Source organism: Mycolicibacter acidiphilus (genome assembly GCF_018455725.1).
Taxonomy (GTDB): Bacteria; Actinomycetota; Actinomycetes; order Mycobacteriales; family Mycobacteriaceae; genus Mycobacterium; species Mycobacterium acidiphilum.
On record NZ_JAHCLR010000015.1, the window covers coordinates 1 to 57,671 of the forward strand.

44 protein-coding genes and 1 pseudogene (1 of these 45 running past the window's edge) are annotated in these 57,671 nt (G+C 68.8%); 17 read left to right on the forward strand and 28 right to left on the reverse strand.

Translation table 11 applies throughout. The features are described from left to right. From KIH27_RS09550 to KIH27_RS09570, 5 genes are all read right to left on the reverse strand, one after another. Positions 1 to 762 (reverse strand): PPE family protein (locus tag KIH27_RS09550; protein WP_214092805.1); only part of this gene is annotated, 762 nt, incomplete at its 3' end. Between the two features lie 8 nt (positions 763 to 770). Continuing rightward, positions 771 to 2,069 (reverse strand): PPE family protein, SVP subgroup, encoded by a 1,299-nt coding sequence (locus tag KIH27_RS09555; RefSeq protein WP_214092709.1) that lies wholly within the window; start codon positions 2,067 to 2,069, stop codon positions 771 to 773. 6 nt (positions 2,070 to 2,075) lie between these two features. Then, the gene (locus tag KIH27_RS09560; RefSeq protein ID WP_214092710.1) at positions 2,076 to 3,512 is read right to left on the reverse strand and encodes a PPE family protein; all 1,437 of its coding nucleotides are present in this window, start codon (positions 3,510 to 3,512) and stop codon (positions 2,076 to 2,078) included. A gap of 549 nt (positions 3,513 to 4,061) precedes the next feature. Next, positions 4,062 to 5,978 carry an AMP-binding protein gene (locus tag KIH27_RS09565; RefSeq protein ID WP_214092711.1) on the reverse strand — a complete coding sequence of 639 codons (1,917 nt, stop codon included), beginning with the start codon at positions 5,976 to 5,978 and terminating at the stop codon, positions 4,062 to 4,064. A gap of 4 nt (positions 5,979 to 5,982) precedes the next feature. After that, positions 5,983 to 6,654, reverse strand: coding sequence for a DUF5642 family protein (locus KIH27_RS09570; protein ID WP_214092712.1), 672 nt, complete (start codon positions 6,652 to 6,654; stop codon positions 5,983 to 5,985). A gap of 244 nt (positions 6,655 to 6,898) precedes the next feature. On the opposite strand from KIH27_RS09570, the pseudogene KIH27_RS09575 reads away from it, so the two are divergent. Together KIH27_RS09575 and acs are read left to right on the forward strand one after the other, a co-directional pair. Continuing rightward, a pseudogene (locus tag KIH27_RS09575) lies at positions 6,899 to 10,300 on the forward strand (protein kinase domain-containing protein); the annotation flags it as partial. A gap of 765 nt (positions 10,301 to 11,065) precedes the next feature. Continuing rightward, positions 11,066 to 12,982, forward strand: coding sequence for an acetate--CoA ligase (gene acs, locus KIH27_RS09580; RefSeq protein ID WP_214092714.1), 1,917 nt, complete (start codon positions 11,066 to 11,068; stop codon positions 12,980 to 12,982). Positions 12,983 to 12,991: 9 nt separating this feature from the next. Here the strand turns inward: acs and KIH27_RS09585 are convergent, their stop codons facing one another. The 4 genes from KIH27_RS09585 to adh all read right to left on the reverse strand — a co-directional run bounded on the left by KIH27_RS09585 (position 12,992) and on the right by adh (position 18,491). Beyond that, complete coding sequence (locus tag KIH27_RS09585) at positions 12,992 to 14,263, reverse strand: helix-turn-helix domain-containing protein (RefSeq protein ID WP_372451337.1); 1,272 nt, start codon at positions 14,261 to 14,263, stop codon at positions 12,992 to 12,994. A 90-nt stretch (positions 14,264 to 14,353) separates the two neighbouring features. Further along, complete coding sequence (locus KIH27_RS09590) at positions 14,354 to 15,742, reverse strand: NAD(P)/FAD-dependent oxidoreductase (protein WP_214092716.1); 1,389 nt, start codon at positions 15,740 to 15,742, stop codon at positions 14,354 to 14,356. Between the two features lie 100 nt (positions 15,743 to 15,842). Then, positions 15,843 to 16,907 (reverse strand): alcohol dehydrogenase AdhP, encoded by a 1,065-nt coding sequence (gene adhP / locus KIH27_RS09595; protein WP_214092717.1) that lies wholly within the window; start codon positions 16,905 to 16,907, stop codon positions 15,843 to 15,845. A 51-nt stretch (positions 16,908 to 16,958) separates the two neighbouring features. Beyond that, positions 16,959 to 18,491: an aldehyde dehydrogenase gene (adh, locus tag KIH27_RS09600; protein ID WP_214092718.1), complete on the reverse strand. Its 1,533-nt coding sequence runs from the start codon at positions 18,489 to 18,491 to the stop codon at positions 16,959 to 16,961. 482 nt (positions 18,492 to 18,973) lie between these two features. Here adh and scpC point away from each other — a divergent pair, with 482 nt between their 5' ends. Further along, complete coding sequence (gene scpC, locus KIH27_RS09605) at positions 18,974 to 20,509, forward strand: succinyl-CoA:acetate CoA-transferase ScpC (RefSeq protein WP_214092719.1); 1,536 nt, start codon at positions 18,974 to 18,976, stop codon at positions 20,507 to 20,509. A gap of 1 nt (position 20,510) precedes the next feature. Here scpC and KIH27_RS09610 read toward each other — a convergent pair whose 3' ends face one another. Genes KIH27_RS09610 through KIH27_RS09625 form a run of 4 tightly spaced genes read right to left on the reverse strand, consistent with a single transcriptional unit; the run spans position 20,511 to position 23,738 of the window. Continuing rightward, positions 20,511 to 20,813: a hypothetical protein gene (locus KIH27_RS09610; RefSeq protein ID WP_214092720.1), complete on the reverse strand. Its 303-nt coding sequence runs from the start codon at positions 20,811 to 20,813 to the stop codon at positions 20,511 to 20,513. 56 nt (positions 20,814 to 20,869) lie between these two features. Further along, positions 20,870 to 22,039, reverse strand: coding sequence for an acyl-CoA dehydrogenase (locus KIH27_RS09615; protein WP_214092721.1), 1,170 nt, complete (start codon positions 22,037 to 22,039; stop codon positions 20,870 to 20,872). Positions 22,040 to 22,072: 33 nt separating this feature from the next. Next, complete coding sequence (gene purE / locus KIH27_RS09620; protein WP_214092722.1) at positions 22,073 to 22,579, reverse strand: 5-(carboxyamino)imidazole ribonucleotide mutase; 507 nt, start codon at positions 22,577 to 22,579, stop codon at positions 22,073 to 22,075. After that, positions 22,572 to 23,738 carry a 5-(carboxyamino)imidazole ribonucleotide synthase gene (locus tag KIH27_RS09625; RefSeq protein ID WP_250149873.1) on the reverse strand — a complete coding sequence of 389 codons (1,167 nt, stop codon included), beginning with the start codon at positions 23,736 to 23,738 and terminating at the stop codon, positions 22,572 to 22,574. Before KIH27_RS09625 ends, purE begins: the two co-directional genes overlap by 8 nt. Before the next feature lie 139 nt (positions 23,739 to 23,877). On the opposite strand from KIH27_RS09625, the gene KIH27_RS09630 reads away from it, so the two are divergent. Further along, entirely contained in the window at positions 23,878 to 24,534 is a 657-nt protein-coding gene (locus KIH27_RS09630) for a GtrA family protein (protein WP_214092724.1), read from the forward strand. Here the strand turns inward: KIH27_RS09630 and KIH27_RS09635 are convergent. Continuing rightward, positions 24,498 to 25,007 carry a PH domain-containing protein gene (locus tag KIH27_RS09635; RefSeq protein WP_214092725.1) on the reverse strand — a complete coding sequence of 170 codons (510 nt, stop codon included), beginning with the start codon at positions 25,005 to 25,007 and terminating at the stop codon, positions 24,498 to 24,500. The genes KIH27_RS09630 and KIH27_RS09635 overlap by 37 nt on opposite strands. 10 nt (positions 25,008 to 25,017) lie before the next feature. Next, on the reverse strand, positions 25,018 to 25,848 hold the full coding sequence (locus KIH27_RS09640; RefSeq protein ID WP_214092726.1) for a biotin--[acetyl-CoA-carboxylase] ligase: 831 nt from the start codon (positions 25,846 to 25,848) through the stop codon (positions 25,018 to 25,020). A 173-nt stretch (positions 25,849 to 26,021) separates the two neighbouring features. Between KIH27_RS09640 and KIH27_RS09645 the strand changes: the two genes are divergently transcribed. From KIH27_RS09645 to KIH27_RS09675, 7 genes are all read left to right on the forward strand, one after another. Then, the gene (locus KIH27_RS09645; protein ID WP_214092727.1) at positions 26,022 to 27,413 is read left to right on the forward strand and encodes an HNH endonuclease signature motif containing protein; all 1,392 of its coding nucleotides are present in this window, start codon (positions 26,022 to 26,024) and stop codon (positions 27,411 to 27,413) included. Positions 27,414 to 27,505: 92 nt separating this feature from the next. After that, complete coding sequence (locus KIH27_RS09650; RefSeq protein ID WP_214092728.1) at positions 27,506 to 29,146, forward strand: acyl-CoA carboxylase subunit beta; 1,641 nt, start codon at positions 27,506 to 27,508, stop codon at positions 29,144 to 29,146. Then, positions 29,143 to 29,400 (forward strand): acyl-CoA carboxylase subunit epsilon, encoded by a 258-nt coding sequence (locus tag KIH27_RS09655; protein WP_214092729.1) that lies wholly within the window; start codon positions 29,143 to 29,145, stop codon positions 29,398 to 29,400. Before KIH27_RS09650 ends, KIH27_RS09655 begins: the two co-directional genes overlap by 4 nt. Before the next feature lie 120 nt (positions 29,401 to 29,520). Then, complete coding sequence (locus KIH27_RS09660; protein ID WP_214092730.1) at positions 29,521 to 30,162, forward strand: Maf family protein; 642 nt, start codon at positions 29,521 to 29,523, stop codon at positions 30,160 to 30,162. A 127-nt stretch (positions 30,163 to 30,289) separates the two neighbouring features. Continuing rightward, a complete protein-coding gene (locus KIH27_RS09665) occupies positions 30,290 to 31,180 on the forward strand; it encodes a sulfurtransferase (RefSeq protein WP_214092731.1) in 891 nt (296 codons plus the stop codon). Then, positions 31,180 to 31,596 (forward strand): SufE family protein, encoded by a 417-nt coding sequence (locus tag KIH27_RS09670; protein WP_214092732.1) that lies wholly within the window; start codon positions 31,180 to 31,182, stop codon positions 31,594 to 31,596. Before KIH27_RS09665 ends, KIH27_RS09670 begins: the two co-directional genes overlap by 1 nt. Before the next feature lie 92 nt (positions 31,597 to 31,688). Beyond that, a complete protein-coding gene (locus tag KIH27_RS09675) occupies positions 31,689 to 33,482 on the forward strand; it encodes an acetyl/propionyl/methylcrotonyl-CoA carboxylase subunit alpha (protein WP_214092733.1) in 1,794 nt (597 codons plus the stop codon). Between the two features lie 129 nt (positions 33,483 to 33,611). On the opposite strand, the gene usfY is transcribed toward KIH27_RS09675, so the two are convergent. Together usfY and KIH27_RS09685 are read right to left on the reverse strand one after the other, a co-directional pair. After that, a complete protein-coding gene (gene usfY / locus KIH27_RS09680) occupies positions 33,612 to 33,923 on the reverse strand; it encodes a protein UsfY (RefSeq protein ID WP_214092734.1) in 312 nt (103 codons plus the stop codon). A 214-nt stretch (positions 33,924 to 34,137) separates the two neighbouring features. After that, complete coding sequence (locus KIH27_RS09685) at positions 34,138 to 34,539, reverse strand: hypothetical protein (RefSeq protein ID WP_214092735.1); 402 nt, start codon at positions 34,537 to 34,539, stop codon at positions 34,138 to 34,140. Between the two features lie 50 nt (positions 34,540 to 34,589). On the opposite strand from KIH27_RS09685, the gene KIH27_RS09690 reads away from it, so the two are divergent. Beyond that, entirely contained in the window at positions 34,590 to 39,206 is a 4,617-nt protein-coding gene (locus KIH27_RS09690) for an ATP-dependent helicase (RefSeq protein ID WP_214092736.1), read from the forward strand. A 227-nt stretch (positions 39,207 to 39,433) separates the two neighbouring features. Here the strand turns inward: KIH27_RS09690 and KIH27_RS09695 are convergent, their stop codons facing one another. After that, a complete protein-coding gene (locus tag KIH27_RS09695) occupies positions 39,434 to 40,249 on the reverse strand; it encodes an SDR family oxidoreductase (protein WP_214092737.1) in 816 nt (271 codons plus the stop codon). A gap of 100 nt (positions 40,250 to 40,349) precedes the next feature. On the opposite strand from KIH27_RS09695, the gene KIH27_RS09700 reads away from it, so the two are divergent. Next, positions 40,350 to 41,162 carry a nucleotidyltransferase domain-containing protein gene (locus KIH27_RS09700; protein ID WP_214092738.1) on the forward strand — a complete coding sequence of 271 codons (813 nt, stop codon included), beginning with the start codon at positions 40,350 to 40,352 and terminating at the stop codon, positions 41,160 to 41,162. Between the two features lie 36 nt (positions 41,163 to 41,198). Here KIH27_RS09700 and KIH27_RS09705 read toward each other — a convergent pair whose 3' ends face one another. From KIH27_RS09705 to KIH27_RS09715, 3 genes are read right to left on the reverse strand one after another with little or no spacing between them, the layout of a single operon-like run. Further along, positions 41,199 to 41,744 carry a hypothetical protein gene (locus tag KIH27_RS09705; RefSeq protein WP_214092739.1) on the reverse strand — a complete coding sequence of 182 codons (546 nt, stop codon included), beginning with the start codon at positions 41,742 to 41,744 and terminating at the stop codon, positions 41,199 to 41,201. A gap of 39 nt (positions 41,745 to 41,783) precedes the next feature. After that, positions 41,784 to 42,839, reverse strand: coding sequence for a carbon-nitrogen hydrolase family protein (locus tag KIH27_RS09710; RefSeq protein ID WP_250149868.1), 1,056 nt, complete (start codon positions 42,837 to 42,839; stop codon positions 41,784 to 41,786). Positions 42,840 to 42,872: 33 nt separating this feature from the next. After that, the gene (locus KIH27_RS09715) at positions 42,873 to 44,204 is read right to left on the reverse strand and encodes a hypothetical protein (RefSeq protein WP_214092740.1); all 1,332 of its coding nucleotides are present in this window, start codon (positions 44,202 to 44,204) and stop codon (positions 42,873 to 42,875) included. 888 nt (positions 44,205 to 45,092) lie between these two features. Between KIH27_RS09715 and KIH27_RS09720 the strand changes: the two genes are divergently transcribed. Beyond that, on the forward strand, positions 45,093 to 46,223 hold the full coding sequence (locus KIH27_RS09720; RefSeq protein WP_214092741.1) for a hypothetical protein: 1,131 nt from the start codon (positions 45,093 to 45,095) through the stop codon (positions 46,221 to 46,223). Positions 46,224 to 46,477: 254 nt separating this feature from the next. On the opposite strand, the gene KIH27_RS09725 is transcribed toward KIH27_RS09720, so the two are convergent. Then, positions 46,478 to 47,254, reverse strand: coding sequence for a hypothetical protein (locus KIH27_RS09725; protein WP_214092742.1), 777 nt, complete (start codon positions 47,252 to 47,254; stop codon positions 46,478 to 46,480). A 249-nt stretch (positions 47,255 to 47,503) separates the two neighbouring features. On the opposite strand from KIH27_RS09725, the gene KIH27_RS09730 reads away from it, so the two are divergent. Continuing rightward, positions 47,504 to 48,034: a M14 family metallopeptidase gene (locus tag KIH27_RS09730; RefSeq protein ID WP_214092743.1), complete on the forward strand. Its 531-nt coding sequence runs from the start codon at positions 47,504 to 47,506 to the stop codon at positions 48,032 to 48,034. Between the two features lie 149 nt (positions 48,035 to 48,183). On the opposite strand, the gene KIH27_RS09735 is transcribed toward KIH27_RS09730, so the two are convergent. From KIH27_RS09735 to KIH27_RS09755, 5 genes are all read right to left on the reverse strand, one after another. Next, positions 48,184 to 49,050: a pseudouridine synthase gene (locus KIH27_RS09735; RefSeq protein ID WP_214092744.1), complete on the reverse strand. Its 867-nt coding sequence runs from the start codon at positions 49,048 to 49,050 to the stop codon at positions 48,184 to 48,186. Positions 49,051 to 49,139: 89 nt separating this feature from the next. Then, positions 49,140 to 50,027 (reverse strand): hypothetical protein, encoded by an 888-nt coding sequence (locus KIH27_RS09740; RefSeq protein WP_214092745.1) that lies wholly within the window; start codon positions 50,025 to 50,027, stop codon positions 49,140 to 49,142. A 481-nt stretch (positions 50,028 to 50,508) separates the two neighbouring features. Beyond that, a complete protein-coding gene (locus KIH27_RS09745; RefSeq protein WP_214092746.1) occupies positions 50,509 to 51,813 on the reverse strand; it encodes a hypothetical protein in 1,305 nt (434 codons plus the stop codon). 158 nt (positions 51,814 to 51,971) lie between these two features. Then, entirely contained in the window at positions 51,972 to 53,711 is a 1,740-nt protein-coding gene (locus KIH27_RS09750; protein ID WP_214092747.1) for a glycerol-3-phosphate dehydrogenase/oxidase, read from the reverse strand. A gap of 114 nt (positions 53,712 to 53,825) precedes the next feature. Next, positions 53,826 to 55,250, reverse strand: a complete 1,425-nt coding sequence (locus KIH27_RS09755) for an NAD(P)H-quinone dehydrogenase (RefSeq protein ID WP_307856830.1) — start codon at positions 55,248 to 55,250, stop codon at positions 53,826 to 53,828. 42 nt (positions 55,251 to 55,292) lie between these two features. Here KIH27_RS09755 and KIH27_RS09760 point away from each other — a divergent pair, with 42 nt between their 5' ends. Together KIH27_RS09760 and KIH27_RS09765 are read left to right on the forward strand one after the other, a co-directional pair. Then, positions 55,293 to 55,784: a gamma-glutamylcyclotransferase family protein gene (locus KIH27_RS09760; protein ID WP_214092749.1), complete on the forward strand. Its 492-nt coding sequence runs from the start codon at positions 55,293 to 55,295 to the stop codon at positions 55,782 to 55,784. A gap of 5 nt (positions 55,785 to 55,789) precedes the next feature. After that, the gene (locus KIH27_RS09765) at positions 55,790 to 56,608 is read left to right on the forward strand and encodes a hypothetical protein (protein ID WP_214092750.1); all 819 of its coding nucleotides are present in this window, start codon (positions 55,790 to 55,792) and stop codon (positions 56,606 to 56,608) included. On the opposite strand, the gene KIH27_RS09770 is transcribed toward KIH27_RS09765, so the two are convergent. Further along, positions 56,605 to 57,671 carry the 3' portion of a M20 family metallopeptidase gene (locus KIH27_RS09770; protein WP_372451339.1) on the reverse strand. The gene runs 112 nt beyond the window's last position, so 1,067 of the gene's 1,179 nt are visible here — the last part of the coding sequence; its start codon lies beyond the right edge, outside the window; the stop codon is at positions 56,605 to 56,607. The two genes, KIH27_RS09765 and KIH27_RS09770, sit on opposite strands and share 4 nt — an antisense overlap.

The window sequence follows — 57,671 nt, forward strand, 5'->3', positions numbered from 1 at the left end:
CAACCCCACCGACCAAACCAATTCCGCAACAGCCCGCTCGGAGGCCAGCAGCGGGCCGGTGAACTGGCTCAGCACGGTGCCGACCGGGCCGAGGAGGTTGTTCAGTCCGGTGGTGGTGTTGTTGGTCAGGAAGTCATTCAACGGCCCGAAGATGTCGGGCAGCAACGACGCCAGTGGGTTCGTCGGCTGTGCAGCCGATCCGGCTTGGGCGGCGGCCTGGGCGCTCGCGGCGGCCGGGTTGGTGGTCTGCGGCGCCGGGCTCACCGGCGTGAGTGCGGTCGCGGAGGCCGACCCGGCGGTGTAGCCGTACATCGCGGTGGCGTCCTGCGCCCACATCTCGGCGTACTCAGCCTGATTCGCCGCGATCGCCGGCAGGTTCTGCCCGAAGAAGTTGGTCGCGATCAGGGCCAGCAGCGTCGCCCGGTTCGCCGCGATCGCCGGTGGCGGCACGGTCGCCGCGAACGCCGCCTCGAACGCCGCCGCCGCTGCGCGAGCCTGCGTCGCCGTCTCCTCGGCTTGGGCGGCGGTGGTGTTCATCCACGTCACGTACGGGTCGGCCGCGTTGGTCATCGACGCCGACGACGGTCCGCGCCAGATTCCGTCGGCCAGTTCCGAGACCACCGAGCGGTACGACGAGGCGGCCGAACCCAGCATCGACGCCAACCGGTCCCACGCCGCGGCGGCCGCCATCATCGGGCCCGAACCCGCCCCCGCATACATCCGCGCCGAGTTCACCTCCGGCGGCAGCATCGCGAAGTCCATCCCGACCATCACCGGAGCGCCTCCCTGATCGAACGCGCGGCGGCGTCTCGCTTTTCGGCCAATTCGGCTATCGCCGTGCGCAGTTCGTCGAGTTCCCGCTCTTCGTACTCGCTCAGGGTGTCCTCGGCCTCCAGCTCCTCGACGGTCACCGACCCGTCGTCGCCGCCGGCCTTGGCCAGCCGCGGGATCACCTGCATGGTGGAGTCCGACCAGCCGGCGGGCCGGCGGGCCGCGGAGGTGTTGACCGCCCCGGCCACCGGCGGGATCATCCCCGGGCAGCCGCCCGTCGCCCCCATCCCGGCCTGTGGCGCACCCGCGGCGCCGCTGAGCGGCATCGCTGCCGACGCCAGCCGCACGCCCTGCGGGTTCGCCGCGGTCCACGACGGCGGCACCGACAGCTTGCCGACCGGGGTCGCCCGCCCCACCCCAGCGGAGACCTCGGGGGCAGCCGGTGCGGTTGCACCGGCCAGGGTGAATTTCGACGTCGACTCCGAGGACACCGACGCCGCAGCGAACGCCGGGATGGCCCCGGTGGCGCCGGCGAACGCCTGCGATCCGGCGATCGCCGTCACCGACGGCATGGCCGGGACGAACCCGGCCAGTGCGGTGGTCAGCGCGGGGAGTTGGACGGTGGATCCGTAGAACGGGGTCAACCCGCCCGCCAGTGTGCTCAGCGCCTGAACGGCGTCGCTGTGCAGGAAGCTGGCCAGCCCGTTGTTGTTGAGGAAGTCGATGAGCGGGTTCCCCGTCGACGTCGGTGCCGCGCCGGCGGTCTGGTTGGTGGTCTGCGGGGCCGCGGTCAGCGCCGGCAGGGATTTCGTCGCCGCCGCCGAACCCGCCGCGTAGGTCTGCATCACCGCGGCGTCCTGCGCCCACATCGACCCGTACTCAGCCTGATTCGCCGCGATCGCACCGCTGTTCTGCCCCAGCACTTTCCCCGACACCAGCGAGGTGAGCGCTGCCCGGTGCGCCGCCACCGCCGCCGGCGGCACCGCGCCCGCATGCGCCGCCTCGAACGCCGCCGCCGCCGCCCGCACCTGGTTTGCGGTCGCCGCCGCCTGCGCCGCCGTCGCGTTCATCCACTCCACATAGGGTTGCGCCGCGGCCGCCATCGCCGCCGACGCCGCCCCCTGCCAGGACTCATCGACCAACTCGGTCACCACCGACCGATACGACGCCGCCGCCGAACCCAGCGTCGCCGCCAAGCGATCCCACGCCGACGCCGCCGCCACCAGCGGCGCCGAACCCGACCCCGCATACAACCGCCCCGACACCACCTCCGGCGGCAACCCCGCAAACCCGGTCATCGTCCGTTACCTCCGCGGCCCGTCGGGGCGCACCCCGGCCAGTTCGAGCAGGGATTCGGCGGACTGTTCGAGGACGTCGCGTTCCTTGGCCAGGTCGCCGGCGAGTTTGCGGAGCCGGTCGAGTTCGGCGCGTTTGCCGGCCGGGGCTGCGGCCGCGGCGGCGCCTGCACCCGCCCGGGCCGCCGGCTTCGCGATGTCCGGGTCGACGCCACCCGGGCGGGCCAGTGCGGGAACGACTTTCGGACTGGGGTCGCAGCTGTGCCGGCCGCCGGGGCCGCCGGTTGTGGGGGCGTTGACCATCCCGGCGATCGGGGGAATCCCGCCGACCCAGCCGCCGGCGGGCACCCCGGCCGATCCGTTCAGCGGCGCCGCGGCGACCGCCAGCCGGATGTCGCGGGCGGCGGGCGCCCAGGACGCCGGCACCGACAGTCCCCCGACCGGTGCGGCGCGGCCCAGCCCGGCGCTGACGCCACCGGCCGCCGAACCGGCTGTGCCGGCGCCGGCCCCGGAGATGCTCGCGGTGTAGGAGCCAGCCAGCGTCAGCGGTGTCTCCACCTCCGTCACCGCCGCCGCGGTGCCGATCAGCCCGGTCGACGTGCCGTAGCCGAGCGCGGCGGTCTCCGCGCCGACGATCTGCGGGACGATGAACGAGTACTGGATGAAGCCGTCGAGCAGGCCACCGACGACGATGTTCTGATCCCAGCCGTCGACGCTGCCCAGGAATGCACTGAGTTCCTGCACGATCGGCACCTTCAGGATTTGGTTCGCCAGATCGGTCAGCGTCGGCGTGGTCGTCTCCGTACCATCGGCCGACCCGGCGACCTGCGGGGCCGCGGTCAGCGCCGGCAGGGATTTCGTCGCCGCCGCCGAACCTGCTGCATAGGTCTGCATCACCGCCGCGTCCTGCGCCCACATCGCGCTGTATTCAGCCTGATTCGCCGCGATCGCACCGCTGTTCTGCCCCAGCACATTCCCCGACACCAGCGAGGTGAGTGCTGCCCGGTTCGCCGCCACCGCCGCCGGCGGCACCGCGCCCGCGTGCGCCGCCTCGAACGCGGCCGCCGCCGCGCGGACCTGCCCGGCCGTCGCCGCGGCCTGCGCGGCCGTCGTGTTCATCCACTCCACATACGGTTGCGCAGCCGCCGCCATCGCCGCCGACGCCGCCCCCTGCCAGGACTCCTCGACCAACTGGGTCACCAGCGACCGATACGACACCGCCGCCGAACCCAGCGTCGCCGCCCGCCGATCCCACGCCGACGCCGCCGCCTGCCAGGACTCATCGACCAACTGGGTCACCACCGACCGATACGACACCGCCGCCGAACCCAGCGTCGCCGCCAGCCGATCCCACGCCGACGCCGCCGCCACCAGCGGCGCCGAACCCGACCCCGCATACAACCGCCCCGACACCACCTCCGGCGGCAACCCCGCAAAATTCACCATCAACGCCCCCTCGGCTACCGCGCGTCACCACTCACGTGTTCAGCGCGGTCGCCGCGCCGGCGAGATCGAAGAGCCGCGTTCCACGGCGACAGTGAAAGACTCTGTCCGGCAGACTGATTGACGGCGAGCATTGCCAGCGGACGCTGCCGGCGGCTGGTGAAACAGCCGTTCGGTAGGACAGCGTCGACGCTGCACTGCATGCGGAAAAACGTTCCTCCGGCTAACCGGTGCTGTCAATCGGATTACAAGATTTCTTAGAATAGAATTCTCGGAGTTTCCGGTCAGACAACTGGCATTGTTTTGGGGCGAACTCACGGGATTTACAGAGTCTGCCGACGCAGTCACAGCGACTGTCGTGTCCACATCATCGTCGAACACCGTTCCCACCTTCCGGCAATCGGACCACCGATATGTGCGCCCGGTCACACAACCTAGATTCGGCAGGGTTGCAGCACAGTTGCATGCGGGTGGCGATTCCCGGCGGCAAGCCGCGTGCAGCGACATGACTCCTGAAACACACACCGAGACAACGTAATTCAACGACACGATTCACGCCCCGGCGACAATCCGGTGCGCGGGCTGCAGCACCGGGCGCAGCTGCTCCAGCACGCCCGGATCCTCGATGGTCGCCGGCGGCGGGGTGTCCTGACCGTCGGCCATCGCCCGCATGGCCGCCCGCAGGATCTTGCCGGACCGGTTCTTCGGCAGGCCGTCGACGATCGAAACCTGTTGAAACGCCGCGACCGCGCCGATCTCCCCGCGCACCGCCGCGATCAGTTCGTCCTGCAGCAGCCCCGCGTCGACGTCGACGCCGGACTTGAGCACCACCAGCCCCCGCGGCACCTGCCCCTTGAGGGTGTCCTGGACGCCGATGACGACGCATTCGGCGACCGCCGGGTGCGCGGCCAGCACCGCCTCGAACGCACCGGTGGACAGCCGATGGCCGGCCACGTTGATGATGTCGTCGGTGCGGCCCATCACGTACAGGTAGCCGTCGGCGTCGAGGTGCCCGCCGTCGCCGGTCAGGTAATAGCCGGGGTAGCGGGACAGATAGGAGGCCCGGTAACCGTCGTCGTTGTGCCACAGGGTGGGTAGCGTCCCCGGCGGCAGCGGCAGTTTGATGCAGATCGCACCGTCGACGCCGGCCGGCACCTCGTTGCCGTCCTCATCGAGCACCCGCACGTCGTAACCCGGCATCCGCACCGACGGCGACCCGACCTTGACCGGCAGCTGTTGCAGCCCAACCGGGTTCGCCACCACCGGCCAACCGGTCTCGGTCTGCCACCAGTTGTCGATCACCGGCACCCCGAGATGCTCCCCCGCCCAGCGGTAGGTCGCCGGGTCCAGCCGCTCGCCGGCCAGGAACAGCATCCGGAACCCGGACAGGTCGTACTTCGCGGCCTCGGCCGCGGCCGGGTCGGCCTTGCGGATCGCCCGGATCGCCGTCGGTGCCACGAACAGCGACTTCACCCGGTAGTCGGCGATCACCCGCCAGAACGCACCGGCGTCCGGCGTGCCGACCGGTTTCCCCTCGTAGAGCACGCTGGTCGCACCCACCAGCAGCGGCCCGTAGGCGATCAGCGAGTGCCCGACCGCCCAGCCGACATCCGATGCCGCCCACCACACATCACCGGGACCGACGTCGAAGATGCTCCGCATCGCCCAGGCCAGCGCCACCGCGTGACCGCCGTTGTCCCGCACCACGCCCTTGGAACGGCCGGTGGTTCCGGAGGTGTACAGCACATACAGTTCGTCGGTGGCGGCGACGTCCACGCAGCCCGTCGGCTCAGCCCGGGCCAGCAACTCGTCGTAGTCGACGTCGCGCTCGGTCATCGTGGCGACGGCCGATGGCCGCTGCAGCACCACCACTGACTGCGGGCGGTGCTCGGGCGCCACGGCCGCGATCGCCTCGTCGACGTTCGGTTTGTACTCCACCACCCGCGACGGCTCGATACCGCAGGAAGCGCACACCAGCACCTTCGGCGCCAGTTCGGTGATCCGGGCGGCCAGTTCGCGCGGGGCGAAGCCGCCGAACACCACCGAATGGATCGCGCCGATGCGGGCGCAGGCGAGCATCGCGATCACCGCCTGCGGCACCATCGGCAGGTAGAGCACCACCCGGTCGCCCTTGCCGACCCCGAGGCTCACCAGCGCCCCGGCGAACCGGGCCACCTCGTCGGTGAGTTCGGCGTAGGAGTACCGCCGTTTCACTCCGGTGACCGGCGAGTCGTAGATCAGTGCGGTGCGTGCTCCGTGTCCCGCCGCGACATGCCGGTCCAGCGCGTTGTAGCAGGTGTTGAGCACCCCGTCGGCGAACCACCGGTAGAACGGCGCCGTCGAGTCGTCCACCCCGCGCGACGGCCGGCGGGTCCAGTCGATCGCGTCGGCAGCCGCCAGCCAGAAGCTGCTCGGATCGGCCAGGCTGCGGGCATAGGCATCGGCGTAGGTATCGGAGTGGTCACCCATCGTGTTACCGGGCCCGCAGCGCCGAGACCGCCGTGACCATCAGGCGCGACAGGAACGACGGGGGGTTCAGGGCGTCATCCAGCCCGCTGCGGATCACCACGACGGTGTCCTCGTTCAGTGCGGCGGTGTAGATGTAGTGGGCGGACTCGTCCGGCCCGTCGGCGATCAGCCGGACCGCACTGGTCGTGACACCATCGATCGCCGGGGCGGGCACCAGTTCTGCGGTGCCGGAGACGCCATCAGCCGAGACCACGACCCGGTCACACCCGACGGGGCTGACACCGGGCGCCACCGGGTGCGCCAGGTGCAGCGCCGTCACCTGCACGCCGCCCAGCGCACCGTGGGCGGTGACACCGGCGGCCCGGGTTCCGACGGTGGGGTGCGCGTACGCCGGGAGGATCATCGGCAGGCAGTGCGCCGGACTCAGCCGGGCTTCGGTGAGCAGCTGCGTTCCGGCGCGCTCCACGTCGTCGCTGCTCAGCGTCTTGGCCAGGCCGGTCTGCACCGTGAATCCCGCCGGGAATTCGTCGGCGAGCGCACTGATGCCGGCAATGTCGTAGCTCACTTCGGCCGGCGCTCCGGCCTGCTGTGCGACCGACTGGCCACACGCGGCAAGCCCGGCACCGATGCCGAGCGCAGCGAGCACGGAAACGATCTGTCGGGTGATAGCTGACATTGCTCAGTCCTCCGTCGGCGATGACATCGTGACCCACGCAACTGTCACGATTGCTATGTGGCGTGTCCCACACACGGTACGAGTGGCACCGTTGCAGCACGGTTGCACGCGAGCGGGCGCCCCGACCCGCGAACTCCGCCGATCTCTGCAGCGCGGGGACGCCGGTATGCCAAACTGACGCTGAGCAGCGATCTTGGATTGCCGCTGGTAGAGGGACGTAAACTCGCGGTTGAGGGCAGAGAAGATGGCCGACCAGGATCCGCTTGCCACGCAGTACGACGTTGTCGACGACGTGGTGCAGGATCTTGTCGCTGCCGGCCTGACCGATCCCGAGGAGATCGGCCGCGGCGGGTTCGGCGTCGTCTACCGCTGCTGGCAGCAGTCGCTGGATCGCCCAGTCGCGGTCAAGGTGCTCACCGCCGACCTCGACGACGAGAACGTCAAACGGTTCTGCCGCGAGCAGCACGCGATGGGTCGGCTCTCCGGCCACCCGAACATCGTCACAGTGCTGACCGCCGGCCAGACCGGTACCGGCCGGCCGTTCATCGTCATGCAGTACCAGCCGGGCGGCACCCTGGAGGCGCTGATCCGCAAGGACGGGCCGCTCGACGCGGCAAGCACGCTGCGGCTGGGCATCAAGATCGCAGGGGCGCTGGAGACCGTGCATCGGGCCGGCATATTGCACCGCGACGTGAAGCCGGCGAACATCCTGTTCACCGAGTACGGCGAACCGGCTCTGACCGATTTCGGCATCTCCCGGATCGCCGGCGGTTTCGAGACCCGATCGGGGCTGATCACCGGAACCCCGGCGTTCACCGCCCCGGAGGTGCTCTCCGGGGCAACACCCACGGTCGCGTCGGACCTGTACGGGCTGGGGGCCACCCTGTTCTGCGCGTTGACCGGCCATGCTGCCTTCGAGCGCAAAAACGGCGAGTCCGTGGTCGCGCAATTCCTGCGAATCTCGAAGACACCGGTCCCCCAGGTGCAGGACATCGCGATCCCGGACGCACTGAGCCGTGCCATTGGGCAGGCGATGGCGCACGACCCGGCGGATCGGCCGGCCTCAGCGGCCGAGTTCGGCAACCTGCTCTGCGAGATCGAGCGCCAGATCGGCGCCGGCGGTGACGCCATGGCCCTGCCCGGCGACACCGGTGGGCGGGCGGCAACCCGGCCGACGGCGCCGGCCCCGGCTCCGGCCGCCAAGTTCCGGCCGCCGCGCCGACGCACACAGGTTCTCCGGCCACGGCTGATCAAGAAGTTGCGGGCCCAGGGCCGGCGCCGGCTGACCTTGATCCACGCGCCGACCGGCTACGGGAAGACGACCCTGGCCGTGCAGTGGGCGGCCGAAATCGAACGCGACGGGACGAAGGTCGCCTGGCTCACCGTCGACGACAACGACAACAACCCGGCGTGGTTCCTGACGAACCTGCTGGAGGCGATCCGGCGGGTGAACCCGGCGGTGGTACGCGATCTCGGCGAGGTGCTCGAGGAGCGTGGCGAGAACGTCGAACGCTACGTGCTGACGTCGCTGATCAACCAGATCGCCGAATCGGATCAGCCGATCACGGTCGTCGTCGACGACTGGCATCGGATCACCTCGCCCGCCGTCATCGACGCGATGGACTTCGTGCTCGAATACGGCTGCGACAACCTGCAGGTCATCATCACCAGCAGGACCCGTTCCGGGCTGCCGCTCAGTCGGCTGCGGGTCTGTGACGAGCTCATCGAGATCGACGCCAGCGCACTGTGTTTCGACGTAGAGGAGGCCAGATCGTTTCTGGTCGACGTCGCCGGACTGGACCTGCGCAACGACGACGTGACCGATCTGCGCAACTCGACGGACGGCTGGGTGGCCGGCCTTCAATTGGCGTCACTGTCACTGCGCGACGCCGAACACCCTGCTGAGGTGATCAGTCACATCTCCGGCCGGCATCACGCGATCGCGGAGTTCCTCACCGAGAACGTGCTCAGCGCACTGGATCCGCGGATGCTGCAGTTCCTGCTGAGGACGTCCATCCCGGAGCGGATCTGCGGGTCGCTGGCGTCGGCGCTCAGCGGTATCGCACACGGGCAGGCGATGCTGGAGGAGGTGGAGGCCCGCGACCTGTTCCTGCGCCGGACCGACGAGAACGGCGACTGGTTCCGCTACCACCACCTGTTCGCCGAGTTTCTGCGCCGCCGCCTGGACCGCGATCAGCCTGAGCTCACCGCCGACCTGCACCGCAAGGCCTCGGACTGGTTCGCCGAACGCCACCTGCTGGTCGAGGCGGTGGACCACGCGCTGGCCGCGGGCGACTCCGCGCGGGCTGTCGAACTCATCGAGACCGACGGGCGCATGTTGCTGGCCCAATCGCAGGTGGCCACCCTGTTCGGCCTGGTGGACAAGCTGCCGACAGCCGCCGTGCTGTCCAGCCCGCAGCTGCAGATCATCGTGGCGTGGGCCAACATCTTCCTGCACCGCACCCGGCCCGCCTATGCCGCGCTGAAACGCGTCGACGAGGCGTTGACCGTCCGACAGAACGCCGGTGACGACGTCACCGATCTGCGGGTGACGGCGCGCGTCGTGGAGGCCAATCTGCACGCCTACGCCGACCAGCTCGACGGCATCGAGGACGCCGCCCGCGACTGCCTGGACCGGCCGGATGCGTTTCCGGCCTTCGTCATCTCAGTGGCGGCGAACCTGATGACCCACAGTGCGATCTACCGGTTCGACTTCGATGCGGCACACCGCTGGCAGGAGTGGGCGCGGCCCTACCACGAGCAGAACACCGGACCCTACGTTCCGACGTTCGGTCATGCCCGCGACGGCCTCGCCGCCTTCGAACAACTCGACCTCGACCGCGCCGAGCAGTGCTTCCGCACGGCGTGGCAGGTGGCCTGCAAGGCCGGTGCGGTGCACTCCCAGGCCGCCCGGCTGGCCAGCGCGCCGCTGGCCGAACTGCTCTACGAGCGCGGCGAGACCGATGAGGCGCAGCGGCTGCTCGACGAGAGTTTCAAGCTCGGCGCCGAGGAGGGCATGGTCGACTGGATCCGTTCCCGGTTTGTGGCCGGCGCGCGCCTGGCCGTGCTGCGCGGCGACCGGGACGCCGCGGTCACGCTGCTCGACGAAGGCGCCGACACCGCTGAGCGGCTGGCCACACCGCGACTGCGGGCCAGCATCGAGAATGAGCGGGTACTGCTGGGGCTGGGCACCCATCGGCCCACCCGGCCTCCGATCGGGTACGAGCAGCGTCTCCAGTCGACGACCGGCCTCGACGGGATCGCCGAGATCACCGCCCAGTTCGACGAGGACACCGCGATCCGGCTGCTGATCGCTGGCACGCCCGCACCCGAGCAGGCCGAACTGGCCTGTCGCTGGGCCGGTGAGTGGGTCGACCGTCTGACCGGCCGGGGCCGAGAACGCGCACTGCTGCGGGCCCAGCGCACACTCGCCGTCTGCCTGGCCGCCGCCGGGCGTGCCGACGACGCCAAACGGTTGCTCCGGGAGATCCTGTTGCGCTGCGCCGAACTCCGGATGGTGCGCTTCCCGGTCGACGGCGGCCCGCGCCTCATCGGGCTGATTGCCGAGATCCGCCGGGAGCAGTCCACGGGCGGCAGCACTGCGGGGGCGGTGCCACCGGCGTTCCTCGACCGACTGCTCGACGCCGCCGGTGTCGGTGACGAGACTCCCGAGGCCGCCGACTATCTCACCGACTGCCCGCGGTTGACCGTGCTGGGGTCCGACCGGCCGCAGTGGGCGGTGGCCGATCAGCACGGGCATCTCCAGCACCGGCCGCTGACCGGCCGGCACGCCGACATCCTGGTGCTGCTGAGCCAGCACCCCGAGGGGATGACCTCCGACCATCTGGCCATGCTGCTCGATGAGGAGGACCTGGACACCGTCACCGTTCGCGCCGAGATGTCCCGGCTGCGCAAGAGCATCGGCGCCGATTTCCTCGGATCGCGACCCTATCGGCTGCTCAAACCGCTGACCAGTGACCTCGGGGACACGCTTGCGGCCCTCAAGGCCGGCGACGTCGAGACCGCCGTGTCGCTGTACCGCGGACCGCTGCTGCCCCGATCGGTGTCGCCAGGCATCGCCCGGCTGCGCACCCAGGTGAGCACCGGTGTGCGCGCCGCGGCGATCTCCGCCGGGAACCTGACAGTGCTGCGACGCTGGTTGGACACCCCGGAGGGACGCGACGACCGCGAGGGGTGGCGGATTCTGCACCAGAACAGCAGCTCCCGCCCGGTGATCCGAGCCGGTGCCGCCGGGCACCTGGCCGGTATCGACCTGGATCTGAACTGACACCACTGGGCCCTCGGGTCCACGTCGGTGCAACCGTCCTGCAACAGTGCCTTTCGTATCGTTGCGTGATCCACACCACAGCTGCCAACCGGGCAGCTGAGTCACACGCAGGGAGCACTGTGCATGGCCGTCATCGACAGCTACATCGACCAGCCGTCCCCCACGGACGGTGATCTGTACCAGGCGGCTGCGGCTGATCGGTTGGGGTTCTGGGCGCAGCAGGCGAACCGGCTCAGCTGGTCAACCCCGTTCACGCAGGTGCTGGACTACTCCGATGCCCCGTTCGCACGGTGGTTCGCCGACGGCCGGCTCAACGTCGCCTACAACTGCGTGGACCGCCACGTCGAAGCCGGCCACGGCGACCGGGTGGCGATCTTCTTCGAAGGTGAACCCGGCGACGCCCGCAGCATCACCTACGCCGAACTGCTCGCCCAGGTGTCGCAGGCCGCCAACACCCTGACCGGCCTGGGTCTGGTCGCCGGCGACCGGGTGGCGATCTACCTGCCGATGATCCCCGAGGCGATCGTGGCGATGCTGGCCTGCGCCCGCCTGGGCATCATGCACACCGTGGTGTTCGCCGGGTTCTCCGCACACGCCCTGCGCGACCGGATCAACGACGCCCAGGCCAAAGTCGTCATCACCGCCGACGGCCAGCACCGCCGCGGCGCCAGTGCCCCCCTCAAACCCGCCGTCGACGAAGCACTGAGCGCAGCACCGAGCGTGCAGCACGTGCTGGTGGTGCGCCGCACCGGCGACGACATCACCTTCACCACCGGGCGTGACCTGTGGTGGCACGACACCGTCGCCACCGCCCCGACCACCCACACCCCGGCATCCTTTGAAGCCGAGCAGCCACTGTTTCTGCTCTACACCTCCGGCACCACCGGCAAACCCAAGGGCATCGTGCACACCTGCGGTGGATACCTCACCCAGGCCGCCTACACCCACAGTGTCGTGTTCGACCTCAAACCGGAAAGCGACGTGTTCTGGTGCACCGCCGACATCGGCTGGGTGACCGGGCACACCTATGCGGTGTACGGGCCGCTGGCCAACGGCGCCACCCAGGTCATCTACGAGGGCACCCCGGATCACCCGAGTCAGCACCGGCATTTCGAGATCATCGAAAAGTTCGGTGTCACAACCTATTACACCGCGCCGACACTGATCCGCACGTTCATGAAGTGGGGCCGTGCGGTCCCCGACGCACATGATCTGTCCAGTCTGCGGCTGCTCGGGTCGGTGGGTGAGCCGATCAACCCCGAGGCGTGGCGCTGGTATCGCAGCGTGATCGGCGGCGACACCCTGCCGGTCGTCGACACCTGGTGGCAGACCGAGACCGGCGCGACCATGATCACCCCGCTACCCGGGACGGCGGCGAAACCGGGTGCGGCAATGACTCCACTGCCCGGCATCTCGGCGATGGTCGTCGATGACGACGGCAATCCGCTCACCCCGGACGCCGACGCGGCCGGGCCGGGCGCCGGGTATCTGGTGATCGACCAGCCGTGGCCGGCGATGGCCCGCGGCATCTGGGGCGACCGGCAGCGCTTCATCGACACCTACTGGTCGCGGTTCGCCGAGCAGGGCTGGTATTTCGCCGGTGACGGCGCCCGCTACGACGCCGACGGCCACATCTGGGTGCTGGGCCGCATCGACGACGTCATGAACGTCTCCGGGCACCGGATCTCCACCGCCGAGGTGGAATCCGCCCTGGTCAGCCACCCCGCGGTGGCCGAAGCCGCGGTGGTCGGGGCAACCGACGAGCAGACCGGTCAGGGCATCTGCGCGTTCGTGGTGCTGGCCGCCGGGCACGGTCACCACGTGGACTCGATGGTCGACGAACTACGGACCCGGGTCGCAGAGCAGATCTCGCCCATCGCGCGGCCGAAGCAGATCCACGTCATCCCGGAGCTGCCGAAGACCCGCAGCGGCAAGATCATCCGGCGACTGCTGCGCGACATCGCCGACGGCCGCCAACTCGGCGACACCTCGACCCTGGTCGACCCGGGAGTGTTCGACGCGATCCGCACCACCGGGTAGCTCGCGGCCTCAGCCCAGCTCGGCGTCCAGCCCCGCCAAATGGCCGCGGGCCCGCGCGCAGGCCGCCGCATCGCCATTGGCGGTGTCATGCAGCAACTGCCATCCTTCGCGGTCGTCCCGTCCCTCCGGGAGGTCCAGCCATTGGCGCATCACGGCCGGATTACCCGACGCCAGCACCGCACCGCGCATGCTGGCGTTCAGTTCGGTGCGCAGCCGTCCGATGCCCGGCGACAGCGACCGAGGCAGCAGCGGGCCCCGATACTGCGCCACCGCACTCCGGACATCGGCCGAATCCAGGGCGGTCAGCACATCGCCGATGTCACTGCCAATCGGTTTGAGCAGCCGGTAGGGCCGGGAGTCGATGAAGTCGGACCCGACGACCTTGCGCAGGCGCGACATCTCGGCCCGCACGGTGACTGGATCGAGGTCGGCTTCGTCGAGCAGCATCGCCAAGTGGTCGGCGGTCAAGCCCTCAGGATGGCGACTCAGCAGCACCAGGATCTCGGCGTGCCGACCGCTCAGCGTCGTCACCCGAACGCTTCCGCCGGCATCGGTCACCACCCAGCGAGATGGCCGGGCGCCGAGCACCGTCAGGCGTGCGCTCGCCGGCGAGTCGCCGCGGACACCGGCGAACCGCAGCAGCGCCATCTGGTTCTCCACTGCCACCGCCGTCGCCCGGAGCAGCGCGAGCGTCGTCGAAGTCACCACGCGACCGCTACCGGTCAGGTCGATCGCACCGATCACCGCACCGCTGGCACGGTCGTGAACGGGCACCGCCGTGCAATTCCAGGGCTGCACCGCACGGGAGAAATGTTCGGCCCCTCGAATCTGCACCGGCCGATCCAACGCCAACGCGGTCCCCGGGGCGTTGGTTCCGACCCGATGTTCACTCCAGTCGGCACCCGGAACGAAGTTCATCGCTTCGACACGCCGGCACGCCCGGCGGTCGCCTTCCACCCAAAGCAGGGTGCCGTCGCCGCCGGCGACGGCGACCACCGCCCCGGAAGATGCCGCATCGTCGGTCAACAGCTGCCGAATCACCGGCATCACCGCCGCCAGCGGGTGGCCGTCACGCATCGCAGCCAGTTCATCGGAGATCGTCTGCCGTGCCAGACCGTCGGGGTCCACCCCTTCGGCTAGGCTGCGCTGCCAACTTTGGGCGATCACCGGCGACAGCGGCGTCATGTCCAGGTTGGTGGCGTCGATCCCCCCGGTGATGAACCGTTCGTGGATGTTGCCCAACGTCGCCTTCAGGCTTCGCTTGCCAGCGATTTCCTCCATCGGCATTTCACCACGCTCCAGCTCGCGCAACGGTCCCACGGCTGCCGCCAGCCTAGTCCGTTCGCCGCAGCCGGGAGTTGCGTTCGCGGTTCATCGGCCGACCGCCAGTTGCAGGCCGGGTTCCGCCGGACCCGGTTGGGTCTGCGCACCCGCCCGGTTCATCGCCGACCTGGCGTGGACCATCTGACTGGTGTTGGTCAGCTGATGTCGACCGCTGCCCACGAAAGAGACCAACCAGGCGACCATCGTGGTAACGCGGTTCTTGAAACCGACCAGAAACCACAGGTGCAGAACCAGCCAGGCGAGCCAGCCGGCGAAGCCCCCGAACTGCAACCTGCCGACCTGGGCAACCGCGCTGAATCGGGAAATGGTTGCCATGCTGCCCTTGTCGGTGTAACCGAACGCCCGGCGATCGGCCGGGTCGTCACGCCCCCGCAACGATCGCTTGACCAGGTTGGCCGCGTAGACCGCCCCCTGGATCGCACCCTGCGCCACCCCGGGAACGCCGGGCAGCGCCATCAGGTCGCCGACGACGAACACATACGGATGCCCGCGGACGGTGAGGTCGGGCTGTACCAGCACCCGACCGGACCGGTCCACCTCGGTGCCGTCGGATTGGTCGGCGATCATCGCGCCCAGCGGACTGGCCTGCACACCGGCCGCCCATATCTTGCAGGCGGATTGGATCCGGCGCTGGGTGCCGTCACCGCCGCGGACTGCGATGCCCCACTGGTCGACGTCGGTCACCACCGCATTGAGCTGAACCTCGACACCCATCTTCTGCAGCCGGCGCTGCGCCTGGGCGCCGAGCTTCGCCCCCATCGACGGCAGCACCGCCGCAGCCGCATCCACCAGCACCACCCGGCAGTCGCCGGGTGTGATGCTGCGAAACGTCCCGGACAGCGTCCGTTCGGCGAGTTCGACTATCTGCCCGGCCACCTCGACGCCGGTCGGTCCGGCTCCGACCACCACGAACGTCAGGTGCCGGTCCCGCTCGCCGCCCGCAGCAGCGATCTCGGCGTCCTCGAAAGCGTGCAGAATCCGGCCGCGCAACTCCAGGGCGTCGTCAATCGTCTTCATGCCGGGGGCGTGGACTGCGAATTCGTCACTGCCGAAATAGGATTGCTGGGCACCGGCAGCGACGATCAGGCTGTCGAAGGACAGCGCGGTGTGGGCACCGGACAGGTTCGACGTGACCGTCCGTCCGTTGAGGTCGATGGCTTCGACGTCCCCCAACAGCACTCGGACATTCTGCTGATTGCGCAGGATCAACCTGGTCAGCGGTGCGACCTCGCCGGACGACAGGATTCCGGTGGCGACCTGATACAGCAGCGGCTGAAACAGATGGTGCGAGGTTCTCGAGATGAGCGTGACATCGACGTCGGCCCGCTTCAATGCTTTTGCGGCAGCCAGGCCGCCGAACCCGGACCCGATGATGACGACGTGATGACGTGGGTTGAGGGCCGAGGACATGCCCATCGGTCTCCTTTCGTGCAGTGGATGTTGAAGGATCACTTGTGTTTCGAATCGCGGGGCCGGGCCGCGGGGCGCCGGAGTGGCAGCAGCGGAACGACCTGCCCTACCGGTAGTCGATCACCATCCGGCCGTCGATCTGTCCGCGTTCCATCCGGTGGAAGATGTCGTTGATGTCCTCGAGCTTCGCGGTTGTCACCATCGGCTTGATCAGGCCACGGGCATAGAAGTCGAGGGCTTCGACCATGTCTTGGCGGGTGCCCACAATCGACCCCCGGATGGTCAATCTATTGAGCACAATGTCGAAGATCGACGCCGGGAACTCCCCCGCTGGCAGGCCGTTGAAGACGATGGTGCCGCCGCGCCGAGCCAGCCCGATCGCTTGCCCGAACGCCTGCGGGTGCACCGCGGTGACCAGAACACCGTGCATCCCACCGGTGGCCCTGTGAGCCTCGGCGGCCACGTCGGTGGTGCGCGCGTTCAAGGCGATCTCGGCGCCCAGCCGGGTGGCCAGCGCGAGCTTGGCGTCGTCGATATCGACGGCCAGCACCCGCATCCCCATCGCGCGGGCGTACTGCACGGCAACGTGGCCGAGCCCGCCGATACCGGAGATCGCCACCCATTGGCCGGGTCGGGTCTCGGTTTCCTTCAAACCCTTGTAGACGGTGACGCCGGCGCACAGGATCGGCGCGACTTCCACCGGGTCGGCGCCATCGGGGATGCGGACCGCGTAGTCGACATTGACCAGCATGTAGGTGCCGAAGCTGCCGTTGACGGTGTAGCCGCCGTTTTGTTGCTTCTCACACAGGGTTTCCCAGCCGGTGCGGCAGTATTCGCAGCGTCCGCACGCCGACCACAGCCAGGCGTTGCCGACCTTGTCGCCCACCTCCAAGTCGTCGACACCGGGGCCGAGTGCGACCACCGTCCCGTAGCCCTCATGCCCCGGCACAAACGGCGGCTGCGGCTTGACCGGCCAATCGCCCTGTGCGGCATGCAGGTCGGTGTGGCATACCCCGGAGGTCTCCAGCTTCACGAGAGCCTCGCGATGGCCGGGGGCCGGCAGGGGAAGCTCGGAGATCTCCAGCGGCGCACCGAATTCGGTGACAACCGCGGCTTTCATGGTATCGACGGACCACGCAGGGGCGCCGGCGGTCTCAAGGGTGCTGGTCATCATTGATTCCTATCTTCGAGGTGGTTGTAATTGACTGGGTTGTGTTGTGGCTCAGAAGAATCCCTGGGCCCGGCTGGAATAGGACACCAGCAGGTTCTTGGTCTGCTGGTAGTGGTCGAGCATCATCTTGTGGTTCTCCCGGCCGATGCCGGACTGCTTGTATCCGCCGAAGGCGGCGTGTGCCGGGTAGGCGTGGTAGTTGTTGATCCACACCCGGCCGGCCTGGATGTCACGGCCGGCCCGGTAGGCGGTGTTGGTGTCGCGGGTCCACACCCCGGCACCCAGGCCGTACAGCGTGTCGTTGGCTTGTCCTATGGCGTCGTCGTAGTCGCGGAACGAGGTGACCGCGAGGACCGGGCCGAAGATCTCCTCCTGGAAGACCCGCATCTTGTTGTGGCCGGCGAAGACGGTCGGTTGCACGTAGTAGCCGCCGGACAGGTCGCCGCCGAGGTCGGCGCGCTCGCCGCCGGCGATGACTTTCGCACCTTCATCTCGCCCGATCTCGATGTAGGACAGGATCTTCTCCAGCTGGTCGTTGGAGGCCTGCGCACCGATCATGGTCGCGGTGTCCAGCGGGTCACCCTGCCGGATCGCCTTGGTGCGGATCGCGGCCAACTGCAGGAACTCGTCGTAGATGTCGGCCTGGATCAACGACCGTGACGGGCAGGTGCAGATCTCACCCTGATTCAGCGCGAACATCGCGAAGCCCTCCAGCGCTTTATCGGTGAAGTCGTCCTGGAAATCGCGACCCGCCAACACGTCGGAGAAGAAGATGTTCGGACTCTTGCCACCGAGTTCCAGCGTGACCGGGATCAGGTTCTGGCTGGCGTACTGCATGATCAGCCGTCCGGTGGTGGTCTCGCCGGTGAACGCGATCTTGGCGATCCGGTTGCTGGACGCCAACGGTTTGCCGGCCTCGGCGCCGAAACCGTTGACCACGTTGAGCACTCCGGGCGGCAGCAGGTCGCCGATCAGGCTCATCAGGTACAGGATCGACGCCGGGGTCTGCTCGGCCGGTTTGAGGACGACGGCGTTGCCGGCCGCCAGTGCCGGCGCCAGCTTCCAGGTGGCCATCAGGATCGGGAAGTTCCACGGGATGATCTGCCCGACCACGCCCAGTGGTTCGTGGAAGTGGTAGGCGACGGTGTCCTCGTCGATCTGGGAGAGCGAACCCTCCTGGGCGCGGATGGCCGCGGCGAAGTAGCGGAAGTGGTCGACCGCCAGTGGCAGGTCGGCGCCCAGGCATTCTCGGATCGGCTTCCCGTTGTCCCAGGATTCGGCCACCGCGATCGCCTCCAGGTTCGCCTCGATCCGGTCGGCGATCCTGTTCAAGACCGCCGCGCGCTCCGCCGGGGAGGTCTTGCCCCAGGCCGGGGCGGCGGCATGCGCGGCATCCAATGCGAGGTCGATGTCGGCCGCATCCGAGCGCGGTATCTCACAGAACGGCTGACCGGTCACCGGTGACAGATTGGTGAAATAGCGGCCACCGACCGGTGCCACCCACTCGCCGCCGATGAAATTGCCGTAGCGCGGCGCAAACGACATCAGCGAGCCGTCGGCGCCGGGTTGACGGTAGACCGCCATGGTTCCTCCTCCGTATGAAAACTGTGGTCGTGCTCACAAACGTAGGTTTTGGTGTGTTGCATGATCGTTGCAATGAGTCGGCCGGCTTCGGCGCCACCCGCCGAGCTGGGTCGATGAGACGTTTTTGCTGGTCACAATGCCTGGTTCGGCACTCCCGCAGGATGAATCGCCGGGGTCGTGTGGCGTCTGCAGGCCCTGGAAACGAGGGTGAACGCGGGTGAATGAGTGCGATCGAGGCTGATGTCTGTCGGATGGTCGTCGGCCCGGGGCGGTCACTGCAGTGTTCGGACCACCGTCCGGGCTGCCGTCGAACCGACTGCCCCGGTCGACCCGATCAGCCATGTGCTGCAACCGCGCTGCAACGCGGTCAGGCATATCGTGCGGCGATAAACCTGATCGCCGGCGGGTCGACACAACCCGGGCTGCGACGCCATCGCCGTGCTCATTCGATCTGCGGCGGCCAACCACCAGAAAGGTCGCCGATGAAGGCCGGTAGTCGGATCACCAGCACCGCGTTCGCCCGCAAGATCTGCTCCGCCGAGGACGCCGCGGCGATGATCTCCCACGGCGACAACGTCGGGATGAGCGGCTTCACCGGTGCCGGGTACCCCAAGGCGGTGCCCGCGGCGCTGGCCGACCGGATCGGTGCATCGGCGGCCGCCGGAGACCCGATGCGGATCGGGGTGTGGACCGGGGCGTCCACCGCACCGGAACTCGACGGGGCGCTGGCCGCCGTGGACGGCATCGAGCTGCGCCTGCCCTACCAGTCCGACCCGGTGAGCCGGGCCCGGATCAACGACGGGCGCATGGAGTACATCGACGTCCACCTGTCCCACGTCGCCCAGATGGTCTGGCGGGGTTCACTCGGACACCTGGATGTGGCGGTGGTCGAGGTTGCCGGGATCACGCCCGACGGCGCCTTGATTCCGTCATCGTCGGTGGGCAACAACAAGACCTGGCTCGATCTGGCGGACCGGGTCATCCTCGAGGTGAACTCCTGGCAGTCCGCCAGTCTCGAAGGGATGCACGACATCTACTACGGCACCGCGCTGCCACCGCACCGGGTGCCGATCCCGATCGTCGCGCCCGGCGACCGAATCGGGGTGCCTTACCTGCACTGCCCGGCCGAGAAGGTGATCGCGGTGGTGCAGACCGACACCCCCGACCGCAACACCGGATTCAAGGCGCCGGACGCGACGTCGCAACGGATCGCCGGGCACATCCTGGACTTCCTCACCGCGGAGGTCGCCATCGGTCACCTGCCGCCCGATCTGCTGCCGCTGCAGTCCGGTGTCGGCAACGTGCCCAACGCGGTGCTGGCCGGCTTGCAGGCCGGTCCGTTCGAGAATCTCACCGCCTACACCGAGGTCATCCAGGATGGGATGCTCGATCTGATCGACTCCGGCAAGCTCGCCGTGGTGTCGGCCACCGCCTTCTCGCTCAGTTCCGACGCCGTGGAGCGGTTCAACACCAACGCGTGTGACTACCGCGGCAAGATCGTGCTGCGTCCGCAGGAGATCAGCAACCATCCCGAGGTTGTCCGCCGCCTCGGGGTGATCGCGATGAACGGCATGATCGAGGCCGATATCTATGGCAACGTCAACTCCACCCACGTGATGGGCAGCCAGATCATGAACGGCATCGGCGGATCCGGAGACTTCGCCCGCAACGGCTACGTGTCGATCTTCATCACCCCGTCGGTGGCCAAGGGCGGCGCGATTTCGGCGATCGTGCCGATGGTCTCGCATGTCGACCACACCGAGCACGACGTCGACGTGATCGTCACCGAGCAGGGCCTGGCCGACCTGCGCGGCCTGTCGCCGAAACAGCGGGCCCAGAAGATCATCGACAACTGCGCACACCCGGATTTCCGGCCGCAGCTGCAGGACTACCTGGACCGGGCGATGAGTTCGAGCTACGGCCGGCACACCCCGCACCTGATGGACCAGGCGCTGTCCTGGCATGCCGGTTATGTCGGGGCAGGCACGATGCGCGGCGCCGGCGCCACGGCCGGGTAGGTCAAGCGCCCAGGCGGCGCAGCACCTCGCCGAGCTGAGCGCCGACGTGTCCCATCTGACCGTCGAGCTTGTCCATCCGACCGTCGAGCTTGTCCATCCGGCCGGTCAGCCTGACATCAAGCGCGTCGACCTTCGCATCAAGCGCGTCGACTTTCGCATCAAGCACACCGACCTTCGTATCAAGCACACCGACTTTCGCATCGACGGCTTTGACCGCGGCGTCAACGCCGACGACGAGACCGTACAACTCATCGATATCGGCGCGCTGTTGGCTCACCTTGCGTGCCATCTCCGGCTCCGTCATGCCCGACAGCTTAGGAGCCGATCAGCGCCGGCGCCTTCCGAATTCCACAGCCCCGCTCAGCGGAGCAGGTGCCGGCTCATCACCACGCGCTGGATCTGGTTGGTGCCCTCGTAGATCTGGGTGATCTTGGCGTCGCGCATCATCCGCTCCACCGGGAAGTCGGTGGTGTAGCCGGCGCCGCCGAACAGCTGCACGGCGTCGGTGGTGACCTCCATGGCCACGTCCGAGGCGAAGCACTTGGCGGCGGCGGAGATGAAGCCCAGCCCGGTCTCACCGCGCTCGGCGCGAGCGGCGGCGCTGTAGACCATCAGCCGGGCGGCCTCGACCTTCATCGCCATGTCGGCGAGCATGAACTGCGCGCCCTGGAAGGTGCTGATCGACTTGCCGAACTGCTTGCGGTCCTTGGTGTATTCGATCGCCGCGTCGAGGGCACCCTGCGCGACGCCGACGGCCTGCGCACCGATGGTCGGGCGGGTGTGGTCGAGGGTCTGCAGCGCGGTCTTGAACCCGGTGCCCGGGTCGCCGATGATGCGGTCGCCGGGGATGCGGCAGTTCTCGAAGTACAGCTCGGTGGTCGGCGAACCCTTGATGCCGAGCTTGTGCTCCTTGGGCCCGATGGTGAAGCCCTCGTCGTCGATGTGCACCATGAACGCCGAGATGCCGTTGGCGCCCAGGTCGGGGTCGGTGACCGCCATCACCGTGTACCAGGCGGACTTGCCACCGTTGGTGATCCAGCACTTGGAGCCGTTGAGGATCCAGCCGTCACCGTCGGCCTTCGCGCGGGTGCGCATCGCGGCGGCATCCGAGCCGGCCTCCCGCTCGGAGAGCGCGTAGGAGGCCATCGCCGAACCGTCGGCGAGCGACGGCAACACCTGCGCCTTGAGCTCGTCGGAGCCGTTGAGGATCAGGCCCATCGTGCCGAGCTTGTTGACGGCCGGGATCAGCGACGCCGAGCAGTCGACGCGGGCGACCTCTTCGATGACGATGCAGGCCGCCACCGAGTCCGCACCCTGGCCACCGAACTGCTCGGGGACGTGCACCGCGTTGAAGCCGGACGCGACCAGCGCGGTCAGCGCCTCTTCGGGGAACCGGGCGTTCTCGTCGACGTCCTTGGCGTACGGAGCGATCTCCTTCTCCGCCAAAGCGCGGATCGCCGCCCGCAGCTCGTCGTGCTCCTCGGGAAGCTTGAACACGTCAAACGAAGGGTTTCCCGCCCAGGTGGCCATCACGTTCTCCTCGGTTACTGACCAGTAAACTAACTAGTGTTCGGTTACTTTACCTTGAAGGGCCGCATCCTTGGCAAGCACGGTGTCGGCCAACTCACGCTGGAAGGCCGCGATCCGGGCACGCAGCACCGGATCCGCCGAACCCAGCATCCGCACCGCCAGCAATCCGGCGTTGCGCGCACCACCGATCGACACGGTGGCCACCGGCACACCGGCCGGCATCTGCACGATCGACAGCAGGGAATCCATCCCGTCGAGCTTCGCCAGCGGCACCGGGACACCGATCACCGGCAGCGGGGTGATCGAGGCGACCATGCCCGGCAGGTGCGCGGCACCGCCCGCCCCAGCGATGATCACCTCGATGCCGCGGTCCGACGCGCCGGCTGCGTAGTCGAACATCCGCTGCGGGGTCCGGTGCGCCGAGACCACCCCGACCTCGAAGGGGATCTCGAACTCGGCCAGCGCGTGCGCGGCGTCGGCCATCACCGACCAGTCGCTGTCGCTGCCCATGATCACACCGACACGGGGTTTGTCAGGCATGTGCGTCCCATCCATCCGTCCATTGACCGTGTGACAACCAGTGTGCCGCGCTTTCGGCTCGCTCACGCAGGTTCGCGACGGCTGCCGGATCCGCACCGAGCATGTTGAGGTGCCCGATCTTGCGTCCCGGCCGCTCCCCCTTGCCGTACAGGTGCACCCGGACGTCGGGGTAACGGGCGAACAGGTGGTGCAGTCGCTCGTCCATCGTCATCGCCGGTGTCTCGGACGCCCCGAGCACATTTGCCATCACGGTGACCGGAGCGACGGGACCGGTGTCACCGAGCGGGTAGTCGAGCACCGCGCGCAGGTGCTGCTCGAACTGACTGGTACGCGAGCCGTCCATGGTCCAGTGCCCGGAGTTGTGCGGCCGCATCGCCAGTTCGTTGACCAGCAGGCCGCCGTCCACGGTCTCGAACAACTCGACGGCCAGCACCCCGACCACCCCGAGCTCGTCGGCCAGCTTGAGCGCCATTTGCTGCGCCGCCGCGGCCGATTCCTCCGACAGCTCCGGCGCCGGCGCGATCACGGTCACGCAGATCCCGTCGCGCTGCACGGTCTCGACCACCGGCCATGCCGCGCCCTGACCGAACGGGGATCGGGCGACCAGCGCCGACAGCTCGCGTCGCATCACGACCCGCTCCTCAGCCAGCACCTCCACCCCGGCAGTCAGGTAGTCGGCGGCCGCGCCGCGGGCCTGCGCCAGATCGTCGGCGATCGTCACCCCGCGCCCGTCGTACCCGCCGCGGGCGGCCTTGACGACCATCGCGCCACCGACCTGCTCGGCGAAGGCGTCCACGTCGGCGACGGTCTCGATCACGGCGAACCGGGGCACCGGCGCCCCCAGCTCCGCCAGCCTGCGGCGCATCGCCACCTTGTCCTGGGCGTAGTGCAGCGCACCTGGCGGCGGCGCCACGTTCACGCCGTCGGCGACCAGCTGATCGAGCAGCTCACCCGGTACGTGCTCGTGGTCGAAGGTCAGCACGGTGGCCCCGGCAGCGGCCCGGCGCAGCGCGTCGAGGTCGGTGTGCGACCCGATCACCACATCCGGGCTGACCTGGGCGGCCGGCTCATCGGGGTCGACGGCCAGTACCCGCAGGCACTGGCCCAGCGCGATCGCGGCCTGATGGGTCATCCGGGCCAGCTGGCCACCGCCGATCATGGCGACCCGGGGGGCACCGGTGCGGGGTGTGGGGTTGTTCGGCACCGCAATATGGTGTCACGGCCGCGGAGTGGCCTTCGACCACGGCGTTATGCAGTCGTTAAGCACGAATCATCGGATTTACGTACACTGGCAACTTGTGTCTTTTACCGACGCTACGATCGCCCGCCTGCCGCGGGTGATCCGGCCGCTGGCCGAGCGCCATCATGAGCTGATCAAATTCGCCATCGTCGGCGCGACGACGTTCGTCATCGACCTGGGGGTCTTCTACACGCTCAAGTTGACGGTGCTGGAGCCCAAGCCGGTGACCGCGAAGGTCATCGCCGGGATCGTCGCGGTGATCGCGTCCTACATCCTCAATCGCGAGTGGAGCTTCAAAGACCGGGGCGGCCGCGAACGCCACCACGAGGCACTGCTGTTCTTCGGGGTCAGCGGTGTCGGCGTGCTGCTGAGCATGGCACCGCTGTGGTTCTCCAGCTACATGCTGGGCCTGCGGGTGCCGAACGTCTCGCTGACCATCGAGAACCTCTCGGACTTCATCGCGGCCTACATCGTCGGCAACCTGCTGCAGATGGCGTTCCGATTCTGGGCGTTCCGCCGCTGGGTCTTCCCCGACGAGTTCGCCCGCGGCACCGACTCCGAACTCGGCGCCGTGCTGGAGGACGGCGCGCTGACGGAGGCGTTGGAGGATGCGCTCGGCGACTCCGCCGACAACCCGGACACGGGTGTGGTGACCCTGCTGCACCGGCCGGACCGGCGTCAGTGCGCGACCGACGGGCTGTCGAAGACTTCGTGATACAGCAGCGCGTGGACCTCTTCCACGCGCGGAATGTCGTAGAACTCCAGCGGTTCCGCCGACGCCGACTCGATGATCAGCGTCCCGGTGCGCATCATCCGGTCAACGAGCCCGCGGGCGAACTCGACGTGCGAGATCCGGGCCAGCGGGATGTCGATGCCGCTGCGGGCCAGCACCCCGTCCCGGTACATCACCCGTCGGTCGGTGACGACGAAGTGCGTGGTCAGCCAGGCCAGAAACGGCCACAGGCTCAGCCAACCGATCCCCACCAGCCAGATCGCCCAGATCACCCCGAACACGATGTTCTTCGCCGTCGGATCCCAGGAGCGCGGGTTGACGAACCCGGCCGCGAACGCCGCGCACGCGGTGATCGTCAGCAGTGTCAGAACCGGGCCGGCCAGCCGTCTGACGTGCGGATGCCGGTGCAGCACGACCTGCTCGCCGTCGGCCAGCACGCTCTCCGGGTAGCCCACCTCCGGCGCCCTAGCCGGTGGGGCGCAACAGCTTGACGTCGCCCGCGGCCACCGTCTCCGGCCCGGACAGCGTGTCGATGCACAGCCGGCCCATCGCGTCGATGCCGGTGGCGACGCCCTCGATCTTCAGGTCACCGGGCATGCTGGCCCGCACCCGCGACCCCAGGGTGCGGCTGTGCCGGCGGTAGTCGGCCACCAGCGCGTCGTCGGCGCCCCCGGCGGCCCGCCAGCCGGCGATGCGCTCCGCCAGCCGGCGCAGCACCGCCTCGGCCAGCGTGTTCCGGTCCGTCGACGCCGCGCCGAGCATGGCCAGTGAGGTGGCTACGGCATCCGCCGGAGCCTCGTCCGCGGTCATCGTCACGTTCAGCCCCAGGCCGACGACGATCACCTTCTTGCCGCTGTCCCTGGGGGTGGCCACCTCGGCCAGGATGCCGCAGAGCTTGCCGTCGCCGACCACCACGTCGTTGGGCCACTTCAGGCCGGCGTCGACACCGCCCACCTCGGCCAGCGCATCGGCGACCGCCACCCCGGCGGCCAGCGTCAGCCAGCCCCAGCCGGCGGTCGGCACCGCGTCGGCGGCCACCCCGACCGACAGCGCGAGCTGGCTGCGCGGCGGGGTCACCCACCGCCGGCCCAGCCGGCCCCGGCCGGCGCTCTGGTGTTCGGCGAGCAGCACGGCGCCGTCGATGTCCTCCCCGGCCGCCGCCCGCGCCAGCAGGTCGGCGTTGGTGGAACCGGTCTCATCCAGCACGTCGAGCGTGCGCCACGGCAGGCCCGGGCCGGTCAGCCGAGCGCGCAGGTCGGCGGCGTCCAACGGGGTCCGGGGCGAGGTGGCGTCCATGGTCAGCCAGCGTAATCCGGCCGGGCGACTTTGACGTCGATTTACCGGCCGATGAGGACCGCGGTTTGCGACCGGACATGAGACACGTCAGCCGCAGGAGAACCTCTCGTCACAATAACCCCAGGCCTGGTCAGAGACGGTTTTTTGTCGGTAGGAGTTCGTAGTATTAGCACATGCGTTCGAGTAGCCGGGATGAGGTCGTCGAGGTTTTTGAGGCCTTGGCCGCTGATCTGGATCGGGCGCTGGAACTGTCGTTCGACGCGCTGACCACCCCCGAGCAGCTGTCGCTGCTGGAACGCTGCGAGAACCTGCGCCGCCGCCTGCCCGCCGTCGAACATCCACTGGTCAATGCGATCGCGACCGCCGACCGTGCCGATCTGGGCGGCAAACCCGCCTGGGTGCTGGCCGACCGACTCCGAATCACGCGCGGTGAAGCCCGTCGCCGCATCGACGACGCCGCCGACCTCGGCCCGCGCCGCGCCCTGACCGGTGAACCCCTTCCCCCACTGCTGCCGGCCACCGCCGCCGCCCAGCGCAACGGCCGCCTCGGGATCGCCCACATCACAGTGATCCGTGACTTCTTCAACCATCTGCCCGACGCCGTCGACACCGGGACTCAAGAGCAGGCCGAAACCGACCTGGCCGGCCTCGCCTGCGACCACCGCCCCGATGAGCTGGCCAAACTCGCCGCCCGCCTCTACGACCACCTCAACCCCGACGGGCAGTTCGATGACGCCGACCGGGAGCGCCGACGCGGAGTGACTCTGTCCGACCAGGGCCCCGACGGCATGAGCCGCATCAACGGCTGGCTCGACCCGGAAGCCCGCGCCACCATCGACGCCGTACTCGCCAAACTCGCCGCCCCCGGCATGGCCAACCCCGCCGATGAGACCCCCTGCCTGGGCGGCACCCCCAGCCAGGAGGCGATCGACAACGATCGGCGCTCAGCCGCCCAGCGCAACCACGACGCCCTGACCGCCATGGCCCGCGCCCTGCTCACCTCGGGCGGACTGGGTCAGCACAACGGACTGCCGGCCACGATCATCATCTCGGTCAGCCTCGCCGAACTCGAAACCGCCACCGGCAAAGCCCACACCGGCGGCGGCACCTGGCTACCGATGCGCGACGTCCTGCGCCTCGCCGAACACGCCCACCACTACCTGCGCATATTTGACGGCGCCAAAGAACTCGCCCTGTTCCACACCAAACGGCTCGCCAACCGTGCCCAACGGATCGTGCTGCATGCGCGCGACCGCGGCTGCACCCACCCGGGGTGCACCGTCGCCGGCTACCACTGCCAAGCCCACCACAACAACGACTACGCCACCACCGGCACCACCGACGCCGACGACCTCACCTGGCGCTGCGGCGGCCACCACAGCCTCATCACCAATCACGGCTGGCGAACCCGCCGCCGCAAAAACGGCGACATCGAAACCATCCCCCCACCGCACGCCGACCACGGCCAACCTCGCACCAACCACTACCACCACCCCGAAAACCTGCTCGGTCGGGACCGAAGCGGCGAGGACGGGGATCACGACGACGATGACGGGGTTCCGTAACGCCCTCAGTCAGGTCACCGCCGGATCACCCACGACACGGATTGCACCTGCCGTTCGCGGCGCCGATTAAGAGAGTATTAAGCTCGACTCCCATGACGAGTGTTTCCGACGCCCATGTGGAGCCCCAGGCTGAACACACCATCGACATCCACACCACCGCCGGCAAGCTGGCCGACCTCAAGCGGCGCACGGCGGAGACCCTGCACCCGGTCGGCGAGGCCGCGGTCGAGCGGGTGCACGAGAAGGGCAAGCTGACCGCCCGCGAGCGCATCCTCGCCCTGCTCGACGAGGGTTCGTTCGTCGAGCTCGACGCGCTGGCCAAGCACCGCAGCACCAACTTCGGCCTCGGCGACAAGCGCCCGCTCGGCGACGGCGTGGTGACCGGCTACGGCACCATCGACGGCCGCGAGGTCTGCGTGTTCAGCCAGGACGCCACGGTGTTCGGCGGCAGCCTCGGCGAGGTGTACGGCGAGAAGATCGTCAAGGTGCAGGAGCTGGCGATCAAGACCGGCCGGCCGCTGATCGGCATCAACGACGGCGCCGGCGCCCGCATCCAGGAGGGCGTGGTCTCGCTCGGCCTGTACAGCAACATCTTCTACAACAACATCCGCGCCTCCGGCGTGATCCCGCAGATCTCGCTGATCATGGGCGCCGCCGCCGGCGGGCACGTCTACTCCCCCGCCCTGACCGACTTCATCGTGATGGTCGACCAGACCTCGCAGATGTTCATCACCGGCCCGGACGTCATCAAGACCGTCACCGGTGAGGAGGTCACCCAGGAGGAGTTGGGTGGCGCGCACACCCACATGGGCAAGTCGGGCACCGCGCACTACGTCGCCTCCGGCGAGCAGGACGCGCTGGACTACGTCCGCGACCTGCTGAGCTACCTGCCGCCGAACAACTACGCCGAGCCGCCGCGCTTCCCCGCCGCGATCGCCGAGGGCGCCATCGAGGACAACCTCACCGCTGAGGACATCGAGCTGGACACCCTGATCCCGGACTCGCCGAACCAGCCGTACGACATGCACGAGGTCATCACCCGCATCCTCGACGACGACGAGTTCCTCGAGGTGCAGGCCGGCTACGCGCAGAACATCATCGTCGGCTTCGGCCGGGTCGAGGGCCGCACGGTGGGCATCGTCGCCAACCAGCCGACCCAGTTCGCCGGCTGCCTGGACATCAACGCCTCGGAGAAGGCCGCCCGGTTCATCCGGACCTGCGACTGCTTCAACATCCCGATCATCCTGCTGGTGGATGTGCCGGGCTTCCTGCCGGGCACCGAGCAGGAGTACAACGGCATCATCCGGCGTGGCGCCAAGCTGCTCTACGCCTACGGTGAGGCCACCGTCGCCAAGATCACCGTCATCACCCGCAAGGCCTACGGCGGCGCGTACTGCGTGATGGGCTCCAAGGAGATGGGCGCCGACGTCAACGTGGCGTGGCCGACCGCTCAGATCGCGGTGATGGGCGCCTCCGGTGCGGTCGGGTTCGTCTACCGCTCGCAGCTCAAGGAGGCCGCTGCGGAGGGCAAGGACGTCGACGCGCTGCGGCTGGAGCTGCAGCAGGAGTACGAGGACACCCTGGTGAACCCGTACGTCGCCGCCGAGCGCGGCTACGTCGACGCGGTCATCCCGCCGTCGCACACCCGCGGCTACATCGCCAACTCGCTGCGGTTGCTGGAGCGCAAGATCGTCCAGCCGCTGCCCAAGAAGCATGGGAACATTCCGCTGTGACCGCTGAGACCGTCGAAGCAACCGAAGCCGCCGCGGCCACACCTGTCGAGCCGGTGTTCCAGGTGCTCAAGGGCAACCCGACCGACGACGAGCTCGCGGCGCTGATCGCGGTGCTGAGCACCGCGGGCGGTGGCGGCGACGAGCCGGCTGCCGGCGACCGCAACCTGTGGGGCCACCCGGTGGACAAGCTGCGCTACACGCTGTTCAGCTGGCAGCGGGTCACCCTCCTGGAGCGCACCCACGTCCGCCGGTGACCCCGCCGGTGACGAGGCCGAGCGCCAGCGAGGCGGAGGATACCCGGCGCAGAAGGCACCGGCGGTGACGAGGCCGAGCGCCAGCGAGGCGGAGGCTATCCGGCGCACTAGGACCCGGCGGTGACCCGTCTGGTCCTCGGGTCGGCCTCCTCCGGCCGGCTCGCCGTGCTGCGCGCGGCCGGGGTCGAGCCGGCGGTGCTGGTCTCCGGGGTCGACGAGGACGCGGTGCTGGCCGAGTTGGGTCCCGACCCGGCACCAGGCCCGGCCACGGTCGCGCTCGCGTCGGCCAAGGCGCAGCGGGTGGTGGAGTTGCTCGACCCGGCGCTGGCCGCCGATTGCGTTGTGGTCGGCTGCGATTCGATGCTCTACATCGACGGTGAGCTGCGCGGCAAACCCCCGACGGTGGCCGATGCGCGTGAGCGCTGGCGGGCGATGGCCGGCCGCACCGGCCAGCTCTACACCGGACACAGCCTGATCCGCCTCACTGACGGTGAAATCGCCTGCCGCGCAAGCGAAGCGGTGACCACCACGGTGCGGTTCGGGACACCCTCGGACGATGACCTGGAGGCCTACCTGGCCAGCGGTGAGCCGCTGCGGGTGGCCGGTGGATTCACCCTGGACGGCCTGGGCGGCTGGTTCGTCGACGGCGTCGACGGCGATCCGTCCAGCGTGGTGGGAATCAGCCTGCCGTTGCTACGGCGGCTGCTGCACGAAGCGGGAGTCTCGATCGCCACACTGTGGGCGGCGAATCCAGCCGGTTAGGCGGTGCCGAGCGGGAATCCTCCGACGCTCGCACGGCGTGTCACGTCGTGAGAATCACACTCGGCGGCCGCAGTTACCGCGCCGGCGGACTAGCGACCTGCGTAATCCGATGAGTAGGGTTCATCTCGTGCCAGTGCCTGCCGATTCCAGCCCCGCCCTGCAGTCCTACGCCCACCCCGAGAGGTTGGTGACCGCCGACTGGCTCGCCGGCAACCTCGGCAAACCCGGCCTGGTCGTGGTGGAGTCCGACGAGGACGTGCTGCTCTACGACGTCGGCCACATCCCGGGCGCGGTCAAGATCGACTGGGTCACCGACCTCAACGACTCCCCGGTGCGCGATTACATCACCGGCGAGGCCTTCGCCGACCTGATGAACCGCAAGGGCATCTCCCGCGACGACACCGTGGTCATCTACGGCGACAAGTCCAACTGGTGGGCCGCCTACGCCCTGTGGGTGTTCACCCTGTTCGGGCACGAGGACGTGCGCCTGCTCGACGGCGGCCGCGACCTGTGGGTGTCCTCGGGCCGGGAGACCACCCTGGACGTGCCGTCGAAGACCACTACCGGCTACCCGGTCGTCGAGCGCAACGACGCCCCGATCCGCGCCTACAAGGACGACGTGCTGGAGATCATCGGCCACCAGCCGCTGATCGACGTGCGCTCCCCGCAGGAGTACACCGGCGAGCGCACCCACATGCCGGACTACCCGGAGGAGGGCGTGCTGCGCGGCGGCCACATCCCCACCGCCATCTCGATCCCGTGGAGCAAGGCCGTCACCGACAGCGGCCGGTTCCGCACCCGCGCCGAGCTCGACGAGTTGTACGGCTTCATCAAGCCCAGCGACAAGCCCGTCGCCTACTGCCGCATCGGTGAGCGGTCCAGCCACACCTGGTTCGTGCTGACCCACCTGCTCGGCCTGGAGGGCGTGCGCAACTACGACGGCTCGTGGACCGAGTGGGGCAACACCGTGCGGGTGCCGGTTGTCGCCGGTACCGAGCCCGGAGCCGCGCCGGCCTGATGAGCCTCACCGACGAACTGGTTCAGGTCGCGGCGGAGTTCGCCGAGGTCGAAGGCCAGGACAAGCTCCGGCTGCTGCTGGAGTACGCCGACGAGCTGCCGGAACTGCCGGATTTTCTGGCCAAGGAGGCCATGGAGCCGGTTCCGGAGTGCCAGTCGCCACTGTTCCTGCACGTCGACGCCGACGACCGCGAGCACGTCCGGCTGTACTTCACCGCGCCCGTCGAGGCGCCCACCACCCGGGGTTTCGCCTCGATCTGGGCGGCCGGTCTGGACGGCAAATCCGCCGACGTCATCCTGGCGATTCCGGACGATTACGCGACGACACTGGGGCTCGCCGAACTGATCAGTCCGCTGCGGCTGCGCGGCATGTCGGCGATGCTGACCAGGATCAAACGGCGGTTGCGCACCGTATAAGGGGCACCCGGAACGCGGTCTGCGTTCGCGCTTTACACTGCCTCAAGCTAGATTCTTAAAGACGTTTCTTAAATATGCCTCCAGGAGGGCCAGTGGCGAACCATGCCAGCTCGAAGATCTCCAAGGTGCTCGTCGCCAACCGTGGGGAGATCGCAGTCCGGGTGATCCGCGGTGCACGGGACGCCGGTCTTGCCAGCGTGGCGGTGTACGCCGAGCCGGACGCCGACGCCCCGCACGTGCGGCTGGCAGACGAGGCGTTCGCCCTGGGCGGGCAGACCTCGGCCGAGTCCTACCTGGTGTTCGAGAAGATCCTGGAGGCCGCCGAGAAGTCCGGTGCCAACGCGATCCACCCCGGCTACGGCTTCCTGTCGGAGAACGCCGACTTCGCCCAGGCCGTGCTGGACGCCGGCCTGATCTGGATCGGCCCGTCCCCGCAGTCCATCCGTGACCTCGGTGACAAGGTCACCGCCCGGCACATCGCCGCGCGCGCCAAGGCGCCGTTGGTGCCCGGCACCCCGGACCCGGTCAAGGACGCCGACGAGGTGGTGGCCTTCGCCAAGGAGTACGGCGTCCCGGTCGCGATCAAGGCGGCGTTCGGCGGCGGTGGCCGCGGTATGAAGGTGGCCCGCACCATCGAGGAGATCCCCGAGCTGTTCGACTCGGCCACCCGTGAGGCCGTCTCGGCGTTCGGCCGCGGTGAGTGCTTCGTGGAGCGCTACCTGGACAAGCCGCGCCACGTCGAGGCGCAGGTGCTCGCCGACCAGCACGGCAACGTCGTCGTCGTCGGTACCCGCGACTGCTCGCTGCAGCGCCGCTTCCAGAAGCTGGTCGAGGAGGCCCCGGCGCCGTTCCTGACCGACGCGCAGCGCAAGGAGATCCACGAGTCCGCCAAGCGGATCTGCAAGGAGGCCGGTTACTACGGTGCCGGCACGGTGGAGTACCTGGTCGGCCAGGACGGCCTGATCTCGTTCCTGGAGGTCAACACCCGGCTGCAGGTGGAACACCCGGTCACCGAGGAGACCTCCGGCATCGACCTGGTGCGCGAGCAGTTCCGCATCGCCAACGGCGAGACGCTGGACCTCACCGAGGACCCGGAGCCCCGCGGCCACTCCATCGAGTTCCGGATCAACGGCGAGGACGCCGGCCGCGGCTTCCTGCCGGCCCCCGGCCCGGTCACGCTGTTCGAGCCGCCGACCGGCCCCGGCATCCGGATGGACTCCGGTGTGGAGACCGGTTCGGTGATCGGCGGGCAGTTCGACTCGATGCTGGCCAAGCTGATCGTCACCGGCGCGAACCGCACCGAGGCGCTGCAGCGGGCCCGTCGCGCGCTGGACGAGTTCAAGGTCGAGGGTCTGGCCACGGTCATCCCGTTCGACCGCGTGGTGGTGCGCGACCCGGCGTTCGTCGGCGACGAGAACGGTTTCACCGTGCACACCCGCTGGATCGAGACGGAGTTCGAGAACACCATCGAGCCGTTCACCGGCGGTGAGCCGATCGACGAAGAGGACGCGACGCCGCGACAGAAGGTCGTCGTCGAGGTCGGCGGCCGACGCCTGGAGGTGTCGCTCCCGGGTGACCTGGCGATCGGCGGCGGTGGCGGCGGCGCGGCCGGCGTGATCCGCAAGAAGCCCAAGGCGCGCAAGCGTGGTGGCCACGGCGGCGCGGCGGTCTCCGGTGACGCGGTCACCGCCCCCATGCAGGGCACCGTGGTGAAGGTCGCCGTCGAGGAGGGCCAGGAGGTCGCCGCCGGTGACCTGGTGGTGGTCCTGGAGGCGATGAAGATGGAGAACCCGGTCACCGCGCACAAGGACGGCGTGATCACCGGCCTGGCGGTGGAGGCCGGCGCGGCCATCACCCAGGGCACGGTCATCGCCGAGATCAAGTAACCGAGCGAACAAAAACGTCGGCCCGGGGTGTCTGCGGACTCCCCGGGCCGACGTTTTTGTCACGGACGGCGGCGCAGACAAAACGGCCCGGCCGGGGTGATACCGACCGGGCCGTTCTGGGTCCTTGGTTCAGCTGGTGGAGTGCTGGCGGTGCGCCTCGGGGTGAATGCGGTGCCACTCGTGGTTCACCCGACCGATCCGCTTGTGCTCGATCACCAGCCACAGCACCCCGGCGAGCGCGGCGGCCACCGCGAACGCCGCGACCTCGACTCCCTGCCGGTCATGCCCGGTCGCGAACGCCGTAAGACCGCCGAGGAAGGTCATCATGCCGACCACCAGCAGTGCATACCCCGGCCAGCCCATGACGTCGATAACCGCCCGGCCGGCGTGCGGCCGCGTGGTGCGTACATGGTCAACCGGGTCGCGGAACGTGTCACCCATAGTGTTTCCTTCCCTCTGAATCCTCCGGCTCATCCGGATACAGTTGTGCGCGTCACATCTCGTAACACTTGCGTAACCTGAATCTCTGCTATACCAGAATTATCGTAGCCCGATGGGATCGGCCGCCGGAGCGCTTCACAGGAAATTTCCAGCACTGCCGCAGCGATCTTTATCTTCGCAGGTGACAGCTGTTTACCGGCCGGGCGAAAGCCGTTTACCGGCTCAGTGCCGGGCCGACGATCGGCGGGGCGATGACGATCACCGCGAACACCATCAGCGACAGCAGCACCCAGCCCGCGCCCTGCCAGCCCCACCAGGTGCCGCGGTCACGCCAGACCAGATAGGTGCGCCAGAACGCCCACAGGCCACCGCCCGCCAGAATCAGCGGCGCCCCCAGCGCCAGCACCGTGCGGTAAGGCAGTCCGCAGGCCGCGGTCTCGATCGCCCCGTCACAGTTCTGCACCCAGACCGCGGCCAACGCGATGAACGCGAGCGTCCCGATCACCACCCGCACCGCCAGTCGCACCGCGGCCCGCACTTCGACGTCGTCCTGACCGAGCCGGTCGCCACGGGGTTCGGGATCGTGCGCTCTGTCGGGCTGCGTTCCGGGCTTCATGGCTCCCACAGTCGGCGGTACGACGCCGTACGTCAAGCGGGCTTGGCACCATGGGTCAGGTGAGCACAACCGCCCCCGGGGATGACGACGCGCCGGATCCGCTGGCCCGGTTCGCCACGCCGACCCGGGAGTGGTTCGCCGGGGCGTTCACCACCCCAACGCCGGCGCAGGCGCAGGCCTGGGCGGCGATCGCCGACGGCCGGCACACCCTGGTCGTGGCCCCGACCGGGTCGGGCAAGACCCTGGCCGCGTTCCTCTGGGCGATCGATCGGCTGGCCCACTCCGAACCGAGCACCGGGGGCACCCGGGTGCTGTACGTGTCCCCCCTGAAAGCCCTCGCCGTCGACGTCGAACGCAACCTGCGCACGCCGCTGACCGGGATCACCCGGGTCGCCCAGCATCAGGACCTGCCCGTCCCCGACATCACCGTCGGGGTGCGCTCCGGCGACACCTCCCCCGCCAGGCGCCGCCAGTTGATCGCCCACCCACCGGACATCCTGATCACCACGCCGGAGTCGCTGTTCCTGATGTTGACCTCCGCGGCGCGGGAAACGCTGATCGGGGTGCAGACCGTGATCGTCGACGAGGTGCACGCGGTGGCCGGCACCAAACGCGGTGCGCACCTGGCCCTGTCGCTGGAACGGCTCGATGCGCAGCTGGCCCACCCGGCACAGCGGATCGGCCTGTCCGCCACCGTCAAACCGGCCGAGGAGGTCGCCCGGTTCCTCGCCGGGCAGGCGCCGACGGCGATCGTCGCACCGCCGGCGGCCAAGACATTCGAGTTGAGCGTGCAGGTTCCGGTGCCGGACATGGCCGACCCGGCCGGCGGCACCGTCTGGCCGGAGGTCGAAGCCCGCATCGTCGACCTGATCGAGGCGCACCGCTCATCGATCGTGTTCGCCAACTCGCGGCGGCTCGCCGAGCGGCTCACCGCCCGGCTCAACGAGATCCACGCGCAACGCTGCGGGTTCGAGCCGGCGGACGACGTGAATCCACGGGTCGGCGGTGGCGCGCCGGCCCTGTTGATGGGCAGCGGGCAGAGTCACGGGGCCGTGGCGGTCGCAAGCGCGACGGAGTCGGGCGCTGGGGGCCGCCACTGTCGGGCGCTGCCGGTACTGGCCCGCGCCCACCACGGGTCGGTGTCGCTGCAGACCCGCGCCGAGGTCGAGGAGGAGTTGAAAAGCGGGCGGCTCAAAGCGGTGGTGGCCACCTCCAGCCTGGAGTTGGGCATCGACATGGGCGCCGTGGACCTGGTGATCCAGATCGAGGCGCCGCCGTCGGTGGCCAGCGGCCTGCAGCGCATCGGCCGGGCCGGGCATCAGGTCGGTGAGATCTCGCGCGGGGTGCTGATCCCCAAGCACCGCACTGACCTGATCGGGTGCGCGGTGGCGGTGCAGCGGATGACGGCCGGGCAGATCGAAACCCTTGCGGTGCCCGCGAATCCGCTGGACATCCTGGCCCATCACACCGTCGCCGCCGCGGCGCTGGAACCGTTGAACGTGGAAGCCTGGTTCGACACGGTGCGGCGCGCGGCCCCGTTCGCTGCACTGCCGCGCAGCGCGTTCGAGGCCACCCTGGACCTGCTCAGCGGCAAGTACCCGTCGACGGAGTTCGCCGAACTGCGGCCCCGACTGGTCTACGACCGCGACGCGGGCACGCTGACCGGGCGGCCGGGCGCGCAACGGCTGGCGGTCACCTCCGGCGGTGCCATCCCCGATCGCGGCCTGTTCACGGTGTACCTGGCCGGTGGCGAGAAGGCTTCCCGGGTAGGCGAACTCGACGAGGAGATGGTGTACGAGTCGCGGCCCGGCGACGTCATCTCGCTGGGCGCGACGAGTTGGCAGATCACCGACATCACCCACGACCGGGTGCTGGTGGTCCCGGCACCGGGCCGGCCGGGCCGGTTGCCGTTCTGGCACGGCGACGGGGTGGGGCGGCCCGCCGAGCTGGGCGCGGCGATCGGCGCGTTCACCGGCGAGCTGGCCGGCTTGAGTCGTGCGGCATTCGACTCCCGGTGTGCCGGTTTGGGTTTCGATGACTACGCCGGTGCGAATCTGTGGCGGTTGCTCGACGACCAGCGGAGCGCGACCAGCGTCGTCCCGACCGACACCACGCTGCTGGTGGAGCGGTTCCGCGACGAACTCGGCGACTGGCGGGTGGTGCTGCATTCGCCGTACGGGCTGCGGGTGAACGGTCCGCTGGCGCTGGCGGTCGGTCGGCGCCTGCTCGACCGCTACGGCATCGATGAGAAGCCGACCGCATCCGACGACGGGATCGTGGTGCGACTACCCGACACCGACGCCGATCCGACGGCCGATGCGCCGGGTGCCGTGGGGGCATCTCCCGCTTGCGGGGGACTGTTCGTCTTCGCCGCCGACGAGATCGAGGCGGCGGTCGCCGCCGAGGTGGGCGGGTCTGCGCTGTTCGCCGCCCGGTTCCGGGAGTGCGCCGCCCGCGCCCTGCTGCTGCCGCGCCGGCAGCCGGGCCGGCGCTCTCCGCTGTGGCAGCAGCGCCAGCGCGCCGCGCAACTGCTCGACGTGGCCCGCAAGTATCCGGCGTTCCCGATCGTGCTGGAGACCGTGCGGGAATGCCTGCAGGACGTCTACGACGTGCCGGCGCTGACCGCGCTGATGGCGGCGATCGAGCAGCGTCGGGTCCGACTGGCCGAGGTGACGACCCCGACGCCGTCGCCGTTCGCGGCGTCGCTGCTGTTCGGCTACGTCGGCGCGTACATGTACGAGGGCGACCAGCCGTTGGCCGAGCGCCGTGCGGCGGCCCTGGCGTTGGACCCCACCCTGCTCGCCGAACTGCTGGGCCGGGTGGAACTGCGCGAACTGCTCGACCCCGGCGTGGTCGAGACCACCGCCCGCCAGTTGCAGCATCTGGCCCCGGAGAAGGCCGCCCGCGACGCGGAGGGGGTGGCCGATCTGCTGCGACTGCTCGGACCGCTGACCGCCGAGGAAGTGGCGGCCCGGGCCGCCGGCGCGCCGGTGTCCGGCTGGCTGGCGGCGCTGTCGAGTGCGCGGCGGGTGCTGCCGGTGACGTTCGCCGGGCAAAGCTGGTGGGCGGCAATCGAAGACGTCGGCCGACTGCGCGACGGCGTCGGCGTGCCGGTGCCGGCCTGGGTGCCGTCCGGTTTCACCGATCCGGTCACCGATCCGCTCGGCGAGCTGCTGGGGCGGTTCGCCCGCACCCACGGTCCGTTCACGACCGGGCAGGCCGCCGCCCGGTTCGGCCTGGGTCTGCGGGTGGCCGCCGATGTGCTGGGGAGGCTGTCGGCCGACGGGCACCTGGTGCGCGGGGAGTTCGCGGACTTTCCGGACTCGCCCGGCGACCAGTGGTGCGACGCCGGAGTGCTGCGGCTGCTGCGGCGCCGGTCGCTGGCGGCGCTGCGGGCGCAGATCGAACCGGTGTCGACGGCTGCGTATGCCCGGTTCCTGCCGTCGTGGCAGGGGGTCGAATCCCCGGTCAGCGGCGTGGACGGCCTGGCCGCGGTGATCGAGCAGTTGGCCGGGGTGCCGCTGCCGGCGTCGGCGGTCGAACCGCTGGTGCTGGGGCAGCGGGTGCGCGACTACTCCCCCGCCATGCTCGACGAACTGCTGGCCTCCGGTGAGGTGCTGTGGTCGGGATCGGGTGTCGGGGACGCGTCAGCCGACGGCTGGATCACGTTCCACACCGCCGATTCCGCACCGTTGACGCTGATACCCGGCGCCGACATCATCCCGGGCGACGCCCACCGGGTGATCCTAGACGCGCTGGCCGGCGGCGGCGCGTTCTTCTTCCGCCAGCTGGGCGACGGGGTCGCCGACGCCGCGCTGAAAAACGCACTGTGGGAACTGATCTGGGCCGGCCAGGTCACCGGTGACACGTTCGCGCCGGTGCGGGCGCTGCTCGGCGGCGCCGGTCGCCGTTCGACCCCCGCGCACCGGACGCGGCGCCCACCGCGGTTGAGCCGGTACAGCGTCGCGCACGCCACGGCGCGGGCCGTCGACCCGACCGTGGCCGGGCGCTGGTCGGCGCTGCCGGCGGCGGAACCGGATTCGACGGTGCGCGCCCATCACACCGCGGAGTTGCTGCTGCACCGCCACGGGGTGCTGACCCGCGGCGCGGTGGCGGCCGAGGGGGTGCCGGGCGGCTTCGCGGCCCTGTACAAGGTGCTGACCGCGTTCGAGGAGGCCGGGCGGTGCCAGCGCGGCTACTTCGTCGAGTCGCTCGGCGGGGCGCAGTTCGCGCTGGCGTCCACGGTGGATCGGCTGCGCGGATACCTCGAGGACCCCGGCTCTTTGACCGAGCCGAGGCGGTGTCACGCGGTGGCGCTGGCGGCCGCGGACCCGGCCAACCCGTACGGCGCAGCGCTGCGCTGGCCGGCACCCCCCGGGGCAGCCCGCCCGGGCCGCAAGGCCGGTGCCCTGGTGGTGCTGGTCGACGGTGAGCTGGTGTGGTTCGTCGAACGCGGCGGTCGGTCGGTGCTGAACTTCGCCGGGGAGTCCGAGGTGCACGCGGCGGCGGCCGCGCTGGCTCAGCTGGTGACGTCCCGGCGGGTGGACGGCCTGCTGATCGAAAGGATCGACGGTGTTGCGGTGCTGGAACTTTCGGAATCGCCGGTGGTGGGGGCGTTGCTCGATGCGGGGTTCACCCGCACCCCGCGCGGTTTGCGGCTGCGCTGACGCCGGAGCACCTGGTCTACAAAGCAGTGGGCGACGAGGTCCGTACGCGCAGTGCCGCCTGCATTACGCCTGACGCAACACCCGACCCAGCCGTCACCGCGCAGGGGCATGTGCCGTTGTGCCCGCCTCTGCGCGACAACTGCCGCCACACCGCCTGCGCGTCAACCGTTGTCGCGCGCAGGCGGGCAGTATCAGACCGCTGGTGGCGGGCTGGAGCACACCAGAACTCAGCGGCTGACGAACTTGGTGAGGTACCGCGACAGCGGCGCCGTCAGCGCCGGCGACAGCCGATGCAGCAAGTACGGCGCGACGACGTGGGAGCGCGGGGTCGGGATGATCAACCGCGGTCGGGCCAGCGCGGACAGCACCGCGGCCGCAACCTTCTCCGGTGACGCGCCGTGCTTGGCGTAGAAGCCGACGATCTTCTCCTGGTCGGTGGCCATCGCGCCGCGCATGATCGTGCCACGCACGATCGCGGTGTCGATGACGCCCGGGCACAGCGCCATCACCCGGATGCCACGGGGCCGCAGTTCGGCGTCGAGTGATTCGCTCATCCCGACCACCCCGAACTTCGAGGTGCAGTACGGCGCCATCCGCGCAGTCGGGATGAGGCCCGCCTCGGACGCGGTGTTGACGATCTTGCCTCCCCCGCCCTGGTGCAGCATCCGCGGCACGAACACCTGCACCCCGTAGGCGACGCCGAGCAGGTTCACCCCGATCACCCGCTGCCAGTCCTCGATCGTCGTCTCCTCGATGTCGCCGGCGTGCCCGATTCCGGCGTTGTTGTGCAGGATGTCGACGCGGCCGTCTTCGGCGTACACCGCCTCCGCCAGCGCCTGCAGGTCCTCGGGCTTGGTGACGTCGACGGTGTGGTGGACCCCGCCGATCTCCCGGGCGACGTCGGCGACGGCGACGGTGTCGCAGTCGGCGACATGGACTTTGGCACCGTGGCGGGCCAGCAGTCGGGCGGTGGCGCGGCCGATGCCGGAGCCTGCGCCGGTGACGACGGCGATCTTGCCGGTCAGGTCGATGTGTTTGGCCATGACGCCAGTCTGCACCCCGACCGACGGCCGTGTGGAATAGCCGCGCAGGGCCGGAGCGTTCTGCGGGACGACCATTCGGCCCGACGACGATGGGGCGGCGATGAGCCTGCAGACCACTGATGGTGAGACGGTGTTGCGCGATGTGGTGGCCGAGGCCACCGCGAAGATCGGTGACCGACTGGCGGCCGTGTACGCGATGGGCAGCCTCGCGCACGGCGGGTTCAGCCCCGCGGTCAGCGACGTCGACGTCGCGGTCATCCTCACCGGTCCGCCGCAACCCGGCGATCACGAACTGGTTCAGGGTGTGATCGATGCGGTACAGGCGGTCGGGTCGCCGCTGCATCAGCGGCTGTCGATCTTCTGGGGCACCACAGAATCGTTGCGCGGTGACGCAACCGCCGGCCGGTTCCCGCCGCTGGACCGGCTGTGCCTGTTCGAACACGGCCGGCTGCTGGCCGGCACCGACGTCCGCGGCGACCTGCCCCGGCCGAGCCAGACCGAGTTGCTGGTCGCCGGGGCGCAATTCGCCGCCGACCTGCTCGCCGAGCCGGTGATCACGGCGTCCGCCGACCCGGCCGCACTGCTCGAACGCGGTGTACGACCGGCAACGAAGCTGGTGCTCTTCCCGACACGATTCCTGTTCACCGCCGACACCAGACGGGAGGGCACCAACGATGCTGCCGCGCAACACTATTCAGAGCATCACCGCGGGCCGGCCGCTGAGCTGGTAGCAGCGGCGTACCGTTGGCGGACCGCCGATCCCGGCCCGGATGCACCTGCGTTGCTCAACGCAGGCTTCACCCCGCTGTACACCGACTACCTCAGCGACCACATCACGCGGCTGACCGTGCTCGGAGAGACCAGACTGGCAGATCGGTTCGCGCAGTGGCGTTCCCAGCTTTCGGCCGACTGATACCGTGACAGTCCGCGGTGATGCACGCCCGTCTGCTCAGAACGTCCAGCTGCCCTGGGGATCCAGCACGAAACCGTGATCGCCGACCCGACAGGCCGTCATCTGCTCGGTGACCCCGCAGACCTCGTCCTTGGCATAGTCCAACCGGCTGCCGGGCGGTAGCGGTTTGTAATCATCGGGGCCGAACGACTTCTTGATGACGCGCACATCCGGTGTCAGCGTGTCGTATTCGTCCATCACGGCCGGATCGACGTCGCCGAACGCGGCCGGCGGGTCGTCCACGACCCCGGTGCTCACCCCGACGACGTTGGACGACGTGCCCGGCAACGCACCCCAACACTTGGCCGAGCGGAACGGCGGATTGGCCCGGCCGGTGTAGGTGATGCGGCAGCGGTAGCCGGCCGGTGCGGTGAACTGCACCCCGTTGGTGGTCGGATAGATGTAGTAACCGGAGTAGTCCTTGACATCAGCGACGGTGAAGCCGCTCAGGTCGGGGAACTGCTCTGGCGCGGCGCCGACCGGCGTGGCGAACGCGACCGCGACGACGACGGCGACGCCCAAACAGGCCAAGCGAGCGAACATGCGCGCGAACCTACCGCAGGATCACGGCCTCCGGCCTGCTTACAGCCGCTCGACACCGTCGGGCCCGTCGCGCTCCTGCAGGATCGACGGCCGGCGGGTGTCCACCGACAGTGTGAAGATGTCGGCCCGGTTGTAGGTGCCGACGATGTCGTGGGCCTGCTTGGCGGCGACCTCGCTCGCCAGGTCGACGTCGGCGTAGAGGATGCCCTCCCGCTCCTGCAGCGGGCCGGCCACCAGTCGGCCGTTCGGGCCGAGGATCATCGCCGCCGGCTCCGCCGCGGTCAGCGCCCGTTCGATGCGCGCGTCATCGCCGGCCACCTCGCGCAGCGCCACGTCGTCCAGGGTGGTGGTCGCCACCACCACGAACACCTTCCCTTCGAAGGCGTGCGCGGCGGCGCGCAGCCGGATGTTCTCGGCCAGGTCGTAGTCGCCAGGTCCATGCGGCGGTCCCAGCTTCGGCTCTCCTCCGTCGAGCCTCGCTGAACCGCCGGGCTCAGCACGACCGTCGAACGGCCAGGCCGGCGGGTACGTGGCGATGTGCAGCCGCTCCCCCTGCGCCAGCAGCGTGAACCGGGCCAGCGTGTTGGTGTTCTCCCCGCAGATCAGCGCACCCAGTTGCCAGCCGTCGAGTTCGACCGGGCGCAGGTCGTGGGCGTCGCCGTGCGACCAGGTCAGCCGTTCATACCAGGTGGCGACCAGTTTGCGGCGGTGGTTCACCAGCACCCCGGTGGCGTCGAAGATCAGGTTGGCGTTCCACAGCTGGCCCAGGGTGTTCGGGTTGCGTTCGTTGACCCCCACCGACAGCACCACCCGGTGCGCGCGGGCGATCTCACCCAGCCGCTCGGTCTCCGGGCCCGGCACCACCAGCGAACTGGCGGTCAGCCGCTCATGGAAGCCGTGCTGGTCGATCGGTGCCAGCACACCGTTCCAGATCGGGAAGCCGGCGAGAAAGCTCTCGCCGAACACCACCAGTTGCGCCCCGGCGGCGGCCGCCTCCCCAACCAGCCGGTCGAGCTTGTCGAGGCTGGCCGCGAGGTCGAGGAAGACCGGCGCCGCCGCCACAGCGGCGACTCGCACGGTGGGCAGAGCAGTCATGGCTCCATTGTGGCGCGACGACGCGTATCCGCCCTACGGCGACAGGTTGAGCATCTGGTCGATGGTGTAGGTGCCCCAGCCCATGGCGTTGAGGAAGTCCGACACCAGGGTGGAGTCCTCCACCCCGGACGTGCTCAGCGCGGACGGGTTGAGGATCAGGTGGTCCAGCGCGTCGCCGATCGTGTACGAGCCCAGCGAGACGCCGCCGACCTGGAAGTTGTCGATCAGGGTCGCCAGGCTCTCGGTGGGCGACATGTTCGCCCAGCCCATCAGGCTGCCGATGGTGGTGCTGCCCAGCGTCGGCAGGTCGTTCAGGGAGCCGACGGTCTCACCGGGACCGACCGGTTCCCCGGACAGGTTGAGGTGCAGGTTGTCGACGAACTGCCGGATGGTGGTGCTGGTGTTGAAGCCGAGCGCCTCACCGAGCGTGTAGTCGGCCAGTGGGCGGCCGTCGGGCATCTTGTCGGCCTGCAGCACCTCGCCCAGCGTCTCGCTGCCGGACAGCTTGCCGCCGGGCAGGCCGCTGATGCCGGTGATGCACTGGATGGCGGTGTCGATGGTGGAGCTGTTGGACAGCCCGCTGCAGCCCAGCCCGAGGCCGGTGTTGATCAGGCTGATGAAGCCCGAGGGCAGGCCCCAGAAGTTCCAGACGGTCCCCAGGGTCTCGTTGCCGGCGAAGCCCAGAATGCTCAGCAGCTGGTCGACGGTGATGTTGGCGACGCCGAACTGCTCCTCCACCCCGAGCAGGGTCTGGGTGCTCATCAGACCCAGCGGATGCAGGACCATGTCCAGCTTGGTGTTGAGGAACTGCATGGTCGAGAGCACTTGGTCGACGGTGTCGGCGGGCGGCATGCTCAGCGCGGTCATCACCTCGCCGATCGTGATGTTCTGCAGCCCCAGCAGGTTCAGGGTGTCGGAGATGTGGAACCCGGTGTCGACGGTGACGCCGCCACCGCTGGAGCCATTGAGCAGTTCGCCGACGGTCAAGCCACCGGGGGTGAACAACTGCACCGGGGTCTTCTCACCGATCCCCATGCTGTCCAGCAGGAACTTGAGGCTCTGCTCAAAGGGGTCGAGAGTGGCCGGCGGGTCAGCCGCAGCTGGCCCCGCCTCAATGCTGGCCAGCGCGACCTGCTGCACGGTGCCGCTCGACTCATCCGCTGCGTGCGCTTCCGGGCCGCCGAACACCGCGGTGACGGTGCCGACGACGACGCCCGCGGACAGTGCCGCGGCGGTCAGCGAGAGATTGGCATCGCCGCCCGGCCGCGGTGCGCGGGGCACGGCATGCCGCGGCGCACCGCCGCGCTGGATGACCTTGCGAGGGGCATGCTTCTTGCGATGTTTCGCACCGGAGCCAGCAGACATCAACGCCCTCACTCTTTACACGCACCTGTGACCGTGCTGTGACGTACAGCGTGAGCCAACCTATATTCGCTCAGCGATCGTGTCAACGCGCACATCAGGTCGGAAACGTTACGTAATTCTGTTAAGTCTCTACTTACGACACACTTGGTCTATTTCCGGCCGCCCTGGAAGCCCACTGGACTCGCATCACAACGCATCCAGCGACTCGTCCGCACGAAGTGTCCGACCACTCGCGGGCCGTCGAACCTGATGACGAGAAGGGGCGCCGGCGCCGGTCGTCACCTCATGCGATGCGGCCCTCCTACCGATGCCGACCAGCACAGGAGTGCGTCAGGGGCGACGAACCGCGGCGCCGGCCCGCGGGATCGCAGCGCACCGCAGGGGAGGCTTCCGGCCGCAGCCTCCTGCCGGCGCCGCCGATGGCCGCGCCCCACGGGCAGGCAACCGCCCGCCCGACCGCGCGGCGCATGAGGGCATCCATCCCGACGATCCTGTACGAACCCTGATCGGAATGATCTGAGTATTCACTGAGTTCGATCCGACGGGCAATTGTGTGGAAATCTGAGACTGGACGTTAACATTCGCGGCCCGCACCCCAGCACCGCCCAGGTGCCCCAGGGGACACCGCTATGTACTTGAAAATGCTATCTGACCTGCATATCTTTTAAGTTTTGGGCCGGCCGCCAGCGGTCCTGCCGGCGCCGACGCGACGGCCGCACACCGCAAACCTGAGCAAAATGCTCCGTCAGACCTGTGCGTATCCCTCGACGCTGAGAATTACTCAAGAAAAACCTTGACGACTTGATGTGGATCACTATAAGTTTCGCACTGCTGCGGAAGTCACAGCACGAAGTATCCACCCCCCTCCCAATGAAAGGGACTGTCTAGATGTCCACTCTTCAGCCACGACTGACAGCGCTGGCAAGCACGCTGGCCGCCGGGAGCGCCTTGGCCAGCGCTGCCATGATCGGCGGTGTCCCGATGACACCGACCCACTCCCCGCTCTTCGACAAGGCCCACCACAACGTCGGCCTGGTCAACTCGGTGGCGGACGCACTCTTCCCCTCCGTCACGCTGAACACCGACACGTTCGGCGGCAGCCTCCAGTGGCTGCTGGACAACGAGTTGAAGCTCGGCAACGTCACCCTGCCGAACATGGTCGACCCGCACAGCACCCTGACGCTGGAGTCCCTGCTGGCCGGCTCCCACCTGGGCACCTCGTCGACCATGACTGACGTGTTCAACCAGCTCGGGTTGGACAACTTCAAGCTCGAGCCTCTGATGACGAGCCTGGGCCTGGCCCCCGGCTCCAGCCTGGACACACTTCTGGACCACCTGGGTCTGGCGAACCTCACCGTGAACAACCTGATGACCGACTTCGTCGGCTTCGGTACCGGCGAGACCCTGGCCGGGCTGGTCGACAAGATCGGCATGGGCACCAAGACGATCGGCGACCTCATGGGCATGGTCGGCCTGCCGGCCACCACGACGGTGGACGGCCTGCTGAACCAGTTGGGCGTCGGCGAGCTCAGCGGCCTGCTCGGCGGCCTGGGTGTCGGCAGCACGACCGACCTCGGCGCCTTGCTCTCGGTGCTGGGCTCCGGCACCTCGACCCTCACCCTGGACGACCTGCTCAAAGCAGCCCCGACCAGCGGTGCGGTCACCGGTGACGGTGTGCTGTCCAAGATCGGCGACATGACCCTCGGACAGATGATCGGCTTGGGCTCCGCCACCACCTTGGCGGACACCATCAACGACCTGAAGTTCGGCAGCACCACGCTCGGCAGCATTCTGGAACTGGTCAAGATCGGCTCGACCACCACCCTGGGCAGCCTGCTCGAAGGTCTGCCGAGCGGCTCGAGCGGAACCCTGGGCTCCGACACCCTCGGCGCGTTCCTGGGCATGCTGACCGGCGGCAAGGACACCATCGACGCCACCACGACGATGAACGCCTTCCTCACCGATATCGGTATGGGCAACCTCAACCTGGACGACCTGCTGGGTCTGCCCACCACGTAGTACCTCGGTACGGCGGGGCCTCCCGAAGCCTCATCGCATCGAATCGGCGGCACATCGGCCGCACCCGGATGGCGACATCCGGGTGCGGGCGGTGTGCCGTCACTGCTTTGTCGGGGCCCAGGTTCCTCTCGTCACGTGACGCCACTGACGCGGGCCGGCCACGCCAGGCATGCGGGAACGATTTTTCGACGCCAGGGGCGTCGTCAGGACCTAAACGATGCGCGCGGGCGGCAGTTCGCCAGCGATCCGCGCTGCTACTTGGCAGCCGCCGCCCGCGCAATCAACTTGCTCAGCACCGCAGCGGCCAGCACCGACTGCACCGTCCCGGCCTGCTCGTACAGCGACGGGGTGGGGAACATCTTGTTCAGTTTCGGCTGATACTCGGTGAACGTCAGATCCCAGGTGGAGAAGAACGGCTTCGGGATCTGATAGTTGCGGCCGTTGAGCAGCGCCTTGACGTCACCCTGCTGGATCCCGCCGACGTTCGCCAGGTTGCCGTAGAGACTGCGTAGCTGCGGCGGGGCGTCGCCGACGTAGGGCTCCATCACCTCGGCGAGCACCTTCTTGTCGAACATCATCGGGACATGCAACTCGTAACTGAGCGGGTTCTTCACCCCGAGTTCGAGCAGCAGGTCCAGGGTGGACCGCATGGTTTGCGCCCAGCCATCCTTACCGGCCTTGATCAGCGGCTCGTCGCAGTGCTTACGCAGCGGCTGCAGATACCGCATCGGCATCTTGGTCATCGGCTCGGTGATGAAGAAGTCGTCGTTGAACATCACGAACTGATCAGACACGTCAGGATGCTGCGCGACGGCGAGCGCGGTGTTGTAGATCCGCGCCTCCTTGGTCTCACCACCCGCCTCGGGGATGTACCCGACGTTGGCCAGCCAGATCGGCTGGAAGCCGGAGAGCCACACCTTGCGGTGCGGGAAGTTGGCGGCCACTGACCGCAGGCTGTAACGCAGCGCCTCGTTCGTCCGTTCCTCGGCGGTGATGTAGACGACGTCCATCTCGGCGAGCGGACGGGTCATCGTCCACCCGCTCACCATGCTCTTCTTGGACAACTCGCAACCTCTCTCCGCCGGCTATCCGATGCCTTCTCACATACTGCCCTAAGCCTACTGTGAGCCAGCTGACAATCTGTCGAGGCATGGGATATGGGCCACCGAGCCAGCCGTGGTGCGCACGGAACTCTGCACACAGGACGTGGGGTGCGTCGTACACGGACCGTCGGCGGTTCATGGTACTGGAGTCACAGCTCCGTCCCTCCGGAAAGTGACATGAACAGGTATCTATTCATCGACGAACGCAAACACGGCGGCTATCTGCTGGTGGCTGCGGTCATCGAGGCCCACCAGGTGCCCACAGCACGCCGAGTCGTGGGCGCTCTGCTCTTGCCCGGCCAACGGCGCATCCACATGAAAGCCGAAAACCCCGGGCGAAAGCGAACGATCGCCCGCGCATTGGCAGAGGCGGGAATCCCAGCGGTCGTTTACGACGCAGGACGTCATTACCGAACCCAACGGGAGGCTCGCCAACAATGCCTCCGAGCAATCGTTTCCGACCACGCTGACGGCGTCGAGACGCTGATGGTCATCGAGGAGGACCGGACGCTCGTGGACTCAGATCGACGCATCCTGTATCAGGCTGTTCGCGAGGCAGGCTGCGTCGACTGCCTTCACTACGATCACCGCCGAGCCGAATCGGAACGGCTGCTCGGGATTCCCGACGCTATCGCGTGGTGCTGGGGCAGTGGCAACCCATGGCGCACCCTGGTGCAGCCAAGCGTCCGCAGGGTCCGACAGGTCTAGTCAGCCAACTCCGACAGCGCGAAGCCCGAGCGCCACGGTCGTCCGGCCGGGTCTCGGGCTCACTTCCCGCAGCTACTGCCACAGGCAAGGCACAGGCTACACCGGTCGGACGCCGAGTGCCGTCACGATCATCGTCTCGTGTCCAGGGTCTACACGGTGCGCGTGCTGACGAACCTTCTCCGCTCCCCCGTCAGCGGGTCGTCGAAAGCCAGCACCTGCGCCAGCAGTCGCAGCGGCGTGCTGAAGTCGTCGGGCGGCACATCGACCACCCGCGGGTACAGCGGGTCGCCGTCGATCGGCAGGCCCAGCGACGCCAGGTGCACCCGCAGCTGGTGGGTGCGCCCGGTCCGCGGTGTCAGCCGGTAGTAGCCGTCGCCGAGCGCCTCCACCAGCGTCTCGGCGTTGGGTTCGCCGGGTTCCTCCACGGCCTGCAGGTGGCCGCGGCGTTTCACGATCCGGCTGCGCAACACCAGCGGCGGCTCGATCACGGCCTCGGCGCTGGAGTGGGCCAGATAGACCTTGCGCACCTCACCGCGGGCGAACATCGTCTGATACGCCCCGCGCAGTTCCCGGCGGGCGGTGAACAGCAGCACCCCGGCGGTGAGCCGGTCCAGTCGGTGCGCCGGGCTTAGTTCGGGCAGGTCCAGGTCGCGGCGCAGCCGCACCAGTGCGGTCTGGGCGACGTGCCGGCCGCGCGGCATGGTCGCCAGAAAATGCGGTTTGTCGACCACCACCAGGTCGTCGTCGCGGTACAGCACCAGGATGTCGAACGGCACGACGACCTCGTCGGGCAGGTCACGGTAGAGATAGACGCACGCCCCGGCCGGCAGCACCGTCGTCTCGTCGACCACGGCGCCGGCGGCGGTGACCACCTCCCCCGCCCGCACCCGTGCCGTCGCGGCCGACCCAAACCGGGCGGACAGTTCCTCAGCGACCGGCCCACCGTGCAGCCGCACCCGGGCCGGGCCGATGCCGTCGCGCACCGGCAGTGGGGCGGGGCGGGGCGGGCGACGCATTGTTCGGGCACCTTCGGCAGGGCGAAAACGACGCATCGACCATAACCGTCGGGGGGTTATGGCCGATGCGCCGTCTAACTACTTCCTGGTCAGGACGTTCCAAGCAGGCCGAACAGCCCCAGGTCGCCGAGCAGGCTGGTCAGCGTGGTGGCATCGGTCACCGGCGTGGTGGCGTCCGCCGCCGGCAGCAGGCTGGTCAGCAGCGAGCCGAGCGTCTCGCTGCCCAGGGTGCCGGTGCCGGCCGGGTCGATCAGCGTGCCGCCGACCGGAAGGTTGTCGACGAACGAGTTCCAGGTGCCGGAGAGCTCAGCGCTGGTGATACCCAGCAGACCCCCGATGGTCTTGTCGGGGCCGACCAGGTCGTCCAGCGTGGTGGTGCTGCTGATGCCCAGGAAGTGGCTGAGGACGTCGCTCACCGTGTCAGTCGGCGACAACCCGAGGATGTTCAGGTCCAGCAGTCCGACGAACGGACCGAACCCCAGGGCGGTGAGCACCGTTCCGATCTCCTCGCTGGCGCCGGTGCCGCCGATGAAGTTCCCGAGGAGTGTGTCGATCGGGATGGTCCCCAGCGCATTGCCACCGATCTTCACGTCATCGAGCAGACCGCTGATGTCGGTGGAGAGCAGGCCGCCGGTCATGGCGTCCAAGGTCACGCCCTTCGGGTTCAGATCCGCCAGCAGGGCGCTCAGCTCCGAGCTGCTGTTGATGCCCGTGCCGAACACGCCCAGCAGGTCACCGACGGTGCCGAAGTTCATGGCGTTGAGCAGGTTCTGCAGGCTCTCCGAGAACGTCGGGAACGCAGTCGGAGTCACTTCCTGCTGTACGTGTGCGGTGAGGCCGGGAGTGACGGTCGGAGCTACCGTCGCGCCACCGAACAGGGCCGCGCTGGCAAAGGCGGTGCCGGCCACGAGGGCGCCGGCTTTCGCCGCGAAACCGCGCGGTTGCGCCGGCGCGGCGAGGGTGGAGAAAGTGGACATGTATCAGTGCCTTTCACGGTCGAACGATGGTCGTGGAGCATGTACAACGATCGTTAACTTATTATCCGTTCAGCCTTGTGTCAACCGTTTCATTAAATTATTTCACCGCGCTCGCAAGCCCGACCGTCACCATTTCCCCAGGTAAATAGTTCAGACGACAGAAGATTGAGTTCACCGCTTCGTTGCGGCAACACGCACCAGCCGACTGGGCAAAATGACACACTCAGCTTTCCTTAGGTTATTAGACCGCGTCGTCCGACTCCGGCTATCCGGAATAACGTCTGCTCATTAACTACCCGCGGTTACCGTCGAACGGTACGAAACTACCCACCAGTAAAGTATCGACTCAGCAAACATTTGAACGGACTTCGTACGAGTGTCCGAAGGCATCGGCACGCGGGCTGTAGTCGCGCCGAGGTGGGCACAAAGAACGCCGGCCCGGTAGACCGGGCCGGCGTAGGACTGGCGAGGCGATGCGCCGCTACGGGCTGAGCAGACCCAGCGCCTCCAGGAAGCTGGTGACGGTGGTGGCGCCGGTGACCGACAGGGTGCTGCTGTCCGGCAGCAGACTGCCCAGGAAGGTGCCGATGGTCTGGTCGCCCAGGTCCGGTCCCGGGTTGAAGAAGCTTCCGCCGAAGGCCATGTTGGCCAGATAGTCGTTCCAGGTCTCACTGGGATTCAGGCCCAGCAGGTCCGCCAGGGATTGGTCGGCCAGATGCTCGGTCCCGGTCCCCCAACCGATGGTTTCCAGGTAGCCACCAAGCGTAGTGGCCGGAGTGCCATCCAGGCTGAGCGTGGGCGAGCCGGTGGTGATCCAGGTGTTGGGGTTCGTGAGAACTGAACTCACTACCGGCACAGTCCAGAGTCGGACCGGGTCGGTGGGGGTGCCCAGCAGCGCGCTGAGCCAGTCGTTGATCGAGCTGTTCTCATCGAGGTGCAGGTTGAACTCATCGGTGAGGCCGCCGAGCGGCCCCTTGCCCTGGATCAACTGGTTGAAGTTATCCAGGTTCTTCCCGGCGACGTCGACCAGGTCCGCGTAGGTCGGGTTGGACGGCAGGCCGGCCAGCCAACCGACACCGCTGAGCATGCTGGTGAGTGCCGCCGGAACGTGCTGGCTCAGACTGAAGTTCAACTGGCTGGCCAGGTCCGCCAGCGAGTGCGAGTCCGCCTGGTTCGCGCCGCCGAACAGCATGTCCACCAGTTGGCCGAGCCCGACGTTGCCCAGTGGCGTGCCGTTGATGCTGTCGGTGTAGCTGAGGTCTTGAATCCCGACCGAGCCCTGGGGCTGGGTGAAGAACGACGCCGGCTCATGGAACACCAGTGGGTTGGCGACGGTCTGGCCGTTGATGGTCCAGGTGGCGCTGCCCAGCAGTGACTCACCGCTGGTGCTGTACAGCGGGTCGGACAGCGGAACGCCCAACGCGGCGAAGGCCTGACTGAAGGTCTGTCCGCCCGGGTTGAAGCTCTTCAGCAGGTCGGCGACCGTCGAGTCGGCGGTGAAGTCCGCCCCGGAAGTGCTACCCGGGTCGACTCCGAACATGGCGAGCACTCCGTTGAGAGTGCCCACGTGCAGCGTGTTCAGCAGGTTCTGCAGGCTCTCGGAGAACGTCGGGAACGCCGTCGGTGTGACGATGTGCTGCACATGGCCTAGCGGCGCGCCCGCGACCTGCTCGCCGACCACCGTGGCACCCAGCAAGCTGGCGCCGGTGACGACCGTGGCCGCGGCCAGCGCGGAACCCTGCTTCACAAGCAGATTCCGGCGTGCCACTCCCAGAAGACCCGACATGCAGTACACCTTCCCCGAACCCGACCACCCGATGTGATCCAGCTGACAGCGAGAACGCTACGCACCACGATTCACATGTCAAACATCTGTGAAACCAATTATCAAACTAAACGGATGTGAATCGTTTCGGACGTGCAGCCATCGTCATGGAAGTCCGCTCAGTCAAGCGGAACAGGCTCCAAGATCTCCGCGCGCGCCTCCGGCGCACTCGCTCGCAGCGCGTCCGCGGCGGCGTCGTCGGGCTGCTCCTGCGACAGGATCTCGGCCTCCACCCGGGCGATGTAGTTGGCCACCTCCCAGTCGACGTCGGCGTCGTCCCAGCCGAGCACCGGGGCCATCACCTCCGCGACCTCGCGGGCGCAGTTCACCCCGCGGTGGGCGTACTCGATCGAGATCCGCGTCCGCCGCGCCAGCACGTCCTCCAGGTGCAGCGCGCCTTCGGCGGCGGTGGCGTAGGCCGCCTCCACCTTCAGATACGTCGGCGCCTCGGCGATCGGGTCCAGCAGGTCGGGCCGCCCGTCGGCCAGCGCCAGCACCTCGTGGATCAGCGAGCCGTAGCGGTCCAGCAGGTGGCGCACCCGATACGGGTGCAGGCCTTGGCGCGCCCCGACCTGCTCGGCCTGGTTGACCAGGGCGAAATACCCGTCGGCACCCACCAGTGGCACCTTCTCGGTGATCGAGGGCGCCACCCGCACCGGGATGTACTCGGCGGCGGCATCGATCGCGTCGGCGCCCATCACCCGATAGGTGGTGTACTTGCCGCCGGCGATCGCCACCAGACCCGGCGCAGGGGTGGCCACCGCGTGCTCACGGGACAGCTTGGAAGTGTCGTCGGATTCGCCGGCCAGCAGCGGCCGCAGCCCCGCGTAGACGCCTTCGATGTCAGCGTGGGACAGCGGGGTGACCAGCACGGTGTTGACGTGGGCGAGCAAGTAGTCGATGTCGGCCTTGGTGGCCGCCGGATGCGCCAGATCCAGGTTCCAGTCGGTATCGGTGGTGCCGATGATCCAGTGCGTGCCCCACGGGATGACGAACAGCACGGACTTCTCGGTGCGCAGGATGATCGCGGTCTCACTGACGATCCGGTCCCGCGGCACCACGATGTGCACACCCTTGGAGGCCCGCACGTGAAAGCGGCCGCGTTGGTGCGACAGCGCCTGGATCTCGTCGGTCCACACCCCGGTGGCGTTGACGACGACGTGGCCGCGCACCTCGGTGGTCTCGCCGTCCTCGGAGTCGCGCACCCGCACCCCGGTCACCCGGTCGCCTTCGCGCAGCAGCGCCACGACCTGGGTGGAGGTACGCACCACCGCCCCGTAGTGCGCCGCGGTGCGGGCCACGGTCATGGTGTGCCGGGCGTCGTCGACGACCGTGTCGTAGTAGCGGATGCCGCCGATCAGCGCGTTGCGCTTCAGCCCCGGGCAGAGCCGCAGTGCGCCGGCCTTGGTCAGGTGGTGCTGTCCCGGTACGGACTTCGCGCCGCCCATCCGGTCGTAGAGGAAGATGCCGGCCGCGATGTAGGGGCGCTGCCACCACCGTCGGGTCAGCGGGAACAGGAACGGCAGCGGCTTGACCAGATGCGGGGCCAGCGTCGTCAGCGACAGTTCCCGCTCATGCAGCGCCTCGCTGACCAGGCCGAACTCCAGCTGTTCGAGGTAGCGCAGCCCGCCGTGGAACATCTTCGAACTGCGGCTCGACGTGCCGGCTGCGAAATCCCGGGCCTCCACCAGGGCCACCCGCAGGCCGCGGGTGGCGGCGTCCAGCGCCGCGCCGGTGCCCACCACACCACCGCCGATCACCACCACGTCGAACTGCTCGCTGCCCAGCCGCTGCCAGGCCTGTGCTCGTTGCTCCGGGCTCAGAGTCGCGCCCTGCTGGTCACCGCTCGGCTCAGTCACGGCTCCCAGGCTACGTGGCACCCTCCCCCGCAAGCGTGAAGCCAGGCTCACGTTGAGCGGTCCAGCGTGAACATAGGTTCACGTTGGGCGAAGGGGGCGGGCTCAGTCCAGGACTCAGTCCAGGTCGTCGTGCGCCATCAGCCGCCGCGCCGCCTCGGTGAGCGACCCCGACAGCGACGGGTACACCGACAGCGTCTGCGCCAGGTCGGCGACCGTGATCCGGTTCTGCACCGCCAGCGCGATCGGCATGATCAGCTCCGAGGCGATCGGCGCCACCACCACGCCGCCGATCACCGTGCCGGTCGCCGGGCGGCAGAACAGCTTCAGGAAGCCGTGCCGCATCCGGCTCATCTTCGCCCGGGCGTTGGTCTGCAGCGGCAGCATCACCGTGCGGGCCGGCACCGTACCGTCATCGATCTGCGACTGCGGCACCCCCACCGCGGCGATCTCCGGGCGGGTGAACACCGCCGCCGCGACGGTGCGCAGCCGGATCGGCTGCACCGCCTCGCCCAGGGCGTGATACATCGCGATCCGGCCCTGCATCGCCGCCACCGACGCCAGCGGCAGCAGGCCGGTGCAGTCCCCGGCGGCGTAGATCCCGGCCACCGACGTCCGCGACACCCGGTCCACCTCCAGGTAGCCGCCGCGGCCGAGTTCGATGCCGACCCGCTCCAGGCCCAGCCCACTGGTGTTGGGCACCGAACCGACCGTCATCAGCGCATGGCTGCCCTCCACGGTGCGCCCGTCGGTCATCGTGACCAGCACACCGGTGTCGGTGCGGGTGACCGATTGAGCACGGGCGTTCTTGACCAGGGTGACACCGCGCTCGGCGAACGAGGTCTCCAGCACCTGGGCGGCGTCGGGGTCCTCGTGCGGCAGCACCCGGTCTCGGCTGGCCACCACCGTCACCTTCACGCCGAGTTCGGTGTAGGCGTTGGTGAACTCCGCGCCGGTCACCCCGGACCCGACGATCACCAGGTGCTCGGGCAGTTCGGTCAGGTCGTAGAGCTGCCGCCAGGTCAGGATCCGCTCGTCGTCGGGCTCAGCGCCCGGCAGCACCCGCGGGCTGGCGCCGGTCGCGACCAGCACCACGTCGGCGTCCACCACACGCGTCGCACCACCGGACTCGGTGACCCGGATGCGGTGGTGCGCCAGGCCGGGGTGCTTGTCGATCAGTTCGCCGTAGCCGTCGATGACGGTCACCCCGGCATTGATCAGCTGCGCCTTGATATCGCCGGACTGCGCGGCGGCCAGCGCCTTCACCCGGTCGTGGATCTGGCCGAGTTCGATCTCGGCGTCGGTGAAGTGGATGTCGAAGCCCAGGTGCGGGGCGCGACGCAGCTCGGTGCGCACCCCCGACGAGGCGATGAACGTCTTGGACGGCACGCAGTCCCACAGCACGCAGGCGCCGCCGATGCCGTCGGCGTCGACCACGGTCACTTGCACGGCGTCGGGCCCCTTGGCCGCCGCGACCAGCGCGGCCTCATAACCGGCAGGGCCGCCGCCGATGATCACGATGCGGGTGGAGGGAGAAGTCACAGCGACTAACCTATCCGCGCCGCGACGTTTAAGATTTCCGGCGTGCCGCTCTACGCCGCCTACGGGTCGAACATGCATCCCGAGCAGATGCTGCAGCGCGCACCGCACTCCCCGATGACCGGCACCGGCTGGCTGCACGGCTGGCGGCTGACGTTCGCCGGCGAGGACATCGGCTGGGAGGGTGCACTGGCCACCCTGGTCGAGGATCCGCAGTCGAGCGTGTTCGTGGTGCTTTACGACGTGACCGTCGAAGACGAGCAGAGCATGGACCGCTGGGAGGGCTCGGACTTCGGCATTCACAAGAAGATCCGCTGCCGGGTGGACCGGATCGACGGCACGTCGTCGTTCGCCGCCGACGCCACCCCCGAGCCGGTGCTGGCCTGGCTGTACGTGGTCGACGGCTGGGAGGGCGGGCTGCCGTCGGCGCGCTACCTGGGCGTGGTGGCCGAGGCCGCGCAGATCGCCGGGGCACCGGACGCCTACGTCCGCAACCTGCTCACCCGGCGCGCCCGCAATATCGGACCCGGAACGTAGCGGCTGTGGCGAAGAAGCAGCCCAAGAAGAGCACCCGGGTCAGCGGGTGGATCACCAGCTCGCCGCTTCAGGAGATGGACGTCGTCTATCCGACCCGACCCGGTGACGACAACGACGAACTGTGCCTGAGCATCCGCTCGCTGATCCACTTCCCGCATCGCGGGCTCTGGGTCACCGGTCACAAGCCTGGTTGGCTGGCCGAGTGCGGGCACATCCCCGACATCGGAGGCGCCACCAAGGAGGCCCGGCTGTACAACAGCGTGCTGGCCGCCGCCAACCACCCGGACGTCTCGGAGAAGTTCGTGCTGTTCAACGACGACTTCTTCGTCACCGCCCCGATGACGACGCTGCCGACCTGGTACCTCAAACCGCTGCGCGCGCACTGCGAGGAGCCGCAGATCCAGAACGGCCTGGCCGCCGACTGGGGCGAGTCGATGCTCTACACCCTGGAACTGCTGGAGTCGCTCGGGGTGAAACGGCCGCTCAGCTATGAGCTGCACTATCCGATGATCTTCGACAAGAAGAAACTGGCCGAGATCATGACACCGTACGTCGGTGATCACCCGCCGCAGTTGCGGTCGCTGTACGGAAACCTGGCCGGCATCGGGGGCACCCGCCGCATGGACGCCAAGGCGCACGGCGTGGTGAACCAGCAGCGTCCCATCATCACCCCGCTGATGTCGACGAACGACGACAGCATCGCCGAATACCGTGACCGGCTGCACCGGATGTTCCCGGATCCCTCCCGCTACGAGGCGGGGTTCATTGAACGCGTCCAGCAACTGCAGGCGGCCGTCGTGCCGCCGCAGGCGTATCGCCGCTAGCCGAGCGCGCCGGCCTGATCCACCAGCCCGGCCAGCACCCGCACCCCGATCGCCAACGCCCGCTCGTCGAGGTCGAACGTCGGCTGGTGCAGGTCGAGCTGCGGACCGTGCCCCGGCCACACCCCGAGCCGGGCCATCGCGCCGGGCACCTCCTCCAGGTACCAGGAGAAGTCCTCGCCGCCGCCGGACTGGCGGGTGTCGGCCAGTGCGTCGGGGCCGAGCGCCTCGATGGCGTGGGTGAACATCCGCGTCGACACCTCTTCGTTGACCACCGGCGGCACCCCGCGGCGGTAGTTCAGGGTGTGCTCGATGTGCAGCGGCGCCAGCAGCGACGTCACCGCCTCCTCGACGATGGCCTCCAGCTGCACCCAGGTCTCCCGGCTGGCGGTGCGCACAGTGCCGGCCAACCGGCCGAACTGCGGGATGGCGTTCGGCGCCATGCCGGATTCGACTGCGCCCCACACCATCACGGTGGAGTTGCGCGGGTCGATGCGGCGGGACAGCACGCCGGGCAGCCCGGTGATCAGCGTCCCCAGCCCGTACACCAGATCGCCGGTGAGGTGCGGTCGGGACGTGTGCCCGCCCGGGCCGGTGACGGTGATCTCGATGGTGTCGGCGGCCGAGGTGATCGGCCCCGGGATGGTCGCCACCTTCCCGGCCGCAAGCCGCGGGTCGCAGTGCAGCGCGAAGATCCGGCTCACCCCGGTCATGGCGCCCGCGGCGATGGCGTCGATCGCCCCGCCCGGCATCAGCTCCTCGGCGGCCTGGAACACCAGCCGCACCCCGACCGGCAGTTCCGCGGCGTGCTCGGCCAGTGCCAGCCCGGTGCCGATCAGGATCGCGGTGTGCGCGTCGTGGCCGCAGGCGTGGGTGGCGCCGGGCACCGACGAGGCGAACGGCAGCCCGGTCTGCTCAGTCATCGGCAGCGCGTCGATGTCGGCGCGCAGCGCGACCCGCGGGGTGTCGTCGGGCCCGAAGTCACAGATCAGCCCGGTGCCGTTCGGCAGCACCTCCGGTTTGAGGCCGGCGTCGGAGAGCTGCTGCGCGACGAACGCGGTGGTGG

Coding starts and splice junctions, on each gene's coding strand:
- KIH27_RS09710 (WP_250149868.1), bottom strand. CDS start 42,839: ATGACTGCTCTGCCCACCGTGCGAGTCGCCGCTGTGGCGGCGGCGCCG.
- KIH27_RS09560 (WP_214092710.1), bottom strand. CDS start 3,512: ATGGTGAATTTTGCGGGGTTGCCGCCGGAGGTGGTGTCGGGGCGGTTG.
- KIH27_RS09695 (WP_214092737.1), bottom strand. CDS start 40,249: ATGGCCAAACACATCGACCTGACCGGCAAGATCGCCGTCGTCACCGGC.
- purE (WP_214092722.1), bottom strand. CDS start 22,579: ATGCCTGACAAACCCCGTGTCGGTGTGATCATGGGCAGCGACAGCGAC.
- KIH27_RS09725 (WP_214092742.1), bottom strand. CDS start 47,254: ATGACCCGTCCGCTCGCCGAGATGGACGTCGTCTACATCACCGCCGAG.
- KIH27_RS09650 (WP_214092728.1), top strand. CDS start 27,506: ATGACGAGTGTTTCCGACGCCCATGTGGAGCCCCAGGCTGAACACACC.
- KIH27_RS09645 (WP_214092727.1), top strand. CDS start 26,022: ATGCGTTCGAGTAGCCGGGATGAGGTCGTCGAGGTTTTTGAGGCCTTG.
- KIH27_RS09570 (WP_214092712.1), bottom strand. CDS start 6,654: ATGTCAGCTATCACCCGACAGATCGTTTCCGTGCTCGCTGCGCTCGGC.
- KIH27_RS09700 (WP_214092738.1), top strand. CDS start 40,350: ATGAGCCTGCAGACCACTGATGGTGAGACGGTGTTGCGCGATGTGGTG.
- KIH27_RS09565 (WP_214092711.1), bottom strand. CDS start 5,978: ATGGGTGACCACTCCGATACCTACGCCGATGCCTATGCCCGCAGCCTG.
- KIH27_RS09615 (WP_214092721.1), bottom strand. CDS start 22,039: ATGGCCACCTGGGCGGGAAACCCTTCGTTTGACGTGTTCAAGCTTCCC.
- KIH27_RS09745 (WP_214092746.1), bottom strand. CDS start 51,813: ATGTCGGGTCTTCTGGGAGTGGCACGCCGGAATCTGCTTGTGAAGCAG.
- KIH27_RS09610 (WP_214092720.1), bottom strand. CDS start 20,813: ATGACGGAGCCGGAGATGGCACGCAAGGTGAGCCAACAGCGCGCCGAT.
- KIH27_RS09740 (WP_214092745.1), bottom strand. CDS start 50,027: ATGTCCACTTTCTCCACCCTCGCCGCGCCGGCGCAACCGCGCGGTTTC.
- adh (WP_214092718.1), bottom strand. CDS start 18,491: ATGGCGGTCTACCGTCAACCCGGCGCCGACGGCTCGCTGATGTCGTTT.
- KIH27_RS09640 (WP_214092726.1), bottom strand. CDS start 25,848: ATGGACGCCACCTCGCCCCGGACCCCGTTGGACGCCGCCGACCTGCGC.
- KIH27_RS09735 (WP_214092744.1), bottom strand. CDS start 49,050: ATGCGTCGCCCGCCCCGCCCCGCCCCACTGCCGGTGCGCGACGGCATC.
- KIH27_RS09585 (WP_372451337.1), bottom strand. CDS start 14,263: ATGGAGGAAATCGCTGGCAAGCGAAGCCTGAAGGCGACGTTGGGCAAC.
- KIH27_RS09730 (WP_214092743.1), top strand. CDS start 47,504: ATGAACAGGTATCTATTCATCGACGAACGCAAACACGGCGGCTATCTG.
- KIH27_RS09705 (WP_214092739.1), bottom strand. CDS start 41,744: ATGTTCGCTCGCTTGGCCTGTTTGGGCGTCGCCGTCGTCGTCGCGGTC.
- KIH27_RS09670 (WP_214092732.1), top strand. CDS start 31,180: ATGAGCCTCACCGACGAACTGGTTCAGGTCGCGGCGGAGTTCGCCGAG.
- acs (WP_214092714.1), top strand. CDS start 11,066: ATGGCCGTCATCGACAGCTACATCGACCAGCCGTCCCCCACGGACGGT.
- adhP (WP_214092717.1), bottom strand. CDS start 16,907: ATGACCAGCACCCTTGAGACCGCCGGCGCCCCTGCGTGGTCCGTCGAT.
- KIH27_RS09685 (WP_214092735.1), bottom strand. CDS start 34,539: ATGAAGCCCGGAACGCAGCCCGACAGAGCGCACGATCCCGAACCCCGT.
- KIH27_RS09720 (WP_214092741.1), top strand. CDS start 45,093: ATGTCCACTCTTCAGCCACGACTGACAGCGCTGGCAAGCACGCTGGCC.
- KIH27_RS09690 (WP_214092736.1), top strand. CDS start 34,590: ATGGGTCAGGTGAGCACAACCGCCCCCGGGGATGACGACGCGCCGGAT.
- KIH27_RS09715 (WP_214092740.1), bottom strand. CDS start 44,204: ATGTCTGCTGGCTCCGGTGCGAAACATCGCAAGAAGCATGCCCCTCGC.
- KIH27_RS09590 (WP_214092716.1), bottom strand. CDS start 15,742: ATGGGCATGTCCTCGGCCCTCAACCCACGTCATCACGTCGTCATCATC.
- scpC (WP_214092719.1), top strand. CDS start 18,974: ATGAAGGCCGGTAGTCGGATCACCAGCACCGCGTTCGCCCGCAAGATC.
- usfY (WP_214092734.1), bottom strand. CDS start 33,923: ATGGGTGACACGTTCCGCGACCCGGTTGACCATGTACGCACCACGCGG.
- KIH27_RS09625 (WP_250149873.1), bottom strand. CDS start 23,738: ATGATCGGCGGTGGCCAGCTGGCCCGGATGACCCATCAGGCCGCGATC.
- KIH27_RS09555 (WP_214092709.1), bottom strand. CDS start 2,069: ATGACCGGGTTTGCGGGGTTGCCGCCGGAGGTGGTGTCGGGGCGGTTG.